This window comes from Acidovorax sp. GBBC 1281, assembly GCF_028473645.1.
In the GTDB taxonomy this organism is placed as follows: domain Bacteria; phylum Pseudomonadota; class Gammaproteobacteria; order Burkholderiales; family Burkholderiaceae_C; genus Paracidovorax.
Genome location: NZ_CP097269.1, coordinates 1401806 through 1459270, shown reverse-complemented (window position 1 = coordinate 1459270; position 57465 = coordinate 1401806). Strand labels below are relative to the sequence as shown.

The following is a 57465-nucleotide window of genomic DNA, read 5'->3' as shown; positions in this document are numbered from 1 at the left end:
AGCCGGCGGCACCGCGGTGGCCGATCACCAGGGGCTTGGCGCCGTTCAGCGTGGGGAAATCATCGTCATTGCCGCCACAGGCGGCCAGGGCAGCGGCGGCGGCCAGGGCCAGCGCGGCCCCCTTGAAACCAGACAGGTGCATTGCTCTACCTCGTTGATCGTTGAAGTGCGCCACTGTGGAGGCGCCACATGACAGGACGGTGACTCGGGGAACTTTGCCGCGGCAGCGGTATCTCGGCGCTTCACGCACCGTTGTTGTGCGTTGTTGTGCGTTGTTGTGCGTTGTTGTGCGTTGTTGTGCGTTGTTGTGCGTTGTTGTGCGTTGTTGTGCGTTGTTGTGCGTTGTTGTGCGTTGTTGTGCGTTGTTACCCCGCCTTGCCCCCTGAGTGCGCATCCTACGGGCGACCCCGTCCGGCCGTCACGGCCTATCGATGCTGCGCTGCAGCGTCAATCGGCGCTTTTCCGGGCTCCTGACCTGGGCAGCGGTGCCGAAATCAGGCCATCTCTCCCGCACAATCCGCATGTAACAAAGCGCATCGACGGGCGCGTTTCTTGCAAAAGCCGGAAAAGCCGGGGATTTCCCGATTTGCTATTGAAAAGTGAGCAACCAAGGCAATCAAACCGCCGGCATACCCGCTGAAACACTGCCATAGAACTTTCCCGACACCGCGGCACTCAGTCCTACCCATGAAACGCTGGCCCCTCCTTTCATCCATCGCCCTCGCCATGGCCGTCACGGCGGGTTGCGCCACCCTCGACGCCAAGCAGCGCGAGTGGATCTTCCAGCCCAGCGACCGTGCCTGGGGCGGTGCCCAGTCCACCGACGACATGGAAGATGTCTGGATCGCATTCGACTCGAAAGCCACCGGCAAGGCCGAGAAGCTGCACGGCCTGTGGCTGCCGGCCGCCAAAGCCGATGCGCCCGTGCTGCTGTACCTGCACGGCGCGCGCTGGAACGTATCGGGATCGGCAGGCCGCATGCGGCGCATGCAGAGCATGGGGTTCTCGGTGCTGGCAGTCGACTACCGCGGCTTCGGGCGCAGCAGCGCGGCCCTGCCGTCGGAAACCACGGCCCTGGAAGACGCCCGCGCCGCGTGGGACTGGCTCGCGCAGCGCGCGCCCGACCAGCCGCGCTACATCTTCGGCCACTCGCTCGGCGGCGCCATCGCCATCGACCTGGCGGCGATGGTTAACGACGAGAAGGGCACCATCGTGGAAGGCACCTTCACCAACATCCCCGAGGTCGTGGCCACGTTCAAGTGGGGTTGGCTGCCGGTGTCGGCCCTCATCACCCAGCGCTTCGAGTCGGCGCGCAAGGTGGCCCACATCGGCTCGCCCCTGCTGGTGGTGCACGGCAGCGACGACAGCCTGATCCCGCCCACCCTCGGCCGCAAGCTGTACGACGCCGCGCAGGAACCCAAGCGCTTCGTGCTGGTGGAAGGCGGCACGCACCACAGCACGAACACGGTGGGCGAGCCGCAGTACCGCGCCGCGCTGGCGGACCTGTTCCAGGTGTACTGACCCGGCCGGCGTGCGCAGGCAAAGGCCGCCTGCGCACCCGGTCGGGCGGTGCCCATCTGGTAGGCTCGCCCGCATGTCCGTTCCCCTCTTCGCCGCGACGGGCCAGGAGCCGCCGGCGGTCGCCGTCGCGCCGGGTCTGGCCATCACCGTGCTCGCGCTGCTGCTGAGCCTGCAGCCCGTCACCACCGATCTCTACCTGCCTGCGCTGCCCTCGCTCACGCGCAGCCTGGACGCACCCGTGGCGTCCGCCCAGCTCACGCTCAGCGCGCTGCTGCTGGCCTTCGGGTGCTCGCAGCTCGTCTGGGGGCCGCTGTCGGACCGCTTCGGCCGCCGGCCGGTGCTGCTGGCGGGTCTTTCCATCTACACCCTGGCATCGGTCGCCAGCGTGCTCGCCCCGTCGATGCAATGGCTGATCGGCTGGCGCGTGGCGCAGGGCGCGGCCATGGGCGCGGTGGTGATGTGCGCCCGCGCCATCGTGCGCGACCTCTACACGCCGGCACTGGGCGCGCGCGCGATGTCGCGGGCCCTCACCGGGCTGGGCATCGCGGCCAGCCTGTGCGCACCGGTGGGCGGGCTGCTGACGGAGTGGCTGGGCTGGCGCGCGGCGCTCTCGGCCCTCACCGCCTACGGTGTGGCCACGCTGGCCGTGGTCGCCCTGGGCCTGCCCGAGACGCTGGCGCGGCGCAATCCGAACGCCCTGCGGCCGGCCACGCTGGCACACACCTGGGCCACGGTGCTGCGGCACCGCACGTTCTGGGCCTATTCGCTGCTGACCACGGCCAGCTACGGCGGGCTGTTCACGTTCCTGGCAGCATCGTCGTTCGTCTTCATCGAAGCCCTGGGGCTTTCGCGACCGCAATACGGCGCCGTGCTGCTGTCGACCGCGCTGGCGTACCTGGTGGGCACGGTGCTCTGCCGGCAGCTGGTCGCGCGCCTGGGCGTGCGGCGCACCGTGGCGGTGGCCGGCGCCGTCAGCCTGCTCGGCGGTACGCTGATGGCCGCGGCGGCCTTCGCCGGCTGGCATGCGCCGCTGGCACTGCTGCTACCGATGTGCGTGTTCATGGTGGCGCATGGCATTCACCAGCCGTGCGGGCAAAGCGGTGCGGTGGGCCCGTTTCCACAGGCGGCCGGCGTGGCCTCGGCCCTGAACGGCTTCATGATGATGCTGGTCGCCTTTGCCGTGGGCCGATGGGTCGGCGCGCGGCTGGACGGCACCGTGTGGCCGCTGGTGCACGGCGTGTGGGCCTGCTCGGCCGCGCTGGCCCTGACCGCCTGGACGCTGGTGCAACGACACGGAGAGCCCCATGCGCCTGCCTGAGACGCTGCCCTGCATCGCGCTGGCCGGCCCCACCGCCTCGGGCAAGACGACGGGCGCCCTGGCGCTGGCCGCATCGCTGGCGCCGCATTGCCCGGTGGAGATCGTGAGCGTCGATTCGGCGCTGGTGTACCGCGGCATGGACATCGGCACGGCCAAGCCGACGCCCGCCGAACTGGCCTCGGTGCCGCACCACCTGATCGACATCCGCGACCCGTTGCACGCCTACAGCGCGGCCGAGTTCGTAGCCGACGCGACCCGCCTCATCGCGCAGATCCGCGCCCGCGGCGCGCTGCCGCTGCTGGTGGGCGGTACCATGCTGTACTTCAAGGCCCTGCTGGACGGCATCGACGACATGCCGCCCGCCGACCCCGCCGTGCGCGCCGAACTGGAGGCCCAGGCCGCCGCCATCGGCTGGCCCGGCATGCACGCCGAACTGGCCCGCGTGGACCCGATCACCGCCGCGCGCCTGGCACCGGCGGACAGCCAGCGCATCCAGCGCGCGCTGGAGGTGTGGCGCATCGCAGGGCAGCCGCTGTCGAGCTTTCATACGATTAAAAAAGGAGCAGAAGACGGCGCCAATGCGGCGGTGGATGCCCTTTTCTCTCTGGAACCCGAAGACCGCGCCTGGCTGCATGGGCGCATCGCCCAGCGCTTCGACGCCATGCTGGACACGGGCTTCGTCGATGAAGTGCGCCGGCTTCGGGCGCGCGGCGACCTGCACCCCGACCTGCCCTCCATGCGCTGCGTGGGCTACCGCCAGGCCTGGGAGGTGCTGGATGCCGAGGCGGCCACCGGCGCGCTGGACCTCGCCGGCCTGCGCGAGCGCGGCATGGCCGCCACCCGCCAACTGGCCAAGCGCCAGGTGACCTGGCTGCGCAGCATGCCGGCACGCCACACCATCCCCTGCGATGCCCCCGGCGCCACCGAGCGGCTGGTGCAGGCCGTGCACCGGCGGCTGGCAGACCAGGCCGCGGCATGAACGCCGCACCGCACGGCAACGCAGGCCCGGCGACCGCCGTGCTGCGCGTCGAACAGTTGGGCAAGCGCTACGGCGAGGCCGACGTGTTCGCGCAGGTGGACCTGGCCGTACACCCCGGCGAGTTCGTGGCCATCGTGGGCGAATCGGGCGTGGGCAAGTCCACGCTGCTCAACTGCCTCGCGGGCCTTGATACCTGGGACACGGGCCGCATCGTGCACGGCGGCACCGACCTGTCCACGCTGGACGACACGCAGCGCGCCCTTTGGCGGCGCGCGCACGTGGGCTTCGTGTTCCAGGCCTTCCACGTGCTGCCGCACCTGGACGTGGCGCAGAACGTGGCGCTGCCGCTCATGCTGCTGGGCCGCACCGATCCGGCACGGGTGGCACACATGCTGGCCGCCGTGGGCCTGGAGGGCCTGGGCGATCGCCTGCCCCAGCAACTGAGCGGCGGACAACTGCAGCGAGTGGCCATCGCCCGCGCGCTGGTGCACCGCCCCGCCCTGCTGCTGGCCGACGAGCCCACGGGCAACCTCGACCCCGCCACGGCCGCCCGCGTGATGGACCTGCTGCTGGCCCAGACGCGCGAACACGGCGCGGCGCTGGTCCTGGTCACCCATTCGGACGCCGCCGCAGCCCGGGCGGACCGGCGGCTGCGCCTTACGGCCAGTGGCATGGCACCTTCCGCCGGCCAACCCGGCCCGGTTGTGCCCCCCGCGACCTGACCGGCACCGGCCTCCATTCCCATGCTCCGCCTGCTGCGCACCTTCTCCTGGCAGGAACTGCGCCACCACCCCTGGCGCGCCGCAGCCGCCGTGGCCGCCGTCATGCTGGGCGTGGCGTTGGCCTTCGCGGTCCATGTGATCAATGCATCGGCCCTGTCCGAGTTCGCGCAGGCCGTGCGCAGCATCAACGGCCAGCCCGATCTGGAACTGCGCGCCACGCAGGGCAACCTGCCCGACGCGCTGTATGGCCTGGTCGCCACGCACCCGCTGGTGGCACGCGCCGGGCCGGTGCTGGAAACCTCCGCCCAGGCCAGCGTGCCTGGAACGGCGGGGGCCGCGGCGGTGGCCTTGCGCGTGCTGGGCGCCGACGCGTTGCTGCTGCCGGCGATGGCCCCTGCCCTGGTGCCCCAGGCCTTCGAAAGCGCCGACCGGCTGGCGCTGCTGGCGCCGGCCACGGTGTTTCTGAACGGCGCGGCCCTGCAGGCACTCGGGCTGCGCGGCGATGCCGTGGTGCCGGCACTGCAGCTGCGCACGGGCCTGCAGGTGCACACGGTTCGCGTGGCGGGCACGGTGGCCGCGGGCGGCGCGCCGCTGGCCGTGATGGACATCGGCGCGGCGCAGGACCTGTTCCAGCGCAGCGGGCAACTGAGCCGCATCGACGTGCAGCTGCGCCCCGGCGCCAGTGCCGACGCCTTTCGCCAGGCGCTGCAGGCCCTGCCCGGCGCATCGGCCGGCGTGGCCGTGCTGCAGCCCGGGGATGCCACCGCGCGCACCAGCAACCTGTCGCGCGCCTACCGCGTCAACCTGACCGTGCTGGCGCTGGTGGCGCTGTTCACCGGGGCCTTCCTCGTGTTCTCGGTGCTGGCCCTGAGCGTGGCGCAGCGCGCGCCGCAGTTCGCCCTGCTGGCCGTGCTGGGCGCCACGCCCCGCCAGCGGCTGGCCCTGGTGCTGGCCGAGTCGGCGGCATTGGGCGCGGCAGGCAGTGCCGCGGGCATCGCGCTGGGCACGGCGCTGGCGGCCCTGGCGCTGCGCTGGCTCGGCGGCGATCTGGGCGGCGGCTACTTCGCCGGCGTGCAGCCGGCCCTGCAATGGAGCGCGCCGGCCGCGCTGCTGTATGGCCTGCTGGGCCTGGCCGCAGCGCTCGTGGGCGGCTGGTGGCCGGCCCGCGCGGCCCAGCAGTTGCCGCCCGCGCAGACACTCAAGGGCCTGGGCGCATCACTGGGCGGAACGCAGCGCGGTGGGCTGGCGTTGCTGCTGATGGCGGGCGGCGCGCTGCTGGCCGGCGCGCCGCCCGTGTTCGGCATTCCGCTGGCCGCCTATGCCTCTGTGGGCCTTTTGCTGGTGGGCGGCATTGCCCTGCTGCCGTGGATCGTGGGCGGGTTGCTGCGCGGGCTGGCCCCCCTGGCCGGGCAGCACCTGCTGCCCTTGCTGGCGCTGGAGCGCGCCCGCCGCACGCGTGGCACCGCCGCCGTGGCGGTGGGCGGCGTGGTGGCCAGCCTGAGCCTGGCCGTGGCGCTCACGGTGATGGTGAGCAGCTTTCGCGGATCGGTCGGCCAGTGGCTGGATGCGGTGCTGCCCGCGCCGCTCTACCTGCGCCTGGCCAGCACGGCGGGGGCCAACGCCGGGACGGACGATGCCGCGGCCTTTCCCCCCGGGTTCGACACTGCGGTGGCCCGGCTGCCGGGCGTGGCGCGCGTGCAGGCCCTGCGCACCAGCAGCCTCTTGCTGGACCCCGCCCGCCCCGCCATCGCACTGCTGGCCCGTCCGCTGGACGGCGACCCGGCCCAGGCGCTGCCGCTGGTGGGCACGCCGCTGCCCGTGCCGCCGGGGCGCATCGGCGTGTACGTGAGCGAGGCGGTGCTCGACCTGTACGGCGTGCAGCCCGGCATGGACTGGCCGGCGCTTTCGCAGTCTTTTCGGCCGCTGGCGCAAGAAAGTTCCCGGCAGGGCGCTCCGTTTTTCATAGCAGGCGTCTGGCGCGACTATGTGCGCCAGTTCGGCGCGGTGACGCTGGACCGTGCGGACTTCGTGCGCCTGACCGGCGACACGCGCACGAACGACCTGGCGCTGTGGCCGCAACCGGATGCGGACGAGGCGGCGCTGCGCCAGTCGATCGAGCGGCTGGCCAGTGCCTCATCGGACCCAGCGACAGCGGGCGGCACGGCGATCCCGGCGGGGGGCGCGCTGGAATTCGCCTCGGCGGCGGGCATCCGCGAGCGCTCGCTGCGCATCTTCGACCGCAGCTTTGCCGTCACCTACTGGCTGCAGGCGGTGGCGATCGGCATCGGCCTGTTCGGCGTAGCCGCCAGCTTCAGCGCCCAGGTGCTGGCGCGGCGCAAGGAATTCGGGCTGCTCGCGCACCTGGGCCTGACACGCCGGCAGGTGCTGGCCGTGGTGGCCGGGGAAGGCGCCGCGTGGACCGCCATCGGCGCCGTCGCGGGCACGGTGCTGGGCCTGGCCGTGTCGGTGGTGCTGGTGCACGTCGTCAACCCCCAGAGCTTTCACTGGACCATGGACCTGCGGGTGCCCTGGCTGCGGTTGCTGGCCCTTTGCGCCGCCGTGCTGGCCACCGGCACGGTGACCGCCTGGCTGGCAGGGCGCGCGGCCGGGGGACGGCAGGCGGTGCTGGCGGTGAAGGAAGACTGGTAGGCGGGACTGACTTGCATCAACGAAAGCGTGATCTGCCTTCACCATGGGCGTTTTCCCGAGTGATGCACCATCGTCACAGGCGTTAAATTTTGTTTGCAAGACAGTATTTATTTAGCGATGATTCGGTGTCGATAGTCAGTTAAAAAACCGCAATGCGGACTCTCACGGACATGGCTGACCGGGCAGGAGTGACCCGGTCGTCGAGCCTGTCCGGTCAAATCAAGGAATTCGGTATGAAACAAGCATTCGGGCGGCTCCTGGTTGGGTTGGCGACCGCTTTGGTCCTGTGCAGCCCCGTTGCCGCGCAATGGGTCTTTCCACCCGGCTCGTCGCTCGACGTTCCCGCGGGAGGCCAGACGGATCTGGGATGCTCCGCGCTCGACATGCAAGGCACGCTGAACCTCAATGGCGGCACGGTGACCGTGGACACCGACGCCACCTTCAGTTCGGGCTCCAATGTCACGGGCAGCAATGGCGTCATTTCGGTGGGTGGCAATCTCATCTCCGGCGGCAACATCAATACCGGCAACAACACCGTGGTGCTGCGCGACGGCTGCGATCCCGGCAACACCAGCCAGATCAGCGGCAACTTCGTGTTCCAGAACCTGACGCTGTCCAGCACCACCGGCCGCACCTTCGTGCTGCCTGCCGGCACCAACATCACCGTGCTGGGCACGCTCACCGTGCAGGGCGCTCCGGGACAGAACGTGCAGCTCGTGTCATCCAACGGTACGACGGCCGTGGTCAACCTGGGCCCCAACGCCACCGTGGTGCGCAACTTCGCCACGGTGACCGGCACCGTTCAGTTGGGTGCATTGCCCAATCTGGCCGCCATTCCCACCCTCAGCGAGTACGGTCTGATGCTGCTTTCGCTGCTGATCGGCATGGCCATGTTCTGGAAACGGCGCGACATTGAGGCGCATGCTCGCCGGATCAGCTGACGGGCATCGCCAGCCGATCCAACGCTAGAAAAACATTCAACACACTGCTAGACAAGAGAGGGTTTCCCCATGTCCAAGAATCGCCTGCACCGCTACTGGGTCGTTCCCGCACTGAGTTCCGTCCTGGCCCTGCATGCCGCCGGTGTGCTGGCCGCGGATATCACCGTCACGCCCCCTGCCGGCGGAGGATTCGTGGTCAAGGGCCAGGGCGGCCAGGAACGCCTGCGCGTGCAAGGCACGGGTGAGGTCTATGTGCCCGGCCTGTCCGCCTCGCCGACCAACGCCAGCCTGACTTGCTACAACGCCGCCACGGGCCAGCTGACGCAATGCGCCCCTGGCGTGGGCACCGGCGCGACGGGCGCCACCGGAGCCACGGGGGCCACTGGCCCCACCGGCGTGACGGGCCCGATGGGAGCCACCGGGGCCACGGGCGCCACCGGAGCGGGTGTCACAGGTGCCACGGGCGCAACAGGGGTGACCGGTGCCACGGGCGTCACCGGGGCGACCGGCGTGACGGGCGCCACTGGCGCGACAGGGGTGACCGGGGCCACGGGCACGACCGGCGCCACCGGCCCCCAAGGGATTCAGGGCGTGACCGGCGTCACGGGAGCGACGGGCGTGACCGGCCCGACAGGAACCACCGGAGCGACGGGGCCGACGGGGCCTCAAGGCGCTCAAGGCAATCAGGGAGTTCAAGGCATCCAGGGCGTGACCGGTGCCACAGGAGCGACCGGCGTGACGGGCGCCACTGGCGCAACGGGGGCCACGGGCAGTGTGGGGGCACTGACAAGTTCCCAGTCCACCACGACGAATTGCAACGGCGGCGGTGGTGAAGAGAACCTGACCGCAACTTGCAGTTCAGGTAACGTCGTCTCTGGCGGATGCTTCTCAAGTGACTATTTGAATACCTTGGCGTCTTCATACCGCTCGTCCGCAAACCAATGGTCATGCAAATTCAACTGCACGGGGTCAACTAGCGCTAGCGTCAGGGCAGAAGCCTACTGCCAGTGATCACGGTGGATGAGCGGATCGCATCGCTATTTGGTGATTCCCAGTCCTATCGGCACCCGCTTCAATGTGAGCAGTTCACGCGTCTGCCTCAGCATGATCGTGAAGAACGAGGCACCGGTGATCACCCGGTGCCTCGCTTCGGTGCGGCCGTTCATCGACCATTGGGTCATCGTGGACACGGGCTCCACGGATGGTACGCAGGACATCGTTCGCCGCTTCCTGCACGACCTTCCCGGCACCCTGCACGAGCGCCCGTGGAAGAACTTCGCGCACAACCGCAACGAAGCCCTGGAACTGGCCCGGCCGCACGCCGACTACCTGCTGTTCATCGACGCCGATGAGCAACTGCGCATGCCGGCGCAGTACCGGTGGCCGGCGCTCGACGCGGACGGCTACCTCTTCCTGTGCGACATGAACGGCTGGGAATACCAGCGCAACAGCATGGTGGCCACACGCGTGGACTGGCGCTGGGAAGGCGTGCTGCACGAATACCTGGCCGCGCCCGCGCACGGGCCCTGGCAGACGCTGGCGGGCCCGGTCATCGAGGTGGCCCATGACGGCGCGCGCGGGCGCGATCCCGACACCTACCTGCGCGACATCGCGGTGCTGGAGCAGGACCTGCGCGAGCACCCGGACAACACCCGCAATGTGTTCTATCTGGCGCAAAGCTACCGCGATGCGGGCCGCCTGCAGGACAGCCTGGAGTGGTACCGCCGCCGCGCCGGCATGGGCGGCTGGGAAGAGGAATCCTGGTACGCGCTGTTCCAGGTGGCGGTGCTGACCGAGCGCCTGCAGATGCCCGACAGCGCGGTGCGCGGCGCCTATCTCGCCGCCTACGCACAGCGGCCCCAGCGCGCCGAGCCGCTGTGCGAGCTGGCGCGCTACCACCGCCTGCGGTCGGAGTTCGCGCTGGCGCACCTGTATGCCCAGCAGGCCGCGCGCATCCCGAGGCCGGCGGACATTCTGTTCGTGGACGGCGCGGTGTACGCCTGGCGCGCGCTGGACGAACTGGCCGTCAGTTCCTTCTACGCCCCCGGCGCGCAGGACCAGGGCCGGGACGCCTTGCGCCAATTGCTGCGCGACCAGCGCTTTCCGGCATCGGAGGCCGCGCGCATGCAAGCCAATCGCACGTTCTACGGGCTGTGATGCCCCGCTGACGGAACGGTCACAGGCGCTGCGGCGCGCCACGCCGGCCACCCACCACGAGACGGTCTGCCGACCCCAGCCACTGCGCCATGGGGCCGGCCCTGTGCAGGCCCCGATCGGTCTGCGCAAACCGCTTTTTTTCGCGCGGTGACAATGGCTGGATGCGCCTGCCTGCTTTCGTCGTCCGCCTCACCGCCCGCCGCACCCTGCGCGCGCAAGGCCACCCGCCATGCACCCCATGAAACCGCCAGCGCCCCCTGCCCCGCCCGCCGGCTGGACGCGCCGCGCCTGGTTGGCGGCCACGGCCCTGGCCGGCGGCGCGCCCTGGCTGCCCGCCCACGCCCTCGCGCCCCGCACGCTGGTGTTCCCGCAGGACCATGGCAGCCATCCGGCGCTGCGCACCGAGTGGTGGTACATCACCGGCCAGGCGCGCGCGGCGGGGCGGCTGTGGGGGTTTCAGGTGACGTTCTTTCGCTCGCGGGTCGAGGCCGCCCAGCCGCTGCAGTCGGCCTTCGCCGCCAGACAACTGGTGTTCGCGCATGCCGCGCTGACCGACCTGGGCGGCGCCGCGCTGCACCATGACCAGCGCATCGCGCGCGCCGGCTTCGGCATCGCCGGAGCCAGCGAAGCCGACACCGACATCCGCCTGGGCGACTGGACGCTGGCTCGCACGCTCCGCGGTGCGGGGAGCCGCTATGCGGCCCAGGTTCGAGCGGCCGACTTCGCGCTGGACCTGCAGTTCGACACCACGCAGCCCGTGCTGCTGCAGGGCGCACAGGGCCTGTCGCGCAAAGGGCCGGACGCCACCCAGGCCAGCTACTACTACAGCCAGCCCCAAATGGCCGTGACCGGGCACCTGCAGCTCGCGGGCCGGCGCATGGCCTTGGAGGCCGCGGCACCCGGCAGCCTGGACAACCGCGCCTGGCTGGACCACGAATGGAGCGATGCACTGGTGCACCCCGATGCCGTGGGCTGGGACTGGATCGGCATGAACCTGCAGGACGGCAGCGCGCTCACGGCGTTTCGCCTGCGGCGCGGCGACGGTTCGGCGCTCTGGGCCGGCGGCTCGCTGCGCGCGGCCGGGGGCACCACGCAGGTGTTCGGGCCGCAGGCCGTCGCGTTCACCCCGCAGCGCCACTGGACCAGCCCCGTCAGCCAGGCACGCTACCCGGTGCAGTGGCGCGTGGACACGCCGGCCGGATCGTTCGAAGTGCATGCGCTGCTGGATGCGCAGGAGCTGGACAGCCAGGCCTCGACGGGCGCCATCTACTGGGAGGGCCTGAGCGAGCTGCGGGACGGGGCCGGCCGCGCAGTGGGGCGCGGCTACCTGGAGATGACCGGCTACGCCCGGCCGCTGCGGTTGTAGCCGCAACAGGGGTCCATGCGCACCGGCCAGGAGTCAGCCGGGCACCCCGCGCTTCACGCCCCGCTGGCTCAGGCCTTGCGCCCAGCGCGCCGCGGCAGGCGCGCGATGATCTCGCCCATGATCCCGCGGCGGAAGGCCAGCACGCACACCACGAAGATGAGGCCGGTGACCATGGTGACCGACTCGCCCAGGGTGTTGAACCAGTCCACGCCCGTGATCGAAGCGACCAGGTGCCCGAACTCGCCGATCTTGTTTTCCAGCAGCACGACCACGGCCGACCCGACCAGCGGGCCCGACAGCGTGCCCAGGCCGCCCACCAGCGTCATCAGGATGACCTGGCCCGAGGCCGTCCAATGCACGTCGGACAGCGTGGCGAAGCCCAGCACCAGGGTCTTGAGCGAGCCTGCCAGCCCGGCGAGCGCGGCTGAGATCACGAAGGCCAGCAGCTTGAAGCGGTGCGTGTCGTAGCCCAGCGAAATGGCACGCGGCTCGTTTTCCTTGATGCTCTTGAGCACCTGGCCGAACGGCGAGTGGATGGTGCGCACGATCAGCAGGAAGGCCAGCACCACCACCACCAGTGCCACGTAGTACATGGTGAGGTCGCTGGACAGGTCGATGAGCCCGAACAGCTTGCCGCGCGGCACGCCCTGCAGGCCGTCCTCCCCGCCCGTGAACGGCGCCTGCAGGCAGGCGAAGAACAGCATCTGCGCCAACGCCAGCGTGATCATCGAGAAATAGATGCCCTGGCGCCGGATGGCCAGCCAGCCGAACAGCAGCCCCAGCAGCGCGCCGCCGGCGGTGCCGGCCAGCAGGCCCAGCTCGGGCGTGAGGCCCCAGACCTTGATAGCGTGGCCGGCCACGTAGGCCGCGCCGCCCAAAAAGGCCGCATGACCGAACGACAGCAAACCGGTGTAGCCCAGCAGCAGGTTGAATGCCGAGGCGAAAAGCGCGAAGCACATGAGCTTCATCACGAAGACAGGGTAGGCGCCCAGGAAGGGCGCCGCCAGCAGGGCGGCAAGCAGCAGGCCGTAGCCGATGGGGGCGAGTTTTTGGGAGTTCATGCGTGCGGCCCCTGCTTATCTCTCTTTGCCGAACAGGCCTGCGGGGCGGATGAGGAGAACGATCACCATGATGACGAACACCACGGTGGAAGAAGCCTCGGGATAGAACACCTTGGTGAACCCTTCGATCACGCCCAGGCCCAGTCCGGTGAGGATGGAGCCCATGATCGAGCCCATGCCGCCGATCACCACCACGGCGAACACCACGATGATGAGGTTCTGCCCCATGAGCGGCGTGACCTGGTACACCGGCGCGGCCAGCACGCCCGCGAACGCGGCGAGCGCCGCGCCGAACGCGTAGGTGAGCGTGATCATCACCGGCACGTTCACGCCGAAGGCCTCCACCAGGCGCGGGTTCTCGGTGCCGGCGCGCAGGTAGGCGCCGAGCTTGGTCTTTTCGATCACGTACCAGGTGCCCACGCACACCACGAGCGAGGCCACCACCACCCAGGCGCGGTAGTTGGGCAGGATCATGAAGCCGAGGTTGGTCGCGCCTTCCAGCAGTTCGGGCGTGTCGTACCCCAGCCCCGAGACGCCGTAGATGGAGCGGAACACCCCCTCGATCAGCAGCGTGAGCCCGAGGGTCAGCAGCAGGCCGTAGAGGTGGTCGAGCTTGTAGATCCAGCGCAGCAGCAGCCGCTCGATCAGCACCCCCAGGATGCCCACCACCACCGGCGCCGCCAGCAGCATCACCCAGTAGTTGATGCCCAGGTAGGTCATGCCCATCCAGGTGAGCATCGCGCCCAGCATGAACAGCGCGCCGTGCGCGAAGTTGATCACGTTGAGCAGGCCGAAGATCACCGCCAGCCCCAGGCTGAGGATGGCGTAGAACGACCCGTTGACCAGCCCCAGCAGAAGCTGGCTCAACAGGCCCGGCAGTGAGACACCGAAGATTTGCATGGGAGGGCGCGAGTGGCAGTGAAGCGGTGAAAAAAGAAGGTCAGCGGAACGGGCGGTGCGTCATTTCCAGGCCGCGCACTTGCTCTCGGCCTGGGTGGCGAACACTTCCTCGCCGGGCAGCTTCTTGACGAGCTTGTAGTAATCCCACGCGCCCTTGGATTCGGCCGGTGACTTCACCTGCATCAGGTACATGTCGTGCACGTAGCGGCCATCGGGGCGCAGCGTGCCGGAGCCGAAGAAGTCGTTCATCTTCATGCCACGCCAGGCCTGCATCACCTTGTCGGCATCGGTGCTCTTGGCGGCTTCGACGGCCTTCAAATAGTTCATGGTGGCCGAGTAGTCGGCCGCCTGGATCTCGGTCGGACGGCGCTTGGTCTTTTCCATGAACTTGTCGGCGAACTTGCGCGTGTCGTCGTTCAGGTCCCAATACCAGCTCGTCGTGAACTGCAGGCCCTCGGTGGTCTTGAGGCCCAGGCTGTGGATGTCGCTGAAGAAGATCAGCAGGCCGGCGAGCTTCATGCTCTTGCCGATGCCGAACTCCTTGGCGGCCTTGATGGAGTTGATGGTGTCGCCGCCCGCGTTGGCCAGGCCCAGCACCTGGGCCTTGGAGTTCTGCGCCTGCAGCAGGAAGGACGAGAAGTCCGACGCGTTGAGCGGGTGCTTGACGCTGCCCACCACCGTGCCGCCCTTGGCCTTGACCACCGTGCTCGCATCGGCCTCCAGCGCGTGGCCAAACGCGTAGTCCGCCGTGAGGAAGAACCAGCTCTTGCCGCCGCCATCGACGATGGTGGCGCCCGTGCCCTTGGCCAGCGCCACGGTGTCGTAGGCGTAGTGCACGGTGTAGGGGCTGCACTGCTCGTTGGTGAGTGCCGAGGTGGCCGCGCCGTTGTTGATGAACACGCGCTTCTTCTCCTGCGCCACCTTGGCCATGGCCAGGGCCGTGCCCGAGTTGGTGCCGCCGAACACCAGGGTCAGGCCCTGCGTGTCGATCCATTCGCGCGCCTTCGATGCGGCGATGTCGGCCTTGTTCTGGTGGTCCGCGCTCAGCAGCTCGATGGGCTGGCCCAGCACCTTGCCGCCGAAGTCGTCGATGGCCATCTGGATCGCCACCGCGCCGTTCTTGCCTTCCACGTCGGCGTACAGACTGGACATGTCGGTGATGAAGCCGATCTTGACCTTGTCCTGTGCCTGTACGGCCGATGCGGCCAGGCCCAGGGCGCCCAGCACCAGGGCCAATCGGGTGAGTTGTCTGTTTTTCATGGCTTTGTCTCCTGATCTCGGATGTGTTTTTTTCGATCGTGCGCGTCAGCTCATTTCCACAGCGCGCATTTGCTCTCGGCCTTGGTGGTCCACACCTGGTCCGCGGGCAGCTTGCTCACGACCTTGTAGTAGTCCCAGGGCTCCTTGGATTCGGCCGGGGCCTTCACCTGCACCAGGTACATGTCGTGCGCGAAACGGCCGTCCGGGCGGATCACGCCCTTGCCGTAGAAGTCGTCGATGGGCGTGGACTTGAGCTTTTCCATCACCTTGTCGGCATCGAGCGTCTTGGCGGCTTCCACCGCCTTCAGGTAGTTCATGGTGGCCGAGTAGTCGGCGGCCTGGATGTCGGTCGGCATGCGCTTGGTCTTGGCGAAGAACTTGCGGCCGAAGGCACGGGTCTTGTCGTCCAGGTTCCAGTCCCAGCTGGTGGTGAGCAGCAGGCCTTCGGTGTTCTTCAGGCCCAGGCTGTGGATGTCGGTCACGAAGACCAGCAGGCCCGCCATCTTCATGGTCTTGTTGATGCCGAACTCGCGCGCGGCCTTGATGGCGTTGATGGTGTCGCCGCCGGCATTCGCCAGGCCCAGGATCTGCGCCTTGGAGTTCTGCGCCTGCAGCAGGAAGGACGAGAAGTCCGACGCGTTGATCGGGTGCTTCACGCTGCCCACCACCTTGCCGCCCTTTTCCTTGACCACTTTGGCCGTGTCGGCCTCCAGCGCGGCGCCGAACGCATAGTCGGCCGTGAGGAAGAACCAGTCCTTGCCGCCCTGCCCCACGATCGCGCCGCCCGTGCCCTTGGCCAGCGCCACGGTGTCGTAGGCGTAGTGCACCGTGTAGGGGCTGCACTGCTCGTTGGTGAGCGCCGAGGAGCCCGCGCCGTTGACGATGAACACGCGCTTCTTTTCCTGCGCCACCTTCGCCATCGCCAGGCCCGTGCCCGAGTTGGTGCCGCCGAACAGCATGGTCAGGCCCTGCGTGTCGATCCACTCGCGCGCCTTCGATGCGGCGATGTCGGCCTTGTTCTGGTGGTCCGCGCTCAGCAGCTCGATGGGCTGGCCCAGCACCTTGCCGCCGAAGTCGTCGATGGCCATCTGGATCGCCACCGCACCGTTCTTGCCTTCCACGTCGGCGTACAGGCTGGACATGTCGGTGATGAAGCCGATCTTCACCTTGTCCTGCGCCTGCGCGGAGAACGTCGCGAGGCCCGCGGCCCCGAGCAGCACGGCGAGCGCCTTGAGGTTCATCTTTTTCATGTCGTTGTCTCCTTGGGTCTTCGATGGAAAGGGGGATCGGGGTGCTCTGGGCAAAGGCGGTGGTCGAAGCCGTCCCGCGCCGGGTCAGACACCCAGCAGTTCGTTGAGCACGGGCATCTTGGCCTGCAGCTCGGCGGCGCCGAACTGCTCCACGATGCGGCCGTGCTCCATCACGTAGAAGCGGTCGGCCAGCGGCGCGGCGAAGTGGAAGTTCTGCTCCACCATCACCACGGTGTAGCCCTTCTGGCGCAGGGTGGTGATCATGCGGGCCAGGGCCTGCACGATCACCGGCGCCAGGCCTTCGGAGATTTCGTCGAGCAGCAGCAGCTTGGCCCCGGTGCGCAGGATGCGCGCCACCGCCAGCATCTGCTGCTCGCCGCCCGACAGGCGCGTGCCCTGGCTGTGGCGGCGCTCGGCTAGGTTGGGGAACATGGCATAGATCTCGTCGACCGACATGCCCTGCGTGCCGGTCTTGAGCACCGGGGGCAGCAGCAGGTTCTCTTCGCACGACAGGCTCGCGAAGATGCCGCGCTCTTCCGGGCAGTAGCCCACGCCCAGGTGCGCGATGCGGTGCGTGGGCATCTGGATCGTCTCCTGCCCGTGGATGCGCACGGAGCCCTTGCGGGCGCCCGTCAGCCCCATCACGGCGCGCATGGTGGACGTGCGGCCCGCGCCGTTGCGGCCCAGCAGGGTCACCACCTCGCCGGGCTGCACCGTGATGTCCACGCCGTGCAGCACGTGCGACTCGCCATACCAGGCCTGCAGACCGCTGATTTCGAGGGCCGGCGCGCTCATGCGTGGGCCCCTTGCAGCTGGCCGTCCGTGGTGCCCATGTAGGCTTCCATCACCTGCGGGTTGCGCGATACCTCTTCGTACGGCCCCTCGGCCAGCACAGCGCCGCGCTGCAGCACGGTGATGCGGTCGGCGATCGTGGAGATCACCTTCATGTTGTGTTCCACCATGAGGATGGTGCGGCCGGCCGAAACCTTCTTGATGAGCTGCGTGACGCGGTCCACGTCCTCGTGGCCCATGCCCTGCGTGGGCTCGTCCAGCAGCATCAGCTCGGGCTCCATGGCCAGCGTGGTGGCGATCTCCAGCGCGCGCTTGCGGCCGTAGGGCAGGTTCACGGTGGTCTCGTCGGCTAGGTCCTGCAGGCCCACTTCGGCCAGCAGTTCCATCGCGCGGCCGTCGAGCTGCTGCAGGCTGCGTTCGCTGCGCCAGAAGTGGAACGCCGTGCCCAGCTTGCGCTGCAGGCCGATGCGCACGTTCTCCAGCAGCGTGAGGTGCGGGAACACGGCGGAGATCTGGAACGAGCGGATCACGCCGCGCCGCGCGATCAGCGCGGGCCGCTCGCGGGTGATGTCCTCGCCGTTGAAGCGGATCACGCCGGAGGTCGGCTCCAGGAACTTGGTCAGCAGGTTGAAGCAGGTGGTCTTGCCAGCGCCGTTGGGACCGATCAGCGCATGGATGGAGCCCCGGCGGACCGCGAGATTGACATCGCTGACCGCGGTGAAGCCTCTGAACTCTTTGGTCAGGCTGTGGGTTTCGAGAATGACGTCGCTCATTGCGCCTTGGCCGCTCCGTGGTGGTGCTGGGCGGGGCGCTTCGCCCGGGGGAGCGAGGCACCCTGGCCTGCGTTAGGTTGCACCGCATCCTAAGGCGCGCCCCCGCTGCGCAGATACTGGGACAAATGCCTATGTATAAACGCCTACCCGGCCGGCCGGCCGGCACCGCCCCCTCTGGGAGGCGCGGGCGCGGTCCGGCGCACGCCTTCCGCCCCAGGGCTTTGGATGAAAGCCGCTCCATGCCCTAGATCCGATTGCCCGGATAGCTATTAAATTCATAGCAAACCTGTTTCGCGGCAGGCTTCACGGCAAGGCGCATGCCGATCGGGGCGCGGGCTCCTACACTGCGACCATGCCCTCCTCCTCCCCCACCCCCGGCGCCCCGCGCTCGCTCGGCGGCCTGCTGCCCTTCCTCCGGCCCTACGCCGGTCGCATTGCGCTCGCGCTGGTCTTCCTGGTGCTGGCGGCACTGGCCACGCTGGCGTTTCCCCTGGCACTGCGCGAACTCATCGACGGCGGGCTGGTGGGCGCCACGCGCGGCGAGCAGGCCATGGCGCTGCGCGAGCATTTCGGGCTGCTGTTCGCCGTGGCCGTGGCCCTGGGGCTGTTCTCCGCCGCGCGTTTCTACACCGTGAGCTGGCTGGGCGAGCGGGTGACGGCCGATCTGCGCAACGCCGTCTATGCGCACGTGCTGGAACAAAGCCCGCAGTTCTACGAAACCACGCAGACCGGTGAAGTGCTGTCGCGCCTGACCGTGGACACCACGCTGGTGCAGACCGTGGTGGGCTCGTCGCTGTCGATGGGCCTGCGCAACGCGGTGATGGGCGTGGGGGCGCTGGGGATGCTCGTGTGGACCAATCCGTACATCATGTCGGTGGTGTTCGCCGCCATCGTGGTCGTGGTGCTGCCCACGCTGTGGATCGGCCGCTGGGTGCGACGCCTCTCCCGGGCCAGCCAGGACCGGGTGGCCGATTCCAGCGCCATCGCGGCCGAGGTGCTCAATGCCGTGCCCGCCGTGCAAAGCTACACGGCGGAATCGCGCGAAGCCCGCCGGTTCGAAGCCTCCACCGAGAACGCCTTCCAGACCGCCGTGCGCCGCAGCCGGGCCCGCGCGGCGCTGGTGGCCTTCATCGTGATCGCCAACGCGGCGCTGCTGCTGTGGGGCCTTTACCGGGGCACGCAGGCGGTGCTGGCGGGCGAGATGTCGGCCGGCCACCTGGGGCAGACGGTCATCTACGTCATGTTCCTTGCGGGCGCCGTGGCCGTGCTGGGCGAGGTGTACGGCGACCTGCTACGCGCCGCCGGGGCCACCGAACGGCTCATGGAACTGCTCGCCAGCCGATCGCCCATCGCCAGCCCCGCGCAGCCCGCGGCGCTGCCGGACACGGGCGGCGGGCTGCGCGTGGACTTCGACCGGGTGGCGTTCCACTACCCCTCGCGACCGCAGGCACCCGCGCTGCGCGGCTTCGACCTGCACCTGTCGGCCGGCGAAACCGTCGCGCTGGTGGGCGCCAGCGGCGCCGGAAAGACCACGGTGTTCCAGTTGCTGCAGCGCTTCTACGACGTGGATGCCGCAGGCGGCGGCATCGCGCTGAACGGCGTGGACATCCGCCGGCTGGCGCTCGGCGACCTGCGTGCCCACGTGGGCATCGTGCCGCAGGACGCGGTGATCTTCTCCGCCTCGGCCCTGGACAACATCCGCTACGGCCGCCCCGGCGCCACCGAGCAGGAGGTGCAGGAGGCCGCGCGCGCCGCCTTCGCACACGAGTTCATCGCGGCCTTGCCCGAAGGCTACGGCACCTTCCTCGGCGAGCGTGGCGTGCGCCTGTCCGGCGGCCAGCGCCAGCGCATCGCCATCGCCCGCGCCCTGCTCAAGAACCCGCCGCTGCTGTTGCTGGACGAGGCCACGAGCGCGCTCGATGCGGAAAGCGAACGCATGGTGCAGGCCGCGCTGGACGCCGCCATGCAGCGCCACAGCGGCCAGCGCACCACGCTGGTCATCGCGCACCGGCTCGCCACGGTGCAGAACGCCGACCGCATCGTGGTGATGGACCAGGGGCAGATCGTGGAGGAAGGGCGCCATGCGGACCTTGTCCGGCAGGGCGGCGTGTACGCCCGGCTGGCGGCGCTGCAGTTCACGCAGTGAAGGCCGGCGGGCCGAGGCCTGCCATCCGGTCGGCGATACCGACGCACCGGCAGGCGGCTACTGCAAGGTTTCCTTGGCCGCGTCCGGAAGCACCAGGGGCATCACGGCGATCCCCTCTTCCAGCAGTTCGGCCGCTTCCTGGGCGCTGGCCTGGCCGCGGATACCGCGCTCTTCAGTTTCGCCGTGGTGCATGCGGCGCGCTTCCTGCGCGAAGCGCGGCCCCACGTCCTCGGTGTGGGCCACCCATGTGCCGGGCCACCCGCAGCCACGCGGCTTGCAGGGCGGAATCGCCCTGGGGCATGGAAGGGGATGGGTGGGCTACCGCAGTGCTGCCAGCACCGTCCTCGCGGGCGCGCGGGGCAGCCGGGTTGGGCGTTGCGCCCAGATTCAGGCGCGGGGCACTCAGGCCCTTGCGGATCTCGCTGCTGCCGCACAGGGGGCATTGAACGAGATCGCGCGCCAGCTGGCTCTGGAAATCGGCCTCGGACCCGAACCAGCCCTCGAAGGCATGGCCCTGTTCGCAATGGAGATCGAGCACTTTCATGGCAATGGGAATGGAGCAGGCAACGGAGGCAGCCGGCCGGCGATGCGCAAGGCCTCAGCCTTTGTTGCGCCGCAGCAGGTAGCGGTAGATGAACCCGGGAAACGCCAGCGTGATGAACAGCGTGGCGGTGATCGCGTAGAACTCCCACTGCTGGGGTGCGATCTGCCCCACACGGCGCTCCAGCAGCAGCGCGACGCCACCGACCAGAAAGTACAGCAGGGCCATCTCGCCCAGGCGCATCGCCATGGGCTTGGTGGGCGCCGCCTTCGGGCCCACCAGCAGCCAGCGCTGGCTGAAGAACGGCAGGTTGGCCCCGATGGCCGCCAGCACGATCACCAGCCAGATGGACGCGGTGGCAGACACAGGAGGGGCAACGGCCTGGGAAAGGGAAACCCGGGCGTGCTCAGGTCGCCAGCGCGCGCACGACGGCGTCGGCGCACAGCGCCATCAGGCCGCCGGGCAGGAGGCCCAGCACCAGCACCAGCGCGCCGTTGAGCGTGAGCACCATGCGCACGTCCAGCGGGGCCGAAACGTTCGCGGCGGTGAGCGGTGCATCGAAGTACATCACCTTCACGACGCGCAGGTAGTAGAAGGCGCCGATCAGCGACATCACCACCGCGAAGACGGCCAAGGCGATGTACAGCGTCTGGCCCGAAGCCACCAGGGCCTGCAGCACCGACAGCTTGGCGTAGAAGCCCACCAGCGGCGGCAGACCGGCCAGCGAGAACAGGCACACTGCCATCACGCCGGCATACAGCGGGCTGCGCTGGTTCAGGCCCGCCAGGTCGGAAATCTCTTCGCTCTCGAAGCCTTCGCGGGCCAGCAGCAGGATCACGCCGAAGCTCGCCAGCGTGGTCAGCACATAGCTCACCACGTAGAACATGGAGGAGCTGTAGGCGTTCTCGACCGCATTGGCATCCACGTTGCCGTTGACCACGCCCGACAGCAGGCCCAGCAGCACGAAGCCCATCTGCGAGATCGTGGAGTACGCCAGCATGCGCTTGAGGTTGGTCTGGGCGATGGCCGCCAGATTGCCCACCAGCAACGAGCCGATGGCCAGCACCGCGAGCATCTGCTGCCAATCGATGGCCAGCGGCAGCAGCCCGTCCACCAGCAGGCGGATGGTGATGGCGAAGGCCGCCAGCTTCGGCGCGCCGCCGATGATCAGCGTCACGGCCGTGGGAGCGCCCTGGTACACATCGGGAATCCACATGTGGAACGGCACCACGCCCAGCTTGAAGGCCAGGCCTGCCACCACGAACACCAGGCCGAACACCAGCACCTGGTGACGGATCTGGCCGGAGTTGACCGCCTTGAACACCTGGCCGATATCGAGCGAACCGGTCGCGCCGTAGATCATCGACAGGCCGTACAGCAGGAAGCCGCTGGCCATCGCGCCCAGCACGAAATACTTCATCGCGGCCTCGGTGGAAGTCGCATGGTCGCGGCGCAGGGCCACCAGCGCATAGCTGGACAGCGTGAGCAATTCCAGGCCCAGGTAGATCACCAGGAAGTTGTTGCCCGAGATCATGATGAACATGCCCAGCAGCGCGAACATCGACAGCGTGAAGAACTCGCCGCCGCGCAGCATGTCGCGGTCGCCGGCATAGGGGCGGCCATAGACGAGCGTGACCATCATGGCCACGGTGGCGAAGCACTTGAGCCAGTTGCCCATGGCATCGCTCACCACCATGTTGCCGAAGCCGTAGAACGTGTTGCCGGTGTTGGCATACAGGGCCTGCAGCACGGCCACCACGGTCAGGGTGAGCATGGTGAGCACGTAGGTGCCCGTGCGCCGTGGGCTGGTGACGCCCAGGTCCACGAGCGCGATCACGCAGGCCATGACCAGGAGCACGATCTCCGGATACACCGCCAGCCAGCTGATGTTGTCAATCATCTCGAGTCTCTCGTTTCAGTCTGGTCAGTTGAGCTTGGACAGCGCCACGTGCTTGAGCAGCTGCGCCACCGAAGCATCCATCACGTCGGTGAAGGGACGGGGGTACAGCCCCATGTACAGCACGGCAATCGCGAGCACGGCCATCACCAGAAACTCGCGGGCGCCGATGTCCTTGAGGTCCCTCACGTGGTCGTTGGCGACGGGGCCGAGGTAGACGCGCTTGTACATCCACAGCGTGTAGGCGGCGCCGAAAATCAGCGCCGTGGCCGCGGCCAGGCCGATCCAGAAGTTGGCCTTGACGGCGCCCAGGATCACCATCCACTCGCCCACGAAACCGGCCGTGCCCGGCAGGCCGCAGTTGGCCATGGCGAACAGCAGTGCGAAGGCCGCGAACTTGGGCATGGTGTTGACCACGCCGCCATAGGCCGCGATCTCACGGGAATGCACGCGGTCGTACAGCACGCCGATCGACAGGAACATGGCGCCCGACACGAAGCCGTGGGCGATCATCTGCACCAGCCCACCCGACACGCCCAGGTCGTTGAAGATGAAGAAGCCCAGGGTCACGAAGCCCATGTGCGCCACGGACGAATACGCCACCAGCTTCTTCATGTCCTTTTGCACCATCGCCACGAGGCCCACGTAGATCACGGCCACCAGCGACAGCGCGATCATCAGCCAGGCCCATTCGCGCGCGGCGTCGGGGGCGATGGGCATGGAAAAGCGCAGGAAACCATAAGCACCCAGCTTCAGCATGATGGCGGCCAGCACGGCGGAGCCGCCGGTGGGGGCCTCCACGTGAACGTCGGGCAGCCAGGTGTGCACCGGCCACATCGGCACCTTCACCGCGAACGCGGCGAAGAAGGCGAAGAACAGCAGGGTCTGGGCACGGGCCGACAGCGGCAGCTGGTGCCACGTGGCGATGTCGAAGCTGCCACCGGACTGGTTGTACAGGTAGATCAGCGCGATCAGCATCAGCAGCGAGCCGAGCAGCGTGTACAGGAAGAACTTGAACGCCGCGTAGATCTTGTTGGGGCCGCCCCAGATGCCGATGATCAGGTACATCGGGATCAGCGTGGCCTCGAAGAACACGTAGAACAGCAGGCCGTCGAGCGCGCTGAACACGCCGATCATCAGGCCCGAGAGGATCAGGAACGCGCCCATGTACTGGTTCACGCGCTCGGTGATCGACTCCCACGACGCGATCACCACGATCACCGTGATGAACGCCGTGAGCGGCACGAACCAGAACGAGATGCCGTCCACTCCCAGGTGGTAGTGGACGTTGAAGCGCTCGATCCACTGCGCTTTCTCGACGAACTGCGCTGCGGCGGACGTGGCCTCGAAGCCGCCGTACAGCGGCAGCGTGACGGCCAGACCCACCAGCGACCCGATCAGGGCCAGCCAGCGCACGGCGCGTGCGTGCTCATCGCGGCCAAAGGCCAGCAGCAGGGCGCCAAACGCGATCGGCACCCAGATGGCAAGACTCAACAAACCCATTTTTGTTTTCCCTCTACTTGTTGAGCCACACGAAGTACGTCATGAGCGCGAAGATGCCCAGGATCATGACCAGCGCGTAGTGGTAGATGTAGCCCGTCTGGAACCAGCGCACCCCCCCCGCCACGCGGCCCACCAGCTTCCACGAGCCGTTGACCAGCGCGCCGTCGATCACGGCCTGGTCGCCGCCCTTCCACAGGCCGGTGCCCAGCGCGCGGGCGCCCCGCGCGATGATGTTTTCGTTGATCCAGTCGAGGTAGTACTTGTTCTCGAACAGCACGTAGATCGGATGGAAGATGCGCTTGATCGCGGCCGGCAGGGCCGGGTTGACCATGTACATGTAGTAAGACGCCGCCACGCCCGCCAGGGCCAGCCAGAACGGTGCGGTCTGCAGGCCGTGCAGCGCCATGCCCACGGGACCGTGGAAGATTTCCGCCAGTTCCGCCATCGCGGGGTGCTTGGCGGCGTCGACGAAGATCACGTCCTTGAAGAAGTCGCCGAACAGCATGGGCTGAATGAACAGGAAACCGATGACCACCGAAGGAATGGCCAGCAGGATCAGCGGCACGGTGACGACCCAGGGCGACTCGTGCGGCTTGGCATCGTGGCCATGGCCGTGGTGGTCGTCATGGGCATGGTGGTCGTCGTGGTGCGCATCCGGGTTCTGGTCGTAGCGCTCCTTGCCGTGGAAGACCAGGAAGTACATGCGGAACGAATAGAAGGCGGTGACGAACACGCCCGCCAGAACGGCGAAGTGAGCGAAGCCCGCGGCCGGCAGCGTGCTGGCATGCACGGCTTCGATGATGCTGTCCTTGGAGTAGAAGCCGGAGAACAGCGGCATGCCGATCAGTGCCAGCGAACCCAGCAGCGACGTGATCCAGGTGATGGGCATGTACTTGCGCACGGCGCCCATCCAGCGGATGTCCTGGTTGTGGTGCATGCCCATGATGACCGAGCCCGCTCCGAGGAACAGCAGCGCCTTGAAGAACGCGTGCGTCATCAGGTGGAACACCGCCACCGAGTAGGCGGAGGCACCGAGCGCCACCGTCATGTAGCCCAGCTGCGACAGCGTGGAATAGGCCACCACGCGCTTGATGTCGTTCTGGATGATGCCCAGAAAGCCCATGAACAGCGCCGTGATCGCACCGATCACGAGGATGAAGTTGAGCGCGGTGTCCGACAGTTCGAACAGCGGCGACATCCGCGACACCATGAAGATGCCGGCCGTCACCATGGTGGCGGCGTGGATCAGCGCGGAGATGGGCGTCGGGCCTTCCATCGAGTCCGGCAGCCACACGTGCAGCGGAAACTGCGCGCTCTTGCCCATCGCACCGATGAACAGGCAGATGCAGATGACCGTGATCAGCATCCAGCTGGTACCCGGGAACGACAGTGCGCCCAGCTCACCCGCCTTGCCGAAGATCTCGCTGTAGTTCAGCGTGTTGGTGTACGCCGCGATCAGGCCGATGCCCAGGATGAAGCCGAAGTCGCCCACGCGGTTCACCAGGAACGCCTTCATGTTGGCGAAAATGGCGGTCGGCTTGTTGAACCAGAAGCCGATCAGCAGGTACGACACCAGGCCCACTGCTTCCCAGCCGAAGAACAGCTGCAGCAGGTTGTTGCTCATGACGAGCATCAGCATCGAGAAGGTGAACAGCGAGATGTAGGCGAAGAAACGGTTGTAGCCGTCGTCTTCTTCCATGTAGCCGATCGTGTAGATGTGCACCATCAGCGACACGAAGGTCACCACGCACATCATCATGGCCGTGAGGCTGTCCACGAGGAAGCCGACCTCCATCTTGAGGCCGCCGACCACCATCCAGGTGTAGAGCGTTTCGTTGAAGCGCGCGCCGTCCATGGCCACGCTCTTGAGCGTCATGGCGGACAGGACGAAGGCCGCCAGCACGCCGAGAATGGTCAGCGTGTGGCTCAGCCGCCGGCCGATCCAGTTGCCGCCGAAGGCGGTGCCGAAGATACCCGCCAGGGCGGATCCCACCAGCGGTGCCATGGGCACCGCCAGCAGTGTCGAAGCAGAAAGGGTTTGGCTCATTCTTGAAGACCTTGGCTAGTACCGGCGACTCAACCCTTGAGGGTGTTGAGGTCTTCCGCGTTGATGCTGGATTTGTTGCGGAACAACAGCACCAGGATCGCGAGGCCGATGGCCGACTCTGCCGCGGCGACCGTCAGGATGAAGAACACGAACACCTGGCCGTGCATGTCGCCCAGGTAGTGCGAGAACGCGACGAAGTTCATGTTCACGGCCAACAGCATCAACTCGATCGCCATCAGCAGCACGATCAGGTTCTTGCGGTTCAGGAAGATGCCGATGACGGCGAGCGCGAACAGCATCGCGCCCAGTGACAGGAAATGGCCCAGGGTCAATGTCATGCCTTCTTCTCCTCGGCAGCGGGCGTCGCCGCTGCTTCCTCTGCAGGCTTTTGCGTCGCGGCGACCTTCACCAGCTCCACACGGTCGCTGGCGCGCACACGGATCTGCTGCGATGGATTGATCGCCTTGCTGTCCTTGCGCTGGCGCAGGGTGAGCGCGATGGCCGCGATCATCGCCACCAGCAGGATGACCGCTGCGATCTCGACGGGGTAAAGGTACTCGGTGTAGAGCAGCTTGCCCAGCGCCTTGGTGTTCGAGTAAGGCAGCACATAGCCCGCCGCATCGACCACGGCCGCCACCGCCTTGGGCTCATCCATGCCACGGAAGCCGCCCATCAGCACGGCCGCCATTTCCAGGGCGATCAGCGCACCGATGAACGCCGCCAGCGGAAAGTGACGCCAGAAGCCCTGCCGGATGGAATCGATGTGGATGTCCAGCATCATCACCACGAAGAGGAAGAGCACCATCACCGCGCCGAGGTACACCAGCACCAGGGCGATAGCGAGGAACTCCGCCTTCAGCAGCAGCCAGATGGCGGCCGCCTGCGAAAACGCGAGGATGAGATACAGCACCGCATGCACGGGGTTGCGCGCGGTGATGACCCGGAAGGCTGCAAAGAGCAGCACGACCGAGAACAGATAGAAGAAACCAGTCTTGGCGTCCATGAATCGGGTCTTTGTAGGGGTTCAGGAGCCGCGCTCAGCGGTACTTGGCGTCGGCCGCCTTGGCTGCGGCGATCTCGGCCTCGTAGCGGTCCCCCACGGCCAGGAGCATATCCTTGGTGAAGTACAGATCACCGCGCTTTTCGCCGTGGTATTCCAGGATCTGCGTCTCGACGATGGAGTCCACCGGGCAACTCTCTTCGCAAAAGCCGCAGAAGATGCACTTGGTCAGGTCGATGTCATAGCGCGTGGTGCGGCGCGAACCGTCCGCACGCACATCGGACTCGATGGTGATCGCCAGTGCCGGGCACACGGCTTCGCACAGCTTGCAGGCGATGCAGCGCTCTTCGCCGTTGTCGTAGCGGCGCAGCGCGTGCAGGCCGCGGAACCGGGGCGACAGGGGCGTCTTCTCTTCAGGGAACTGAACGGTCACCTTGCGCCGAAACGCGTAGCGACCCGTCAGGGCCATGCCCTTGACCAGCTCCACCAGCATGAAGCTCTTGAAAAAATCCTTGATCGAAAAGGATGCAGTAGCAGCAACAGCAGTCATCGGTGTCCCCGCTCAATTCCAGATGTTCCATGGCGAGTGCAGCCACGCGCCAACGATAAGCAGCCACACCAGCGTGACCGGAATGAAGATCTTCCAGCCCAAACGCATGATCTGGTCATAGCGAAAGCGCGGGAAGGTCGCGCGGATCCAGATGAACATGGACACCACGAGGAAGGTCTTGAGGCCCAGCCAGATCCATCCGGGGATGAAGTCCAGCGCCGCCACCGGCGACAGCCAGCCGCCCAGGAACATGAGCACGGCCAGGATGGACACGAGCCACATGCTGGCGTATTCGGCCAGGAAGAAGATGGCGAAGCCCATGCCCGAGTACTCGACCATGTGGCCGGCCACGATCTCGGCCTCGCCTTCGACCACGTCGAAAGGGTGGCGGTTGGTTTCGGCCACGCCCGAGATGAGGTAGACGATGAAGATCGGGAGCAGCGGCAGCCAGTTCCACGACAGGAAGCCAAAGCCCTTCGCGGCGGCCATGCCGGCGCCCTGCCCCATCACGACTTCGGTCAGGTTCATGCTGCCCGACACCATGATGACGACGAGGAAGCAGAAGCCCATCGCGATTTCATAGCTCACCATCTGCGCGGAAGCGCGCAGCGCTCCCAGGAAGGCGTATTTGGAGTTGGAAGCCCAGCCGGCGATGATCACGCCGTACACCTCGATGGAGGTGATGGCCATCACCAGCAGCAGGCCGGCATTCACGTTGGCCAGGGCCACATCCGGACCGAACGGAATCGCCACCCAGGCCGCCAGCGCGGGCATGATGGCCATGACGGGGCCGAGCACGAACAGACCCTTGCTGGCCGCCGTTGGCTGAATGATTTCCTTGGTCAGCAGCTTGAGGCCGTCGGCCAGCGGCTGCAGCAGCCCGAACGGACCGACCCGGTTGGGACCATGGCGCACCTGCATGAAGCCGAGCAGCTTGCGCTCCCACAGCGTGAGGTAGGCCACGGCGCCCATCAGGGGGGCCACGATGGCCACGATCTTGATCAGGTTCCAGATCACCGGCCACACCGCCGCCGTCCACCAGGACTGGGCGAACAGGTGCAGGCCGCCGTTGTACAGCGCGTCGATCATGCTGCAACTCCTTCAGCGGCGCGGCGTGCATCGGCCGTCAACTGCAGCGACGGCGAACGGCGAACCAGCCCGTCGAGCTGGTAGATGCTGGCCACGACCGGCGCGGCTCCCGCACCGGCGGGCGCGGCGATGGCAGCGCGCGTGCTGTTGCTCAGGCGGTCGGCAGGCAGTTGGGCCAGCGGAGCGGCCACCGTCGCACCCGTGGCTTTCGCCAGCACGTCCTGAGAGGTCTCGAAGTCGAGGCCCTGCACACCCAGCAGGTTGCCCAGCACCCGCAGCACCTTCCACGCGGGACGGGCATCGCCCAGCGGCTTGACCACGGCATGGAAGCTTTGCAGGCGGCCTTCGGCATTGACGAAGGTGCCCGAGGTTTCGGTGAACGGCGCGATGGGCAGCAGCACATCGCTGAATTCCATGTTGGCCTTGAAAGGGCTCAGCGTGACGACCATCTCGGCACCTGACAGCGCAGCCGCTGACTGTGTACCTGCGGCGGAGTCGTGGACGGGTTCCGTGTTCAGCAGCAGCGCCGCCTTGAGGCCACCCGCCAGCATCTGGCCGGCGTTCAGGCCGCCCTTCTGCGGCTGTGCGCCGACGAACTGCGCGCCCACCGTATTGGCGGCTTCGGTGAGGTAGCCCACCACCGCGCCCGTCTGGGCACCGATCCACTGGGCCAGCGCCAGCAGGCTCGAGGCCTGGGCATGGTGCGCAGCGGCGTTGCCCAGCAGGATGGCCCGGCCTTCGCCCGAAGCCAATGCACGGGCCATGCCGGCAGAGGCGTCGGTCACACGGCCGGTGGCCACGGGGGCAGCCACACCGCGGTCCTGCGCCACGGCGGCGGCCACGTCGGCCAGGATCGCAGCCCAGTCCTGGGCTGGCGCCACGATGGACTGCGCAACGGGCATGGCCCAGTCGTAGACCGCGGCGTTGAGGGCGCTGACGGTACAGCCCTTGCGCGCAGCCTGGCGGATGCGCTGGGCGAACAGCGGATGGTCCTTGCGCAGGTTCGAGCCCACGACCAGCACCGACTGCAGCGAGGACAGCGAAGCGATGCTCGTGCCCAGCCAATGGATGCCATCGGCCTGAGTGAACTCGGCGTGACGCAGGCGGTGGTCGATGTTGTCGCTGCCGATGCCGCGCACGAGCGCGCCGGCGAGGAACAACTCTTCCAGCGTGCTGTGCGGGCTCACCAGCGCACCGATGCTCTGGGCGCCATGGTCGGTGCGGATGCCCTGCAGGCCATTGGCCACGTATTCCAGCGCGGTCTGCCAGTCGACTTCCTTCCACTGGCCACCCTGCTTGAGCATCGGGCGCGTCAGGCGCTCGTCTCCGTTGAGGGCTTCATAGGAGAAGCGATCACGGTCGGCGATCCAGCACTCGTTGACGTCTTCGTTCTCGAAGGGAACGACGCGCATCACCTTGTGGTTCTTCACCTGGACGATGAGATTGGCACCGGTGGAATCGTGCGGGCTCACCGACTTGCGGCGCGACAGCTCCCAGGTCCGGGCGCTGTAGCGGAAAGGCTTGCTGGTCAGCGCGCCCACAGGGCAGATGTCGATCATGTTGCCCGACAGCTCGGAATCGACCGTGTCGCCCAGCACCGTGGTGATCTCGGAGTGCTCGCCACGATGGATCATGCCCAGCTCCATCACGCCGGCCACTTCCTGGCCGAAGCGCACGCAGCGGGTGCAATGGATGCAGCGGGTCATCTCCTCCATGGAGATCAGGGGACCCACGTCCTTGTGGAACACCACGCGCTTTTCCTCTTCATAGCGCGAAGAAGAGCCGCCGTAGCCCACCGCCAGATCCTGCAGCTGGCACTCGCCGCCCTGATCGCAGATCGGGCAGTCCAGCGGGTGATTGATCAGCAGAAACTCCATGACCGACTGCTGGGCCTTGATGGCCTTGTCGCTCTTGGTGCGCACAATCATGCCTTGCGTCACGGGTGTGGCGCAAGCCGGCATCGGCTTGGGCGCCTTCTCCACGTCCACCAGGCACATGCGGCAATTGGCGGCGATGGAAAGCTTCTTGTGATAGCAGAAATGGGGAATGTAAGTGCCCGCCTTCTCGGCCGCATGCATCACCATACAGCCCTCGGCGACTTCTACCTTCTGCCCGTCCAGTTCGATTTCAACCATATGCTTTTCTCGCGATCAGGCAGAGGCAGACGCCTGAGGGGTCTTGTTGCGGATCAGCGCTTCGAATTCCGGACGGAAGTGCTTGATCATGGCGCGCACCGGCATGGCGGCGGCATCGCCCAGGGCGCAGATGGTGCGACCCTGGATGTTGTCGGCCACCGAATTGAGCAGCTCCAGATCGCCGTCGCGGCCTTCACCGTGCTGGATGCGGTCGATCACGCGCCACATCCAGCCGGTGCCTTCGCGGCACGGTGTGCACTGTCCGCACGATTCATGCGAATAGAAATACGATAGGCGCAACAGGCTCTCCACCATGCTGCGCGAATCGTCCATCACGATCACGGCGCCTGAACCCAGCATGGAGCCGGCCTTGGCGATGGAGTCGTAATCCATCGTGCATTCCATGATGACGGACGCCGGCAACACCGGAGCGGACGATCCACCGGGAATCACGGCCTTGAGTTGGCGGCCCTTGCGCACGCCACCCGCCAGTTCCAGCAGCTTGGCGAATGGAGTGCCCATGGGCACTTCGTAGTTACCGGGCTTTTCGACGTCGCCGGAGACCGAGAAGATCTTGGTGCCGCCGTTATTGGGTTTGCCGCAGGCCAGGTAGGCGGCGCCACCGTTGCGGATGATCCAGGGCACCGCGGCAAACGTCTCGGTGTTGTTGATCGTGGTGGGCTTGCCGTAGAGGCCGAAGCTCGCAGGGAATGGCGGCTTGAAGCGCGGCTGGCCCTTCTTGCCTTCGAGCGACTCCAGCAATGCGGTTTCCTCGCCGCAGATGTAGGCGCCGAAACCATGGGCGGCATGCAGCTGGAAGCTGAAGGTGCTTCCCAGGATCTTGTCGCCCAGGTAGCCCGCAGCGCGCGCCTCTTCGAGCGCTTCTTCGAAGCGGTCGTAGGTCTGGAAGATTTCGCCGTGAATGTAGTTGTAGCCCACGGAAATGCCCATCGCGTAAGCCGCGATGATCATGCCTTCGATGACGATGTGCGGGTTGAACTGCAGGATGTCGCGGTCCTTGCAGGTGCCCGGTTCGCCTTCGTCGGAATTGCAGACGAGGTACTTCTGGCCAGGGAACGAGCGGGGCATGAAGCTCCACTTGAGGCCGGTGGGAAAGCCCGCACCGCCACGACCACGCAGGCCCGATTCCTTGACGGTCGCAATGACTTGGTCCTGGGTGAGACCCACGCCTTCGCCCTGCTCCAGGATCTTGCGCAAGGCGGCATAGCCACCGCGCGCTTCGTAGTCCTTGAGGCTCCAGTTGGTGCCATCCAGGCCCGCATAGATCTGCGGATCGATGTGGCGGTCGTGGAAGCAGGTTTGAACGCCCGTCGCCTGGAATTGCGACAGGATCTTCTGCGCAGCGGTCGTCATGCTTGCCCTTCCGCCCGGGCCGGGGATGCCACGCCTTCGGCTTGGCGCAGGCCATCCACGAGCTGATCGAGCTTGTCGTTGTCCATGAAACTGCACATGGTGCGGTCGTTGACCAGCATCACGGGCGCATCGGCGCAGGCGCCGAGGCATTCGCACTGCTGCAGCGTGAACAGGCCATCGGCCGTGGTCTCGCCCATCGCCACGCCCAGTTTCTTTTCCAGGTGGTGCAGCGCCTTCTGGCCATCGCGCAGTTGGCAGGACAGGTTGGTACAGACGTTGAGCTTGTACTTGCCCGTCGGCTGCTGGTTGTACATGTTGTAGAACGTGGTGACTTCGTGCACGGCGATCTGGGGCATGCCCAGGTAGCTGGCGATCACGGCCTCGTTCTCGGTGCTGACCCAGCCCAGCTCCTGCTGGACGATGGCCAGGCAGGCCATGACGGCCGACTGCTTCTGTTCCGTGGGGTACTTCGCCACTTCGCGCGCAAAGCGCGCCAGCGTCGCGTCGGTGATCTGGGACGCGGCGGGCACCACCGTCTTCGTTTCGGTATTCATCGGTCAATCTCCCCGAACACGATATCCATCGTGCCAATGATGGCCACGGCATCGGCAATCATGTGGCCACGGGCCATTTCGTCCAAGGTGGCCAAGTGGGCAAAGCCGGGCGCGCGGATCTTCAGGCGGTAGGGCTTGTTGGCGCCATCGCTCACCAGGTAGATGCCGAACTCACCCTTGGGATGCTCCACTGCCGCATACGCTTCGCCTTCGGGCACGCGGAAACCTTCGGTGAAGAGCTTGAAATGGTGGATCAGCTCCTCCATGTTCGACTTCATGGATTCGCGCGAAGGGGGTGCCACCTTGTGGTTGTCCGTGATCACCGGGCCGGGGTTGGCACGCAGCCAGTCCACGCACTGCTTGATGATGCGGTTGGATTGGCGCATCTCCTGTACACGCACCAGATAGCGGTCGTAGCAGTCGCCCGTCTTGCCCACCGGCACGTCGAAGTCCATGCGGTCATAGACGTCGTAGGGCTGCGTCTTGCGCAGATCCCATGCGATGCCCGAGCCGCGGATCATCGGACCGGTCATGCCCAGGTTGAGGGCGCGCTCCGGCGTCACGACACCGATGCCGACCGTGCGCTGCTTCCAGATGCGGTTGTCGGTGAGCAGTGTTTCGTATTCGTCCACGCACTTCGGAAACCGTTGCGTGAAGTCGTCGATGAAGTCCAGCAGGGAGCCGCTGCGGTTCTGGTTCAGCGCCTCGATGGCCTTGGCATTGCGGATCTTGTTGACCTTGTACTGCGGCATCGAATCCGGCAGGTCGCGATACACGCCACCCGGACGGAAGTACGCCGCGTGCATGCGCGCGCCGGAGACCGCCTCGTACATGTCGAACAGGTCTTCGCGCTCGCGGAAGGTATAGATCAGGATCGTGGAGCTGCCGCAGTCGTTGCCGTGCGAACCCAGCCACATCAGGTGGTTCAGCAGGCGCGTGATCTCGGAGAACATCACGCGGATGTACTGCGCACGCACGGGCACGTCCAGACCCAGCAGCTTCTCGATGGCCAGGCAGTAGGCGTGCTCATTGCACATCATCGAAACGTAGTCCAGGCGGTCCATGTAGGGCAGCGACTGGATGAAGGTCTTGTGCTCGGCCAGCTTTTCGGTGGCGCGGTGCAGCAGGCCGATGTGCGGGTCGGCACGCTGCACGACTTCGCCGTCCAGCTCAAGCACGAGGCGCAGCACACCGTGTGCGGCCGGATGCTGCGGCCCGAAGTTCAGGGAATAGTTCTTGATTTCAGCCATGGTGGATCACTTTTCGGCGAGCGCCTCAGTGCAGGCCTCCGTACTTTTCTTCGCGGATGATGCGGGGCGTGATCTCGCGAGGCTCGATCGTGACTGGCTCGTAGACGACGCGGCGCTGCTCGGCGTCGTAGCGCATTTCCACGTGCCCGGACAACGGGAAATCCTTGCGGAAGGGGTGGCCGATGAAGCCGTAGTCGGTCAGAATGCGGCGCAGGTCGCTGTGCCCGTCGAACACGATGCCGTACAGGTCGAACGCCTCGCGCTCGTACCAGTTGGCAGAGTTCCAGAGGTCCGAGACCGACGGCACGACCGGAAAATCGTCATCCGGGCAGAACACCTTCACCCGCACGCGCTGGTTCATGCTGACCGACAGCAGGTGCGAGACCACGCAGTAGCGCGGCCCCTCCACGCCGACGTCGCCATACGAGGAGTAGTCCACACCGCACAGGTCGACCAACTGTTCGAACCGGCAGCCCGGCGCATCGCGCAGCAACTGCATGGCCGCCAGATAGTCCGCGGCAGAGACCACCAGGGTCACCTCATCCAGCGCCACCGAAAGCTGGCGCACCTTGTCGCCGAGCGCAGCGGCAATCGCGCCCCGAAGTGCTTCGGGTCGAATAGCAAAGGCAGTCATCGTCAACCCTTCAGACGCGAGCGATGGTGTTGGTGCGGCGGATCTTCTGCTGAAGCTGGATGATCCCGTAGATCAATGCCTCGGCCGTGGGCGGGCAACCCGGCACGTACACATCCACCGGAACGATGCGATCGCAGCCGCGAACCACCGAATAGCTGTAGTGGTAGTAGCCGCCGCCGTTGGCGCACGAACCCATGGACAGCACCCAGCGCGGCTCGGACATCTGGTCGTACACCTTGCGCAGGGCCGGCGCCATCTTGTTGCACAGCGTGCCGGCCACGATCATCAGATCGGACTGGCGCGGACTGGCGCGGAACACCTCGGCACCGAAACGGCCGATGTCGTAACGCGCCGCCGCGGCGTGCATCATCTCCACCGCGCAGCACGCCAGACCAAAGGTCATGGGCCACAGCGAGCCGGTCTTGGCCCAATTCACCACCGAGTCGTAACTGGTGGTGATGAAGCCTTCCTTCATCACGCCTTCAATCATCGTGTCATTCCTTATGAAGACCGGTCATTCCCAATCCAGGGCACCCTTTTTCCACTCGTAGGCAAAGCCCACGACGAGGATGGCCAGGAAGATGACAACGGCAATGAAACCCGTCAGCCCCACTTCGTGGAGCGAAACCGCCCACGGAAACAGGAAAGCGATTTCCAGATCAAAAAGAATGAAGAGGATGGCGACGAGGTAGTAGCGCACATCGAACTTCATGCGCGCATCTTCGAAGGCCTCGAAACCGCATTCGTAGGGGGAGTTTTTGGCCGTATCCGGGCGATTGGGACCGAGGACATAGCCCAGCACCAGCGGCACGAAGCCGACACCGATGCCGACCAAGATGAACAAAAGAACGGGGAGGTACTGATCGAGGTTCATCTGGAGGATGTGCTCACCGCTGAAGCTGCACCCAGACGCCCCAGGATGGGCGTGTTGGATGGGCTTTTGTTTTGGTGCCGTCGGCGAGACTCGAACTCGCACAGCTTTCGCCACTACCCCCTCAAGATAGCGTGTCTACCAATTTCACCACGACGGCTGATTTATGCATCTGGATGGCATGAGGAACCCGTTGGGTTTTTGGCTTTCCAGACAATCCGGGATTCTACTCCGGAAAAACCCTGCTCCGGAGAGCAGGATCAAATTTTGCGCTTTTCTTCTTACTTGGTGGGAATCTGCCCAGCGCCGGAGGCCGGCACCACGGGTGCCGCAGGCACCTCGGACGCCGCACCAGAAGCCGGCTGAGCGGGCGCCACGACCCCAGGCACTTCCAGCACGCTGCCAACACCCGCAGGACGGACGTTGCCAAAATATGCCAGCGCCAGCGTTGCCACGAAGAACACCCCCGCCAGCACCGCTGTGCTGCGCGACAGGAAATTGGCACTGCCGCTGGCACCGAACAGGCTGCCGGAGCTTCCGCTGCCGAAGGCCGCCCCCATGTCGGCACCCTTGCCATGCTGGATCAGGATCAAGCCGATCATGCCCAGCGCAGCCAGAATCTGCACCGCCAAAATCACATTCACAAGCGCGTTCATTCTCTATTTACTCCTAATTTGATAGCTGTATGCCGGCGTCTTTATTGCGCCGAAGCGATGATTTGCAAAAAGTCCTGCGCCTTGAGCGACGCCCCGCCCACCAGACCGCCGTCAATATCAGGCTGGGCCAGCAACTGGGCGGCATTTGCCGCGTTCATGCTTCCGCCGTACAGCAAACGGATGCGATCCGCCTGAGGGCTTGCCGCAGCCAATTGGGCGCGAAGCACCGCATGGACCTCCTGCGCCTGCTCGGGCGTGGCGGTGCGACCCGTACCGATCGCCCAAACGGGCTCATAGGCGACGACGATCTCGCTGATGCAGTGCCCGTTCGCGTGCACCACGGCCGCTAACTGGCGCTTGACGACGGCCTGCGTCTGCCCCGCCTCACGCTCTGCCAGCGTTTCTCCGACGCAGACGATGGGTGTGATGCCCGCCGCCAGCGCACGCTGCGCCTTGGCCGCGACCAACTCGTCGGTTTCTCCGTGGTACTGGCGCCGCTCGGAATGCCCCACCAACACGTAGCGCACCCCGAACTCCAGCAGCATGGCGGCAGAGGCCTCCCCAGTGTAGGCGCCGGACTCGTGCGCCGACACATCCTGCGCGGCGACTGCAACAGCGGAGCCGTCGGCCAGGGCCTGCACTTGCGCCAGGTAAGGCGCAGGCACCGCCACCGCCACTTCGCAGCCGGGTTGCCCCATGCCTTCGCGCAACGCGTTCACCAAAGCCTGATTGGAAGCCAGGCTGCCATTCATCTTCCAGTTCCCGGCAATCAATTTCTTTTTCATGCGGTCCACGTCAAAACAATTTTCCCTGCATGCTGGCTGGACTCCATCAGCGCGTGCGCCTTGGAAGCCTCCGCCGCGGCAAACGTACTGTGCACGATCGGGCGAACCTTGCGGGATGCCAGCAGCGGCCACACCTGCTCGCGCAGGGCACGGGCAATCGCGCCTTTGAACGCCACGGACCGAGGCCGCAGCGTGGAGCCGGTGACGGTGAGACGGCGGCGAAGCACGAGACCCGCGTTCAACTCGGCCTTGATGCCTCCCTGAACGGCAATGATCACCAGGCGCCCATCCTCGGCGAGACATTCGATCTCGCGGGCGACGTAATCGCCTGCGACCATGTCCAGCACCACATCCACCCCCTTGCCACCAGTGATGCGCTGCACCTCTGCGACGAAGTCCTGAGTCTTGTAGTTGATGGCGTGATGTGCACCGATTTCCAGGCAGGCCGCGCATTTTTCATCGCTGCCGGCCGTGACGATGACCGTGGCGCCGAATGCACGCCCCAATTGAATGGCCGTCACACCGATGCCGCTGCTTCCACCCTGCACCAACAGCGTTTCACCGGATTGCAGGCGGCCGCGGTCGAACACGTTGCTCCATACGGTGAAAAGCGTTTCCGGCAGCGAGGCCGCCTCGACGTCGGTGAAACCGTCCGGCACGGGCAAACATTGTTCAACGGGTGCTACGCAGTACTCGGCGTAACCACCGCCAGCGACCAGCGCGCAGACGCGGTCCCCCACCTTGAGGCCGGCCTTGTCCATCGCAGCCCGATCGCCCCGCTCGATCACCCCTGCCACCTCGAGCCCCGGCAAATCCGACGCACCCGGCGGCGGGGCGTAGTGCCCCTTGCGCTGCAGAACGTCGGGCCGGTTAATGCCGCTGGCCGCGACCCGGATGAGCAACTCCCCCGGGGTTGGCTCGGGCACCGGGCGCTCCGCCAGGCGCAGAACCTCGGGGCCGCCCGGGCTTTCGATTTCCACCACACGCATAGCCATCACCTTGCTACAAAAGTCGAGATGAATACCGCGCCGGCGCAGACAAAGCCCGCGCCGGCAGCGCTCATTTCAATCGTGCTAGGACTCAGGCGTCCATCTGACCCGACGACTCGCCGGAAGCCAGGGACTGTTGCTGTTGCTGCTGATCGGCACCGTCGCGGCGCTCACGGCGCTCGCCACGGTCCGAGCGCTCCCCCCGCTCTGCAGGTGCAGGACGGCCGCCGCTGTCTCCCATGGGGCGATCAGCCAAAGCCTTCATCGACAGCTTGACGCGCCCCTTCTCGTCCGTCTCCAGCACCTTGACCTTGACGATCTGGCCCTCGGTCAGATAGTCGGTCACCTTCTCGACACGCTCGTGAGCGATCTGGCTGATGTGCAACAGACCGTCCTTGCCGGGCAGCAAGTTGATCAATGCGCCGAAGTCCAGGATCTTGACGATGGGGCCTTCGTAGATCTTGCCGATCTCGACTTCCGCCGTGATCTGCTCGATGCGGCGCTTGGCATCGTCTGCCTTGGCACTGTCGGTGGACGCGATCGTGATGGTGCCGTCTTCGTCGATGTTGATCTGCGTGCCGGTTTCTTCCGTCAGGGCACGGATCACCGCACCGCCCTTGCCGATCACGTCACGGATCTTCTCGGGGTTGATCTTCATCGTGAACAGCTTCGGCGCGAAGTTGCTGACCTCGGTCTTGGCCTCGCCCATGGCTTCCTGCATCTTGCCCAGGATGTGCAGGCGCGCTTCCTTGGCTTGGGCCAGCGCGACCTGCATGATTTCCTTGGTGATGCCCTGGATCTTGATGTCCATCTGCAGCGCAGTGATGCCACCCGTGGTGCCAGCCACCTTGAAGTCCATGTCGCCCAAATGATCCTCATCGCCCAGGATGTCGGTCAGCACGGCAAAACGGTTGTCTTCCTTGATCAGACCCATGGCGATACCCGCCACGTGCGCCTTCATCGGCACGCCGGCATCCATCAGCGACAGGCAGCCGCCGCACACCGAAGCCATCGAAGAGGAGCCATTCGACTCAGTGATCTCAGACACGACACGCATCGTGTAGGGAAACTCTTCCTTGGTCGGCAGCACCGCCACCAGCGCGCGCTTGGCCAGACGGCCGTGGCCGATTTCGCGGCGCTTGGTCGAACCCATGCGGCCCACTTCGCCCGTGGCGAAGGGAGGCATGTTGTAGTGCATCATGAAACGGTCTTCGTACTCGCCTGCCAGTGCGTCAATGCGCTGGGCGTCCCGCTCGGTACCCAGCGTGGAAACCACCAGCGCCTGGGTTTCACCGCGCGTGAACAGGGCGGACCCATGGGTGCGGGGAAGCACACCATTGCGGATTTCGATGGGACGGACCGTGCGAGTATCGCGGCCGTCGATCCGGGGCTCGCCCGCAAGGATCTGGCTGCGAACGATCTTGGCTTCGATGTCGAACAACAAGCCTTCGACCTTGACGGCATCAAACTCGGCGCCTTCTGCCTTCAAAGCCGACAGCACCGAAGCCGTGGCTTCGCGCAAGGCCTGCGTGCGGGCCTGTTTGCTGCGGATCTGATAAGCCGCGCGCAGCTTTTCTTCCGCCAGGGCGTTGACCTTGCCGATGAAGGGCTCATCCTTGGCTGGCGGCTGCCAGTCCCAGACGGCCTTGCCAGCGTCGCGCACCAATTCGTGGATTGCGTTGATCGCGATGTTGCCTTGCTCATGACCGAACACCACGGCGCCCAGCATGATCTCTTCGGACAGCTGTTGCGCTTCCGACTCGACCATCAGCACGGCAGCTTCGGTGCCCGCCACCACGAGGTCCATCTGGGAATTCTTGCGCGCCGTCTGGCCGGGGTTCAGCACGTATTCGCCGTTGATGTAGCCCACGCGCGCTGCACCGATGGGGCCATTGAACGGGATGCCGGAGATGGAAAGCGCAGCGCTCACAGCGATCATGGCGGCGATGTCCGCATCCACTTCGGGGTTCAGCGAGACCGTATGGATGACCACATGGACTTCGTTGAAGAAGCCTTCGGGGAACAGCGGGCGGATCGGGCGGTCGATCAGGCGGCTCGTGAGCGTCTCATGCTCGCTGGGCTTGGCTTCCCGCTTGAAGAAGCTGCCAGGGATCTTGCCGGCAGCGTACGTCTTCTCGATGTAATCCACCGTCAAGGGGAAAAAGTCCTGCCCGGGCTTGGCGGTCTTGGAGCCCACCACCGTGGCCAGAACGACGGTGTCATCGATGTTGACCAGCACGGCGCCGGACGCTTGGCGGGCGATTTCGCCCGTTTCCATGACGACGGTCTTGTCGCCCCATTGGAAGGACTTGGTAACTTTATTGAAAATGCTCATGTTTGCTCCATTTTTAATCGCTGGCTACACAGAACCAGCCTGCAAAGGAGTGCGATTCAGAACACGATGCCATTCCAGTGACCCTGCCCTTTTCCTCGATGGAACAAGGCCATTGGAATGACACAGCTTCGCTCTGTTTTGCGACTCCGAAGTAAAAAACGCCTGAGCTAGCGTGCTAACCCAGGCGTTTCGGCATGCGAATGCGCTTACTTGCGCAGACCCAGCTTGGCGATCAATGCCGTATAACGCTCAGCATCCTTCGCCTTCAGGTAGTCCAGCAGCTTGCGGCGGCGGCTCACCATGCGCAGCAGGCCACGGCGACCGTGGTGATCCTTGGCATGGGTCTTGAAGTGAGGGGTCAGTTCATTGATACGGGCCGTCAGAAGGGCCACTTGAACTTCCGGGCTACCGGTATCGTTGGCAGCACGGGCGTTGGCCTTGACGACTTCGGCCTTGATAGAGGATGCGATCATTGGTTTTCCTTGAATTGCGGGGCCGGTGATTGCAGCGCATGGCTGCCCTGCCCCTGTCTTACTTGCGCAAGCGGCTGGAATGGCCACAAGCGTGCGTCTTGCACCATGCAAAACTCGGCGATTATACCCCGAGCCATGTTTTGAGCCGTTGCACCCCTTGCACCAACCGCTCAGGATCGCGGGAAGCGAAGCACCAACGCAACCATCCTTGCGCCTCCAGACCGAACGCGTTGCCCGGTGCCAACCCCAAACCGGCTTCCCGCACCAACCGCTTGGCCAAATCCAGAGAGTCGCCCTGGCCGGGCAGCCGAAAGAACGCATACATGCCGGCACGCGGACTGGCGACCTCAATGCCCGGCAGCGCCTGCAGCAAGGGAAGCAACGCATCCCTGCACACCTGAAGATGAGAGACGACACGGGGCGTGATTTCTGACGCATGCTGCAAAGCCGCAATTCCCGCCCGCTGGGTGAAGACACTGGTGCACGAGGTATTGAACTCGATGAGCTTGCCCATGTGATGGGTCATTTCCGCCGGCATGACCAGCCAACCCAGACGCCAGCCCGTCATGAGGAAGCTTTTGGAAAAGCTCTGCACCACGACCAATCGGTCCTCAGCCTCTGCCAGATCCAGAAAGCTGGGCGCGCACACCGAGTTGGACAGATCGTCGTAATAGAGCCGCTCGTACACCTCGTCGGCCAGTATCCACGTGCCCGTTGTACGGCAATGCTGAATGATTTGCTGCTGCTCGTCGCGCGTGAGCGTCCAGCCCGTGGGATTGTTGGGTGCATTCACGATCAGCAAACGCGTGGAGGGGGTGATGGCAGCCAACAGCGCATCCATGTCCAACACCCATGCGCCCCCCGGCTGAGGCCGCAACGGAATGCATCGCAGCCGCGCACCCATGATTTGTGGCTGCGCCGTCAGGTTGGGCCACACCGGCGTCACCGCCACCACCTCGTCGCCAGGATCGAGCAACGTCTGCATGGACAGCATCAGCCCGTTCACCCCGCCCGAGGTCACAGCCACCCGGTCTGCAGCGATCGGCCCATGCAATGCGCTCGTGTACGAGGCGATCGCGCTGCGCAGCTCGGGTAGCCCCAGGTTATGTGAGTAGAAGGTTTCTCCCCGCCCAAGAGATTCCATGGCCGCCTGCCGCACAGGCTCAGGGGTGACCTCATCGCTTTCGCCGAACCAGAAAGCGAGCACATCGCTGCGTCCCATTCCCGCATTGGCCACTTCACGGATTTTGGATTCTTCAAGGTGAATGACGGTAGCGCGCATCGAAACTTCCAGGGAAAAAAGATCAGGGGGCATCGTAGCGGCTTCCACCATGCTCTTGCGCCACAATATCCTGAAATCAAAATCCCAGGGAGGAACACATGCCCACTCGAACTGCCAAATGCCTTGCGGAAGTTGCCTTCATGCTTTGCGCCGGGGTCTCACTCAGCATGAATACGCTTGAGGCCCATGCAGCGACAACAACCCATGCTTCGAATTCAGCGCAGGGCAACAAAAGAAAGAACACGGTCAAGCTGAAAACGACCACCCCGCGCAGCGCCTCCGAAGAGTCGACTGCCGAACGCGATCGCAGGCTGTACAGAGAATGCAAAGGGCGACCGAACGCCGGGGCGTGTCTTGGATATGCCAAGCCATGAGCTTTCAAAAAGCCGAGGCGAAAATTGGGTCTTAAAAATCAGCGTGGCCGGACAGCCGCGCGACCACGCGCAGGTCCGGGCCGACCATCTCGACCGATTGGAATGCCATGTCGGTTCCGTCGGATAGCTTGGACAATGCCACCCGGTGCGCAATGCCCAATCCAGGCCCCAACAATTTAGGGGCCAGATAAAGCAGCACATCGTCCACCAACCCCGCTTGCAGTAACGCGCCATTCAACTGGCTGCCCGCTTCCACATGCACTTCATTCATTTGCAGGCGACCCAGATCCAACATCAGGGCAGCCAGGTCGATGTGCCCTTCCGCATTGGGCAAATGCAGCACGGTGACACCGCGTGAAGCGAGTAACGCCTCCTTTTCAGGGTTTTGGATGGCCGTGTAAATAAAAACCCGGCGCCCGGCTTTGAAAATGGCCGCGTGCAATGGCACCCTCAACTGACTGTCCAACAAAATCAGGTCAGGTTGGCGAGGAGTCTCGACCTCCCGGACATCCAGCCGTGGATCATCCGCCAGAACGGTGCCGATGCCAGTCAACACCGCACACGCCCGCGCACGCCAGGCATGGCCATCGGAGCGCGCCAAGGGCGACGTGATCCATTGGCTTTCACCTCCATGCAAGGCCGTCAAGCCATCCAGAGAGGCAGCTGCCTTCATGCGAACCCAGGGGCGTCGGCGGATCATGCGGCTGAAAAAGCCCAGGTTTAACTCGCGGGATGCTTGCGATTCAAGGCCCACGTCTACTTCCACGCCACGCCCGCGCAATCTGCTCACCCCTTGCCCCGCCACCATGGGATTGGGATCGGTGATAGAGGCAAACACCTTGCTCAATCCCGCGTCAGCCAAAGCATCGCAGCACGGACCGGTTCTCCCATGATGCGAACAGGGCTCCAAAGTGACATAGGCAGTAGCCCCTTCTACCGACAACCCACGCCCATGGGCATCGCGCAGCGCCATGATTTCAGCGTGCGCCTGACCTGCCGGCTGTGTAGATCCTTCGCCCAGCACCGTGCCAGAAGCATTGACGATCACGCAGCCGACTCGTGGATTGGGCGAGGTACGAAAGAGGCCTTGCTGCGCCAGCTCCAACGCCCTCCTCATGAAATTTGACTCTGCTGACTTGTTCATACGGCCTGAGAAAACTCCAGTCTTGGATGCCACGGTTGGCGGGCAGCCGCCCATTCTGCCGCCAAACGGTCAGCCTTATGGAGCCAACGGCACAGGAGGGGTGGGTGAACTGGAGGAGACCTCCGTAACATTCGCACATGACATTCCCTGCCCTGTTACCAACGCCCAGGCTGGCCGCCAAAACCCCTTCCCGTCCACGACCCATCAGGCAATCTCTAGGCTTTACCTTGGTTGAAGTCCTGGTCGCGATCATGGTGCTGTCTTTCGGCATGCTGGGCTTGGTTGGCATGCAGGCTTTTGCACTGCAGTCGAACAGAGAGGCTCGATTGCAAGCACAAGCTGCGATGTTGGCGAGGGAACTGGCCGAAATGATGCGGGGCAACAAAGAAGTCGGCGTCAAGACGGCAACTGCTGACAACCCGTATCTGGTATCTCTCTCTAGCGGCTCCATGGTCCCAGCCACTCCATCGTATTGCCTGAGCGTGGGCAATGCGGCCACAGGTTGCACGTCCGCAACTGATATTGCCAACGCAGAAATGACGGATTGGCTCGCCAGGGTAGACAACACTCTGCCTGGAGCCCGTGTGGTTATCTGTTTTGACAGTGCTCCATACGACAGCAACGGTATTCCTCGATGGGCATGTCCTCCTGCCGGAACAAATTCAAATGAGATTGCCGTCATAAAGATTGGCTGGACCCGTAATTCTACCGACAGAAGCAAAACTGGGAGCGACTTGCTTGAGCAGGCAAGTAGTTCAACAAGCGTTCCCTATATTATTTTTCCAGTGACCAGTGGCAACGCCAGTTCGATATGAAAAAGAATGATTTCATGCGGAATTATTTAGCCGCCAAACATCGACAAAAGGGCTTGACCCTTATCGAACTGATGGTAGCAATGGTCATCAGCCTGCTGATTGTACTGGCAGCGGTGGCCGCATTGGTGGTATCCAGGCAGGGCTTCAGCAGCGTCGATGCCGCCTCACAACTCCGAGATAACGGTAGATTTGCTGTCGATCTTATTCAGCGCTTAGGGGTACAGGCGGGATACAAGGACGTGAGAGATGCTGCGACCCCAGTACCCAACAGTACAGCCGGAATCGAATCAAATCCACCACCAAATGTTTACGGGATTAATAATCAAAAACGCAGTGAAACCAACGCGTGGGATGAAAGCTCCAACTGGGGTTCTGCGGTGGGAGCAGGCAGCGATATTTTGGTGCTAAGAAATCAAACCAGTCAGCTCGTGCCAACAGCGACCACTTCTGATCAAACCATGATTGATTGCATGGGTGTGGCACCGACAGCAGTGCCCGTTGATCGATACGACCGCATATTGAGTATATTGCACGTTGGTGTTGGACAAGACGGTGAGCCGTCTCTCATGTGCACCCATATCGGTTCAACCGGTTCTCTGGAAGCGGAGCCTTTGATCAGGGGAGTGGAAAACTTTCAAGTGCTTTACGGGGTTGATGGCATCGGTCCAAACAATGCCACTTTGCCGGCCAGTGCAGCAAGTTCGCCAGAAAATGGGCCTGAGCGTTATTTAAGGGCCGACCAGATCACCAACACGTCAAATGCGGCCGTCAGCTATTCCAATTGGAGGCGCGTCAGGAGCCTGCGCATCGGCATGGTTATCAGAGGTCCCAGTGGCTCGGCTATTGACAAGAGCTCTCAAACCCTCTATCCGCTGGGTATCGCCAAAGGCTCCAGTTCTGGCGCAATAGGCAGCGGTCTGGCAGACGCGAGCAATGATCCAGGCACCGTTTTCACGTCATCCGATGGAAGATTGCGGCAAACCGTTACCTTCACGGTACACCTGCGCAACTATCAACAAGACAATTAGCATGCTGAAATTCCAAGATTTATCTGTGAAATTCACAGTGTTACCTCGAGCTTCAAAAGAACGAGGAGCGTCATTAATTGTAGTGATGCTGTTGTTGGTGATTGTCTCCATATTGGGAATATCAGGAGTGCAGATATCGATGATGGCGGAGCGTGGCACTCGAAATGATCGGGATACTCAAATCGCCTGGCAATCCACCGAAGCTGCCTTGATGGACGCAGAATTCGACATTCTGGGACAACCAGCCAGTTCTTCCACAAAAAGAAACAGCATCTTCAAACGAGGCAGCACAGATATCTCGCAATTTGTCCAAGACTGCGGAACATCTGGAAACACAATCGGTCTGTGCGCTCTCAACGCCACAGGCAAGCCGGCTTGGTTGGCCGTGGACTTCACGATTACAGCAAACAATGCCCCGACGACGGTATTCGGGACTTATACAGGACGGACATTTCCCTCAGGCAATGCAGGAATTCAACCCGCACAGCCTCCCCGCTATGTCATAGAGCCCATCCCGGATCCCTCCATGTCCCGCACCAAAGATCCAAAAGACGTCAAATATATCTACAGAATAACTGCCATGGGGTTTGGCCCGAATGCGGACACCCAGACCGTATCGCAAGTGATTTTCAGAAATTGAAGAGGCCTATATGAATAACTCTGTTTCCCCCAGGCCTGCGACGGCAATGAAAATCATTGCAGAATTCAAAGAGAGCATTAAAAGTTCGTCTTCTGCGAAATGGATTGCGTTGGCAGCCGTGCCTATCATGGCCACCATTTCATTTGTTGCACTCAGCGCAGGCACTGCGCCGGCCATACCTGCAATCAACATTTCCGCAGACCCTTTGTATGCAGCAGCTGCGGTGGATAAGCCCACCTTGGCACTGGCTTTATCGGTTGAATATCCAACAGTGGGCTCCCAATACCCATCGGGTGGCACTACAGACAACACCTATTCCAATCTGCAAGAATATTTGGGATATTACGATGCGGAAAGTTGTTATACTTATAATGACTCCCCAGCTGAAACCCCTGCCAGTGGCTTGACTGCAGCAGACTACAAGCGTTTCGATCGCAGCGGTGCTGCAACCGCACGAAAGTGCACCAATGCCTTCAGCGGTAATTTTTTGAACTGGGCCAGCAGTTCAGCCATTGATATGCTCCGCCTGGCATTGTCAGGCGGTGATCGATACATTGATACAGCCACTACCAGCTCTTCCCTGACCATACTTCAACGTGCAGTCATTCCCAATGGGGACCCGGTCTGCATGTGGAATACCAGCAATTTTCCGGCCAAACAACTGCAAAAAGATGGTGGAAGTGCAGGGACGTATTGGGGTGCTGTACCTACAGCAATGATCACAGCTGCCAATGGAAACGATATATGGGTAGCGAATACCTTGAATCGAATCTATTTTGGCACCTCCAACACCGGAAACTGCTCTACAGGCCCGGCGTCATATAAGTTGGGCTCGCCAACGACCAATTCATCGGTAGGGCCAGTGAGCGACTCCTCGTCCAACCTGCCCAATGGCAGCACCCAGTGTGCCACCGAAAACAACACATGCAGTTTTACGGGCACCAAAGAGGTTTGGTATGGAGTCAAAGTCAATGGTGTGAATTACTGGAAGGTGGCTCCCGCATCGAATGGCGTGGCTTGTACCAATGACATCTTTGGCGACCCGAAGAGCGGCACTGCTAAGCAGTGTTACTACAGAAACTACAGCGGATCGTGGACACCGCCTGTTAACGCAAACTTGAACAGCGATGGCTTTTTCTATGCCCGCGTCCAAGTCTGCAATACCACCTCTGGCGTTTTGCAGGATGTGCGTGCTGCATACAATTTGTGCAGGCAGTATCCTAACGGCAATTACAAACCAACCGGTGTTATTCAAAAATACAGTGATCAGATGCGATTGGCTGCCTTTGGTTATCTCATGGATCAGACGGCAAGCTATAACAACGGCCGCTATGGCGGGGTACTTCGCGCACCGATGAAATATGTCGGCAGCAAAACCTTCAGCACCACCGGACAGGACAATACTCCAAACGGCGGGAATCCCAATGCAGAATGGAATGCCAACAACGGAGTATTCCTATCCAATCCCGACAATAATACCAGTCAAACTCCAAACATCAGCGGCGTCATTAATTATCTGAACAAATTCGGCAGAACCGGACCTGTGCCGGGTCGCTACAAAATATATGACCCCGTCGGTGAACTCCATTACGAAACGATCAGATACCTGCAAGGCTTGCAGCCAAGCACCGCTGCGACGAGCAATATTTCAACTGATATGTACGATGGCTATCCGGTTTATTCAACCTGGACCGACCCATATGACAACAGAAGTAACGCATCGGATTATTCTTGCTTGAAAAGCAATGTTGTTGTTATTGGAGACGTTAACACCCATGACGGAAACAGGCTGCCAACGCCTGATTTGGCAAATAATATTCCGAACATCAATGCATGGCGTAGCACGGTTCAAGCTTTTGAGCGGAATCAAGCAACGACCTATCAAGATGGTCAAAATGTGACCCGAACCACTGGCAATCCCAACGGGGCCAACGGTAGCGTGCCGAGTGGCACTCAAACCAGCCAGATCATGGGGTCGGCATACTGGTCTCACACGCACGACATTCGTGGATCCGATTGGACCGCTGCCCCCGCAAAACAGCGCCCAGGACTCCGAGTCAAAACGTTCCTTTTCGACGTCAACGAGTACGGGGACCAAAACAACGTCTCGACACGCCGTTTTGCCAATCAGTTTTTCATGGCCTCCAAGTATGGCGGCTTCGAATCGGATCCCAGCAACGCTGCAGCCAGGCCGTACAACACCTATGGCAATCCTTTTAAGCGCCAAGACGGCACCAACGACAACAATGTCTGGCAAAAGCAAAATGATCCTGGCGAGGCTGGCACCTACTACCTTCAAAGTAGTGCACGTGGTGTCCTTTCAGCCTTTGACGATATTTTCAGCAGGGCGTCGACCCAAGCCAGAAGCATCGCAGGCAGCTCAGCCTCTTCCACGACTATCAGCAGCACGTCGGGAAGCGTTGTCTATTCTGCCAAGTTTGATACCAGCAACTGGAGCGGAGACGTCGTCGCTGAACCTCTGACTGTTTCTGGTACGAGTCTTAGCCTGGGCTCTCAAAATTGGAGCGCCGCTGACCGCCTATCGGTAATGGCCTCGCCTGCAACCAATCGCAAGATTTTTGTAGGTAATACCGCTGGGAACGCCAATCCAGTGGCGGCGTCATTTACTTGGTTAACCATTGAAAACACCTTGCAAGGCTATCTCAATAAAGCGGAACCTACCGCATCTTCAGATGGGCAAGGTTCGGCGCGTGTCAGCTTTTTAAGAGGGGATCGAACCAAGGAAGGAAACCCTTTCCGGGTGCGCAGCTCATTGCTTGGAGACATCGTCAATTCCAGCGTCGTTTACTCAGGTGCGCCTACTGCAGCCTATTCCGGCGCTGGGTATGTCGCCTTCCGTAATAACTATATCAATCGCACGCCGGCCGTTTTTGCGGGGGCAAATGACGGCATGCTACATTCATTCAACGCGGGCACTGGCGACGAATTGTTTGCCTATATTCCCAGCTGGATGGGTCCCAAGCTCTCGGCATTGACAAACACCAGCTATGTGACCAACCATCAAAGCTATGTCGATGCCCCCCCAGTCGTGGGAGAGGCGCAAGTGGCGTTCAATGGCACAGCATCCGACTGGAAAACCGTTCTGGTTTCGGGAACAGGGGGTGGAGGCTCCGGGGTTTTTGCATTGGACGTGTCTGACCCCTCCACCTTTGCCGCCTCCAACGTCATGTGGGAATTCAAGCGTTCCGATGACGCCGACATGGGCCAGGTGATTGGAAAGCCGCAGATACTAAAACTGAAAACCAGTGGAAGCTCCAGCACCAGCACCTATCGGTGGTTTGCAGTGGTGGCGAGCGGAGCTAACAACTATGTGCCAGACGTCAATGGGGTGTTCAGCGCGACTGGACAGCCTGCCCTATTTTTGCTGGCACTGGACAAGCAGCCTGGGACCTCTTGGACCTTGGGAACCAACTATTTCAAGATCTCTTTGCCCATTGATAGTACGCTGAGTGCAGGGAAAGCAACCGGACTTGCCAATTTTCAACCGCTCTGGGGCAGTGCTGGAGAAGTCACGCAAATCTACATGGGCGACTTTCACGGCAACCTCTGGAAACTGGATTTTTCGAAAAACCAGCCTACCAGTGATTGGAATATAAATAAATTGACGGCATTCAACAAGGGCACTGCAGGGTCGCCTGTACCCTACCCCTTGTATATTGCCAAAGATTCGAGCAATACCATTCAACCCATTACTGCAGCACCGGCCATATTCTCGGGACCGGCGGTATCCGGCCTGGAAACCTTCTATGTGACCTTCGGCACAGGGAAATATCTAGAAACCGCGGACAATACATCGACCGCAACCAACAGCTTCTATGCCGTTTACGACAACGGGACTACGACTGCAGACAACTCTCCTGCCGCAGCAAGTGTCATCAGTGGGCGGGCGCGGCTGAAACAAGGCGCCATCAATACCGGCACGAGGGTCATCACGGTTGGTGCATTCAAATGGGGCCGGGCCATGTCGGATACCGATGCGACACAACGTTCCGGTTGGTATTTTGATATGCCGGTTACTGGAGAAAAATTGATCAGCGCGATTGGTGACCAAGGCAATCTTTTTGCAACTTTCAATACAATCATTCCTGGCTCCGCTGGAGTTACTGGAAGTTGTTCCCCCACGCTTGGAACTAGCAATGCCTATGTGGTCAATATTGGCGATGGGTCAGGAAAATACAACCTATCGACCGTAGGTCTGCTGGGACCGAGCATGTTCTTTGTGAATGAATCCGAGACCCCGCCGGCTCCACTCGACAGCACCGGTCGGGGCTGGAGAACCACCACCTTGAGGAGCACGACCATTGGGCAATCCGGTGTCAGTACAAGCACGCAAGTTGTCAGTATCACGGAGGCCGTCGGCCGACTAAGTTGGCGCCAGATCAATAACTACCAAGACATGAAAAACAATTGAGTCACGCCATGAAAGCTCAAGCAAACCGGGGTTTCACTCTGATAGAACTCATGATTGTGGTGGCGGTGATAGGCATTCTGGCAGCAGTTGCTTATCCTGCTTACAACGACTCCATTCTGAAAGGGCGGCGAGCGCAGGGGCGAGCCGCCTTGGCAGAGCTTCTGCAGCAACAGGAGCGATACATGACCCAAAATAATTGCTACTTGGCATTCAGCAATAGCAGTGGCACTGCCACGGCCCTCGCACCCTCGCCATCCACGGCGTGCGGGGGGGTTACAGCTTCAACGGTTCCCTTTAAAACCTTTTCTGGCGATGGGGGCCTACCTGCTGCGGCTTATCTGCTGTCAGCCAATACATGCCCCGCCACAGGCAGTGGGACCTTGCCGATTTCTCAGTGTGTCAGAGTGATCGCAACTCCAGTGAAATCAGACCCAGTCGTCGGTAATTTGGAGTTGATGAGCAATGGCACGAAGAAATGCACTGGCAACACAAGCAATCCTAGATTGTGCTGGCCATGAGTAAAAAACCAAAAACACAGTTCGGTTTTACGCTGATTGAACTGGTGATAACGATGGCGATTGCTGCAATATTGCTTTTGGTGGCTGTGCCAGGTTTCCAGTCCTTCCAACGCAACTCTCAGCTCTCTTCACTGACCAGTTCTCTACTGGTCGCCATCAATACCGCAAAGGCGGAAGCCATGAAGCAAAATGCCAGTGCATATGTCATTCCCGCCAGCGGCGCCGATTGGGGCAGTGGATGGATCGTATTCGTCGACAAGGATCGCAACCAGAGCTATAGCGAAAGCGGGGATGTGACGGTGATGAAGCAAGAGGCGCCGGCCAACTACTTCACCATATCGGGAAACGGCACTTCAAGTGGTACCGATCCTTATTTGACGTTTGACAGTTCGGGATTTTCCAGGAAAAAAGACGGTAGTTCCTCAGAAAATCTTACTCTTTCCATCAAAAGAAATGATGTATCCACCGCCACACAAAATGAAGAAACACGAAGAATCATTATTTCGAAGACTGGAAGAGCACGATCGTGCAAGCCATCCACTGATTCCAACTGTACGGCCACGGCCTCAAATTAAATAATATCCACTCAACCCAGCGAAGCGGCCATCCACAAGATCCTTACGAGTGAGACATCTTAGTTTGTACAGTCACCGCGGTATTTCAGCGCTTGTCGCCTTGCTCTTCATTTCAGGTTGTGCCGGCCTGCCTGATAGAGTTGAACGCCCTGTCTCACACGCAGAGTTACCTACCGGTAATACGGTTTTGTCCAAGATCGTGGACGATCGTCGTCGCGGCGCCCAAGCACGCCACGACTCCGGTTTTCTCCTGCTCAGCGGCCCCCAGGAAGCCTATGGCAGCCGCCTCGCCCTGGTAGAGAACGCACAGAAAACACTGGACCTGCAGTACTACGCCATCCATGCGGATGCCAGCAGCGAGCGGTTGCTGCGCGGCATTGCAGCGGCGGCGCGGCGAGGGGTGCGCGTGCGCATTCTCCTGGACGACTTTCACAGTACAGGGCGCAATGCCTTGGTCATGGGAATGGCGTTCCAGCCCAATGTAGAGATGCGAATGTTCAACCCGGTCGCTGGGCCGCGTGGTTCGATGCTGGGGCGCGTGTGGGGCTCGGTAACCGACTTTTCCAGGGTGCAGCAGCGCATGCACAACAAGCTGTTCATTGCAGACAACGTGATGGGCGTGACGGGGGGGCGTAATCTGGGCGATGCCTATTTCGGCAATGCCGATTCTGGCAACTTCGTGGATCTGGATGTGCTCGCCGTGGGCCCCATCGTCCAGGATCTGTCTCGCAGCTTCGACAGCTATTGGAACAACCAGCGCGCCTACCCCGTGCAATCGCTCATCACCCAGCAGGAACTGGCACGGTTGCGCGAGCAGACCTCGAAGGCGCCAGTGTCCGAACAGCAGCGACAGGGTGATGGCGACAACAACAACGCCCTCCCTTCAGAGACGCGCACTGCGGCCTCTGACCGGCGGGATGGGCCCAAGCCGCCGGACGGCGAGCCCCGTCCATCCAGCGATGGACCCACGCAGGCGCAGCGCGAGCGCGTCTGGAATGAACAAGCCATGGACCTCGGTGCGGCAGCCTTCGTCTGGGCGCCGGCCGCCATGCTGGCGGACCAACCCGCGAAGATTCCCGCCGAAGGCGAGCGCGGCATTCCGGTGGCCGACATGAAGCCAGGAGCGGCCGTCGAGGTGAGCGCATCCGGCGTCCATTCCGACAACAACGCGCCCTCTTCCACGACACCTCGCACGCAGGCGCTCCAAGCCTCTGCAGAACATGCAGCGCAAGGAGAAACCGTGGTGGACGGCCTTCTGCAGTTGCTGGCCCAGGCGCGGCAGGACCTGCTCATCATCTCGCCCTACTTCGTGCCCGGCGAGGACATGAAGAAGGCGTTTGCCGATGCCGTGGCACGGGGGGTCCGCGTGCGGGTGCTCACCAATTCGCTGGCCTCCAACGATGCGCCGGTCGCCCATGTGGGCTACGCACGGCATCGCGATGAATTGCTGGCCATGGGCGTGCAGCTGTATGAACTGCGCAGCGAGCAGGCAGGTCTCAAGTCGACGTTCGGCTCATCGGGGGCCGCGGCCACGGGCGAGTCCCGGTCCATGCTGCACTCCAAGGTGCTGGTGCTGGACGGCCGGCTGCTGGTGGTGGGTTCGATGAACCTAGATCTGCGCTCCCAGTTGCAGAACACCGAGATTGCCCTGCTGATTCAAAGCCGGGCCCTTTCCCGCATGGCGTCAGAGCAGATCGAGACCGCCATGCGCGAAGGCGCCTGGCGGCTGGAGAAGACCGACCAGGGGTTGGTTTGGCGAGCCCCCCAGGGCTGCGGCCTCGAAGATGCCACGACGGACCCCGATACCGGTCTGGGACTGCGTTTGCTGCTGAAGCTCCTGGGGCCATTGGCACCAGATCACCTGTTGTAGCGCGAAACAGGCGGCCTGTTTCGCAGGCCCGTTTCTCCGGGTGCGACCTGACAGAACCGTCTTGTCCGCACTCAGCCGAGGCAGACCCGCCCTATCCTCAGCGGCACTTCGGTTTCAAGCCGATCGGGCATCGACTGCCGTTGCAGCCATTGCGTGATGTCTTGTTGATCCGTCATGGTGCGAACCTGTTGGTACGCCACCTCGCCTTCCGGAAACCGCCGGCGCAGCAAGTTGAGCCATTGCTTGAGCCGGCCCGCGCGCTGCCGGGGCTCTAGGTCTTCGCAAACCAGACGCCAGAAATCTGACAGATGCGGCTGCAGCGCCGACCAAGGCAATGCAGGCGCGTCGGCGTCACCAGCGTCCGCCGAGCGGATCGCAAGGGCCAGGCCGGGATCGGCCACCATACCCCGCCCGAGCATCAGGGCGCTGCATCCCGACACCTCGCGGCAGCGCTGCGCATCGGCCACGGTCCAGATCTCGCCATTGGCCACCACAGGGATGGAGACCGCATCCCGCACGGCCGGGATCTGCTCCCAGTAGGCCGGCGGCCGGTAGCCGTCGGCTTTGGTCCGCGCATGCACCACCAATTCGCACGCGCCGCCGGCCTGCATGGCCTGTGCGCATTCACGGGCCAGGGAGGCATCGTGGTAGCCCAGCCGCATCTTGGCGGACACCGGCAGGTGCGGCGGCACGGCACGGCGCACGGCCTCGACCACGGCAGCGATGCGCTCCGGCTCCTTGAGCAGCGCCGCACCGCCTCCATGGCGGTTGACCACGTTGGCCGGGCAGCCGAAGTTCAGGTCGATCCCCTCGGGCCCCAGTGCCGCCAGGCGCGCCGCGTTCTCGGCCATGCTGACGGGATCGGAGCCCAGCAACTGCGCCCGCACCGGAACGCCCGCCAGCGTCCTGCCGCCATGGCGCAGTTCCGGGAGATAGCGAAGGAACACCTTGTCGGGCAGCAAGGTGCCGGTGATGCGAATGAACTCCGACACACAGCGGTCCACCCCACCCACGCGGGTGAGCACGTCGCGCAGCACGAAGTCGAGTAGCCCTTCCATGGGCGCAAGCAGCAAGGTCATGGCAGCGTGAATGGGCCTTTGCGCCACCGGCGCAGAGCGCCCATGGCCTTGAATCCGGAATTTCCGATGAAGGTAACGACAAGGAAAAGGACTGCCTGCCGCCCCACGAACGGCCCGGCCCCCCGGAAAAACAAAAAGGGCCCGAAGGGCCCTGGCGAGCAGCCGACCGATGGCCGAAGCCACCGAAGCACCGCTATTTTAGAAAGTCCCCTTCGGCAGGTCGATGCTCTTGCCGTTGAGCTTGACCTGACCGGCTTCCATTTTCACTACGCTGGTCAGGTTGTCCCCCTCCTGTCGCAGGAACCCGGCAGCCTGGGCCATGCCGATCATGGCATCCATGTCTTCGCTCTTCATGTCTTTCTTGCCTGCGGCCTCGGCGATGGGCGCAATCCACGCCTTGGGCAAACGCGCGCTGGCATTCAGCATCGAGCCCTTGATCAACGCGGCCTTCCAGCCCGTCTGCGCAACCTCTTCGGCCGAGGGAGCGCGCTGCACTTCGCCGCCGTACTCGATCTGCCCCTGCTGGCCTTGGTAGGTGGCCATGAGCTTCATCGAGTAAGCCGGAAGGGCTGCCACCAGGCGGGGAGCGCTCTCTTCCAGCAAGGCCAGAATGCGCTCTTCCGTTTGGGAGGCCGCGTTCGCCAGGCCCTGTGTGCGGTAGGCCTCGATCAGTGCCTGCTGAAAGCGCTTGATCGTTTCCAGGTCGATGCGCTGGAACTTTTCTTCGAAGCCCACCGATTCGAAATTCAGCGGGCCCATGCTGCCCTTGCCGTTGAGCGCAGTGGCGATGCTGATCGTGGCGCCATTGCTTTCGATCGTGGACGACCCGGCCACTTCTTTCAGAGAGAACAGCGACGTCGCCGCACCGCCTGCAGCCGGGGTGCTGCTGGCGTCCATCTCCGCGAGCCGCACCGTGCCGGTGCCGGGCCCGAAGAGCCACATGCCTTCGATCACTTCGTTCTCGAACGTGCCGTCCATGCCCTTCATGGCCATGGTGATGCGGGCCGCCGGCTTGGCCTCTTCGTCGTCTTCATCCGGGGTACCACCGGGCATTCCGACCATCGCGAATTCGGGCCACTGGAAGCTGCCTTTGACGCGTTTGCGGTCTCCGCTCAGGGTCATGTCGGTGACCATGGCTTGCCAACGCAACGTCATCTCCTCGTTGCCGACTTCACCTGCGGGCAACTGGAAATGGAGGTCGTGCCGGCCCGTCAGGTGGTGCACGGTGGTCAGGGTGGGAGCGGTCACCTTGGCCAGGTCCTTGGTGGCCTGCGCGTCCAGACCCTCCAGCGCAAAGCGCGAATCCACCACGGCGGCCGCCAGGCGGCGGCCCGCCAGCGGGCCATGGTGCACGGTGCTGTTCACGGCCAGGCGCAACGGCGGGGATGGCGGCACATTGGCCTCCACCTGCTCGGCCGTGCGGGGCGGGGTCCACTGCAGCACCAGCTTGGCCTGCGATGAGAAGAAGCCCTTGTGGTATTCCTCGGAAACGATGGCCTCCGGACCCAGGGCCTGGCGCAGATCGACCAGCGCCTCCTCGTAGCTCGACTGGGCCCGTTGGCCCAGATACCAGGTCGCGCCACCATAGGCCACGACAACCAGCGCCACGGCGGCGCCTGCAATTGTTTTCTTGTTCATTGGGTGTTCCGTCAGCATGCTTCTCCCCCCTGGGCGAAGCCCGCGAGAATACCACCGGCCTTCGCGGCAAGGTCCGCATCCGGCGCACGAACCGTGGTGCATTGGCCGCACGCAGCCGCGTGGCCCTGCTGGCGTCATCGCCACGTCACGGGAGTGCGCTGCAATCAGGCTCCCGCCTGATCTTTGCCCTTTCCATGCTGCTCCTGAGAACCGACAAGGCCCGCCTGGAACTGTCCCCCGGCGTGCGAACACTGAGCCTGCGAGAACGCTCCCTGCTGCTGCTGGCCGATGGCCGGCCGATGAAGGACCTGCAGGCCATGTACAACGGCATCGGCGCCCAGATCGTCGAGCAACTGATGCGCCAGGGTTACCTGGCCAGCCTCAACACAACGCCCGCGCCTTCCACTGCGCCGGCCGCCACGAACGAAGCCCCGGCACCGTCGAACGCCCTGCGTTCGCTGGCCGGCGCCCGCATGTACCTGTTCGACATTTGCGAGCGCATGTTCGCGCGGCGCAATGCCGACCTGGCCCGCAATTTCCATGAAGCGCTGCGCGGTGCGCGCGACCGCGACAGCATGCTGGACGTGAGCGAGGCGCTGCTGGATGAAATCACCTTGCTGGCTGGCCCCGAACGCGCTGCCGCCGTGCGCGAGCGCATGGAGCAACTGCTGCCGGTGTGAAAAGGAAACCGGTGGCGCTTGGCGCAGTACCTACAGCGCAGCCAGCCGCCAGAGCGAGGTGCGCTCGGCCGAACGTGCGGCATGCAGCGGATCGGTAGCGTCCGCGGCTTTGGGATGGCGGGGCTGCACCTCGCGCCGATCGAGCACCCGCAGGCCTGCGCCGGCCACCCATTCGAGCAGTTGGTCACGCGAGCGCAAGCCCAGGTGCTCCGCCAGATCGGACAGGATCAGCCATCCTTCGCCGGCTGGCGCCAGGTGCGCCTTGAGGCCCGACAGAAAGCCGCGCAGCATGCGGCTGTCTTCGTCATAGACCGCATGCTCGATGGACGAGCTGGCACGCCCCGGCAGCCAGGGCGGGTTGCACACCACCAGCGGCGCCTGGCCCTCGGGAAAGAGATCAGCCTGCACCACCTCGACCTGGGCCGACAGGCCCAGCCGATGGATGTTGTCGCGGGCGCAGGCCAAAGCGCGGGGGTCCTGGTCGGTGGCCACGACGCGGTGCACGCCGCGCCGGGCCAGCACCGCCGCGAGCACGCCCGTTCCGGTGCCGATGTCGAAGGCCAGATCCCTGGCCGGTAGCGGCGCCTGGGCCACCAGGTCCACATACTCCCCGCGCACGGGCGAGAACACGCCGTAGTGCGGATGGATGCGGCGCGGGGCCTGGGGCGTGCCCAGGGCGGGAATCTCCACACCCTTCTTTCGCCACTCGTGTGCCCCGACCAGCCCCAGCATTTCGCGCAGCGACACCACGCAGGCGGTGCCGTCGGCCGGCCCCCAGGCCTCGGCGAATGCCTCTCGCCAATCGGGCGCACGGCGCAACGCAATGGTGCGGTCCCCCTCCACGGGCACGAGCAGCATGCCCAGCGTGCGCG

At 64.0% G+C, this 57465-nt stretch carries 51 protein-coding genes, 1 tRNA gene and 1 pseudogene (2 of these 53 only partly in view); 19 read left to right on the top strand and 34 right to left on the bottom strand.

Annotated elements, in window-relative coordinates; translation table 11 throughout:
- A protein-coding gene (locus tag M5C96_RS06630; protein ID WP_272568018.1) for a glycerophosphodiester phosphodiesterase crosses the window boundary here: on the bottom strand, positions 1-142 show its 5' portion. It extends 1025 nt beyond the left edge of the window; only the first 142 of its 1167 coding nucleotides appear in the window; its start codon is at positions 140-142; its stop codon lies off the left edge, out of view.
- 545 nt (positions 143-687) lie between these two features.
- Between M5C96_RS06630 and M5C96_RS06625 the strand changes: the two genes are divergently transcribed.
- The 9 genes from M5C96_RS06625 (at position 688) to M5C96_RS06585 (ending at position 11653) form a co-directional block, all read left to right on the top strand.
- A complete protein-coding gene (locus M5C96_RS06625) occupies positions 688-1521 on the top strand; it encodes an alpha/beta hydrolase (RefSeq protein ID WP_272568016.1) in 834 nt (277 codons plus the stop codon).
- Between the two features lie 73 nt (positions 1522-1594).
- A complete protein-coding gene (locus M5C96_RS06620) occupies positions 1595-2839 on the top strand; it encodes a multidrug effflux MFS transporter (RefSeq protein ID WP_272568015.1) in 1245 nt (414 codons plus the stop codon).
- On the top strand, positions 2826-3818 hold the full coding sequence (miaA, locus tag M5C96_RS06615) for a tRNA (adenosine(37)-N6)-dimethylallyltransferase MiaA (protein WP_272568014.1): 993 nt from the start codon (positions 2826-2828) through the stop codon (positions 3816-3818). Before M5C96_RS06620 ends, miaA begins: the two co-directional genes overlap by 14 nt.
- The gene (locus M5C96_RS06610) at positions 3815-4540 is read left to right on the top strand and encodes an ABC transporter ATP-binding protein (protein WP_272568012.1); all 726 of its coding nucleotides are present in this window, start codon (positions 3815-3817) and stop codon (positions 4538-4540) included. Before miaA ends, M5C96_RS06610 begins: the two co-directional genes overlap by 4 nt.
- 21 nt (positions 4541-4561) lie before the next feature.
- The gene (locus M5C96_RS06605) at positions 4562-7189 is read left to right on the top strand and encodes an ABC transporter permease (protein ID WP_272568011.1); all 2628 of its coding nucleotides are present in this window, start codon (positions 4562-4564) and stop codon (positions 7187-7189) included.
- A gap of 233 nt (positions 7190-7422) precedes the next feature.
- Entirely contained in the window at positions 7423-8130 is a 708-nt protein-coding gene (locus M5C96_RS06600; protein WP_272568010.1) for an IPTL-CTERM sorting domain-containing protein, read from the top strand.
- Positions 8131-8199: 69 nt separating this feature from the next.
- Positions 8200-9141: a collagen-like protein gene (locus M5C96_RS06595; protein WP_272568009.1), complete on the top strand. Its 942-nt coding sequence runs from the start codon at positions 8200-8202 to the stop codon at positions 9139-9141.
- Between the two features lie 93 nt (positions 9142-9234).
- Positions 9235-10287 (top strand): tetratricopeptide repeat-containing glycosyltransferase, encoded by a 1053-nt coding sequence (locus M5C96_RS06590; protein ID WP_272568008.1) that lies wholly within the window; start codon positions 9235-9237, stop codon positions 10285-10287.
- A 238-nt stretch (positions 10288-10525) separates the two neighbouring features.
- Positions 10526-11653: a lipocalin-like domain-containing protein gene (locus M5C96_RS06585; RefSeq protein WP_272569633.1), complete on the top strand. Its 1128-nt coding sequence runs from the start codon at positions 10526-10528 to the stop codon at positions 11651-11653.
- A 68-nt stretch (positions 11654-11721) separates the two neighbouring features.
- Here the strand turns inward: M5C96_RS06585 and M5C96_RS06580 are convergent, their stop codons facing one another.
- The 6 genes from M5C96_RS06580 to M5C96_RS06555 all read right to left on the bottom strand — a co-directional run bounded on the left by M5C96_RS06580 (position 11722) and on the right by M5C96_RS06555 (position 17689).
- Positions 11722-12714: a branched-chain amino acid ABC transporter permease gene (locus M5C96_RS06580; protein WP_272568006.1), complete on the bottom strand. Its 993-nt coding sequence runs from the start codon at positions 12712-12714 to the stop codon at positions 11722-11724.
- 15 nt (positions 12715-12729) lie between these two features.
- Positions 12730-13614: a branched-chain amino acid ABC transporter permease gene (locus M5C96_RS06575; protein WP_272568004.1), complete on the bottom strand. Its 885-nt coding sequence runs from the start codon at positions 13612-13614 to the stop codon at positions 12730-12732.
- 60 nt (positions 13615-13674) lie between these two features.
- Positions 13675-14874, bottom strand: coding sequence for an ABC transporter substrate-binding protein (locus M5C96_RS06570; RefSeq protein ID WP_272568002.1), 1200 nt, complete (start codon positions 14872-14874; stop codon positions 13675-13677).
- A 50-nt stretch (positions 14875-14924) separates the two neighbouring features.
- Positions 14925-16124 (bottom strand): ABC transporter substrate-binding protein, encoded by a 1200-nt coding sequence (locus M5C96_RS06565; protein ID WP_272568000.1) that lies wholly within the window; start codon positions 16122-16124, stop codon positions 14925-14927.
- 84 nt (positions 16125-16208) lie between these two features.
- Complete coding sequence (locus tag M5C96_RS06560) at positions 16209-16919, bottom strand: ABC transporter ATP-binding protein (protein ID WP_272567999.1); 711 nt, start codon at positions 16917-16919, stop codon at positions 16209-16211.
- Positions 16916-17689 carry an ABC transporter ATP-binding protein gene (locus M5C96_RS06555; RefSeq protein ID WP_272551665.1) on the bottom strand — a complete coding sequence of 258 codons (774 nt, stop codon included), beginning with the start codon at positions 17687-17689 and terminating at the stop codon, positions 16916-16918. The genes M5C96_RS06560 and M5C96_RS06555 overlap by 4 nt, the downstream gene beginning before the upstream one ends.
- A 352-nt stretch (positions 17690-18041) precedes the next feature.
- Between M5C96_RS06555 and M5C96_RS06550 the strand changes: the two genes are divergently transcribed.
- On the top strand, positions 18042-19835 hold the full coding sequence (locus M5C96_RS06550; protein ID WP_272567998.1) for an ABC transporter transmembrane domain-containing protein: 1794 nt from the start codon (positions 18042-18044) through the stop codon (positions 19833-19835).
- 57 nt (positions 19836-19892) lie between these two features.
- On the opposite strand, the pseudogene M5C96_RS06545 reads toward M5C96_RS06550, so the two are convergent.
- The 23 genes and pseudogenes from M5C96_RS06545 to M5C96_RS06435 all read right to left on the bottom strand — a co-directional run bounded on the left by M5C96_RS06545 (position 19893) and on the right by M5C96_RS06435 (position 41800).
- Positions 19893-20379 (bottom strand): annotated as a pseudogene (locus M5C96_RS06545) (DUF1178 family protein).
- Positions 20380-20433: 54 nt separating this feature from the next.
- Entirely contained in the window at positions 20434-20742 is a 309-nt protein-coding gene (locus tag M5C96_RS06540; RefSeq protein ID WP_272567997.1) for a DUF2818 family protein, read from the bottom strand.
- Between the two features lie 40 nt (positions 20743-20782).
- Positions 20783-22276, bottom strand: a complete 1494-nt coding sequence (gene nuoN, locus M5C96_RS06535; protein ID WP_272551660.1) for an NADH-quinone oxidoreductase subunit NuoN — start codon at positions 22274-22276, stop codon at positions 20783-20785.
- Positions 22277-22300: 24 nt separating this feature from the next.
- Positions 22301-23776 carry an NADH-quinone oxidoreductase subunit M gene (locus M5C96_RS06530; protein WP_272567995.1) on the bottom strand — a complete coding sequence of 492 codons (1476 nt, stop codon included), beginning with the start codon at positions 23774-23776 and terminating at the stop codon, positions 22301-22303.
- Between the two features lie 13 nt (positions 23777-23789).
- A complete protein-coding gene (gene nuoL / locus M5C96_RS06525; RefSeq protein ID WP_272567994.1) occupies positions 23790-25823 on the bottom strand; it encodes an NADH-quinone oxidoreductase subunit L in 2034 nt (677 codons plus the stop codon).
- A 29-nt stretch (positions 25824-25852) separates the two neighbouring features.
- Positions 25853-26161: an NADH-quinone oxidoreductase subunit NuoK gene (gene nuoK, locus M5C96_RS06520; protein WP_005793248.1), complete on the bottom strand. Its 309-nt coding sequence runs from the start codon at positions 26159-26161 to the stop codon at positions 25853-25855.
- Positions 26158-26826: an NADH-quinone oxidoreductase subunit J gene (locus M5C96_RS06515; protein ID WP_272567993.1), complete on the bottom strand. Its 669-nt coding sequence runs from the start codon at positions 26824-26826 to the stop codon at positions 26158-26160. Before M5C96_RS06515 ends, nuoK begins: the two co-directional genes overlap by 4 nt.
- A 34-nt stretch (positions 26827-26860) precedes the next feature.
- A complete protein-coding gene (gene nuoI / locus M5C96_RS06510; RefSeq protein ID WP_092744422.1) occupies positions 26861-27373 on the bottom strand; it encodes an NADH-quinone oxidoreductase subunit NuoI in 513 nt (170 codons plus the stop codon).
- A gap of 12 nt (positions 27374-27385) precedes the next feature.
- Entirely contained in the window at positions 27386-28462 is a 1077-nt protein-coding gene (nuoH, locus tag M5C96_RS06505; protein ID WP_272567990.1) for an NADH-quinone oxidoreductase subunit NuoH, read from the bottom strand.
- Positions 28459-30597: an NADH-quinone oxidoreductase subunit NuoG gene (gene nuoG / locus M5C96_RS06500; RefSeq protein WP_272567989.1), complete on the bottom strand. Its 2139-nt coding sequence runs from the start codon at positions 30595-30597 to the stop codon at positions 28459-28461. Before nuoG ends, nuoH begins: the two co-directional genes overlap by 4 nt.
- A 15-nt stretch (positions 30598-30612) precedes the next feature.
- Positions 30613-31971 (bottom strand): NADH-quinone oxidoreductase subunit NuoF, encoded by a 1359-nt coding sequence (gene nuoF / locus M5C96_RS06495; protein WP_272567988.1) that lies wholly within the window; start codon positions 31969-31971, stop codon positions 30613-30615.
- Entirely contained in the window at positions 31968-32525 is a 558-nt protein-coding gene (gene nuoE, locus M5C96_RS06490; protein ID WP_272567987.1) for an NADH-quinone oxidoreductase subunit NuoE, read from the bottom strand. The genes nuoF and nuoE overlap by 4 nt, the downstream gene beginning before the upstream one ends.
- Entirely contained in the window at positions 32522-33775 is a 1254-nt protein-coding gene (locus M5C96_RS06485; RefSeq protein WP_272567984.1) for an NADH-quinone oxidoreductase subunit D, read from the bottom strand. The genes nuoE and M5C96_RS06485 overlap by 4 nt, the downstream gene beginning before the upstream one ends.
- Before the next feature lie 25 nt (positions 33776-33800).
- Positions 33801-34409 carry an NADH-quinone oxidoreductase subunit C gene (locus tag M5C96_RS06480; protein ID WP_272567983.1) on the bottom strand — a complete coding sequence of 203 codons (609 nt, stop codon included), beginning with the start codon at positions 34407-34409 and terminating at the stop codon, positions 33801-33803.
- Between the two features lie 10 nt (positions 34410-34419).
- Positions 34420-34899, bottom strand: a complete 480-nt coding sequence (locus M5C96_RS06475) for a NuoB/complex I 20 kDa subunit family protein (RefSeq protein ID WP_007849129.1) — start codon at positions 34897-34899, stop codon at positions 34420-34422.
- A gap of 24 nt (positions 34900-34923) precedes the next feature.
- Entirely contained in the window at positions 34924-35283 is a 360-nt protein-coding gene (locus M5C96_RS06470) for an NADH-quinone oxidoreductase subunit A (protein ID WP_272567981.1), read from the bottom strand.
- Positions 35284-35355: 72 nt separating this feature from the next.
- A tRNA-Leu gene (locus M5C96_RS06465) sits at positions 35356-35440 on the bottom strand.
- 121 nt (positions 35441-35561) lie between these two features.
- A complete protein-coding gene (gene secG, locus M5C96_RS06460; protein WP_272567979.1) occupies positions 35562-35936 on the bottom strand; it encodes a preprotein translocase subunit SecG in 375 nt (124 codons plus the stop codon).
- 41 nt (positions 35937-35977) lie between these two features.
- Positions 35978-36721 carry a triose-phosphate isomerase gene (gene tpiA / locus M5C96_RS06455; protein ID WP_272569631.1) on the bottom strand — a complete coding sequence of 248 codons (744 nt, stop codon included), beginning with the start codon at positions 36719-36721 and terminating at the stop codon, positions 35978-35980.
- On the bottom strand, positions 36718-37710 hold the full coding sequence (locus tag M5C96_RS06450) for an NAD(P)H-quinone oxidoreductase (RefSeq protein WP_272567978.1): 993 nt from the start codon (positions 37708-37710) through the stop codon (positions 36718-36720). Before M5C96_RS06450 ends, tpiA begins: the two co-directional genes overlap by 4 nt.
- Positions 37711-37801: 91 nt before the next feature.
- On the bottom strand, positions 37802-40045 hold the full coding sequence (gene pnp / locus M5C96_RS06445; protein ID WP_272567976.1) for a polyribonucleotide nucleotidyltransferase: 2244 nt from the start codon (positions 40043-40045) through the stop codon (positions 37802-37804).
- Between the two features lie 206 nt (positions 40046-40251).
- Positions 40252-40518 (bottom strand): 30S ribosomal protein S15, encoded by a 267-nt coding sequence (gene rpsO / locus M5C96_RS06440; RefSeq protein ID WP_007849123.1) that lies wholly within the window; start codon positions 40516-40518, stop codon positions 40252-40254.
- Between the two features lie 121 nt (positions 40519-40639).
- Positions 40640-41800: a pyridoxal phosphate-dependent aminotransferase gene (locus M5C96_RS06435; RefSeq protein WP_272569630.1), complete on the bottom strand. Its 1161-nt coding sequence runs from the start codon at positions 41798-41800 to the stop codon at positions 40640-40642.
- 98 nt (positions 41801-41898) lie between these two features.
- On the opposite strand from M5C96_RS06435, the gene M5C96_RS06430 reads away from it, so the two are divergent.
- Positions 41899-42174, top strand: a complete 276-nt coding sequence (locus tag M5C96_RS06430) for a hypothetical protein (RefSeq protein ID WP_272567974.1) — start codon at positions 41899-41901, stop codon at positions 42172-42174.
- Between the two features lie 31 nt (positions 42175-42205).
- On the opposite strand, the gene ribD is transcribed toward M5C96_RS06430, so the two are convergent.
- The gene (gene ribD, locus M5C96_RS06425) at positions 42206-43318 is read right to left on the bottom strand and encodes a bifunctional diaminohydroxyphosphoribosylaminopyrimidine deaminase/5-amino-6-(5-phosphoribosylamino)uracil reductase RibD (protein WP_272567973.1); all 1113 of its coding nucleotides are present in this window, start codon (positions 43316-43318) and stop codon (positions 42206-42208) included.
- Positions 43319-43455: 137 nt separating this feature from the next.
- Between ribD and pilV the strand changes: the two genes are divergently transcribed.
- The 7 genes from pilV to M5C96_RS06390 all read left to right on the top strand — a co-directional run bounded on the left by pilV (position 43456) and on the right by M5C96_RS06390 (position 53196).
- Positions 43456-44133, top strand: a complete 678-nt coding sequence (gene pilV, locus M5C96_RS06420; RefSeq protein WP_272567972.1) for a type IV pilus modification protein PilV — start codon at positions 43456-43458, stop codon at positions 44131-44133.
- Positions 44130-45161: a PilW family protein gene (locus M5C96_RS06415; RefSeq protein WP_272567971.1), complete on the top strand. Its 1032-nt coding sequence runs from the start codon at positions 44130-44132 to the stop codon at positions 45159-45161. The genes pilV and M5C96_RS06415 overlap by 4 nt, the downstream gene beginning before the upstream one ends.
- 1 nt (position 45162) lies before the next feature.
- On the top strand, positions 45163-45801 hold the full coding sequence (locus M5C96_RS06410) for a pilus assembly PilX family protein (protein ID WP_272567969.1): 639 nt from the start codon (positions 45163-45165) through the stop codon (positions 45799-45801).
- Positions 45802-45811: 10 nt separating this feature from the next.
- The gene (locus M5C96_RS06405; RefSeq protein WP_272567967.1) at positions 45812-50233 is read left to right on the top strand and encodes a pilus assembly protein; all 4422 of its coding nucleotides are present in this window, start codon (positions 45812-45814) and stop codon (positions 50231-50233) included.
- Positions 50234-50241: 8 nt separating this feature from the next.
- Complete coding sequence (locus M5C96_RS06400) at positions 50242-50751, top strand: type IV pilin protein (protein WP_272567965.1); 510 nt, start codon at positions 50242-50244, stop codon at positions 50749-50751.
- Positions 50748-51326: a GspH/FimT family pseudopilin gene (locus M5C96_RS06395; protein WP_272567964.1), complete on the top strand. Its 579-nt coding sequence runs from the start codon at positions 50748-50750 to the stop codon at positions 51324-51326. Before M5C96_RS06400 ends, M5C96_RS06395 begins: the two co-directional genes overlap by 4 nt.
- A 100-nt stretch (positions 51327-51426) precedes the next feature.
- Entirely contained in the window at positions 51427-53196 is a 1770-nt protein-coding gene (locus tag M5C96_RS06390; protein ID WP_272567963.1) for a phospholipase D family protein, read from the top strand.
- 71 nt (positions 53197-53267) lie between these two features.
- Here the strand turns inward: M5C96_RS06390 and M5C96_RS06385 are convergent, their stop codons facing one another.
- Together M5C96_RS06385 and M5C96_RS06380 are read right to left on the bottom strand one after the other, a co-directional pair.
- Positions 53268-54275, bottom strand: coding sequence for a tRNA dihydrouridine synthase (locus tag M5C96_RS06385; protein WP_272567961.1), 1008 nt, complete (start codon positions 54273-54275; stop codon positions 53268-53270).
- A 198-nt stretch (positions 54276-54473) separates the two neighbouring features.
- Positions 54474-55913, bottom strand: a complete 1440-nt coding sequence (locus M5C96_RS06380; RefSeq protein WP_272567958.1) for a YdgA family protein — start codon at positions 55911-55913, stop codon at positions 54474-54476.
- A gap of 194 nt (positions 55914-56107) precedes the next feature.
- On the opposite strand from M5C96_RS06380, the gene M5C96_RS06375 reads away from it, so the two are divergent.
- Positions 56108-56593 (top strand): hypothetical protein, encoded by a 486-nt coding sequence (locus M5C96_RS06375; protein ID WP_272567956.1) that lies wholly within the window; start codon positions 56108-56110, stop codon positions 56591-56593.
- A 30-nt stretch (positions 56594-56623) separates the two neighbouring features.
- Here the strand turns inward: M5C96_RS06375 and M5C96_RS06370 are convergent, their stop codons facing one another.
- Positions 56624-57465: the 3' portion of a class I SAM-dependent methyltransferase gene (locus tag M5C96_RS06370; RefSeq protein ID WP_272567953.1), read on the bottom strand. The gene runs 331 nt beyond the window's last position; 842 of the gene's 1173 nt are visible here — the last part of the coding sequence; the start codon falls outside the window, past its right edge — the gene reads right to left on this strand; its stop codon occupies positions 56624-56626.

Excerpts from the sequence above, each read along its gene's own strand:
- M5C96_RS06625 (WP_272568016.1), top strand. The coding sequence starts at position 688 with ATGAAACGCTGGCCCCTCCTTTCATCCATCGCCCTCGCCATGGCCGTC.
- M5C96_RS06620 (WP_272568015.1), top strand. The coding sequence starts at position 1,595 with ATGTCCGTTCCCCTCTTCGCCGCGACGGGCCAGGAGCCGCCGGCGGTC.
- miaA (WP_272568014.1), top strand. The coding sequence starts at position 2,826 with ATGCGCCTGCCTGAGACGCTGCCCTGCATCGCGCTGGCCGGCCCCACC.
- M5C96_RS06610 (WP_272568012.1), top strand. The coding sequence starts at position 3,815 with ATGAACGCCGCACCGCACGGCAACGCAGGCCCGGCGACCGCCGTGCTG.
- M5C96_RS06605 (WP_272568011.1), top strand. The coding sequence starts at position 4,562 with ATGCTCCGCCTGCTGCGCACCTTCTCCTGGCAGGAACTGCGCCACCAC.
- M5C96_RS06600 (WP_272568010.1), top strand. The coding sequence starts at position 7,423 with ATGAAACAAGCATTCGGGCGGCTCCTGGTTGGGTTGGCGACCGCTTTG.
- M5C96_RS06595 (WP_272568009.1), top strand. The coding sequence starts at position 8,200 with ATGTCCAAGAATCGCCTGCACCGCTACTGGGTCGTTCCCGCACTGAGT.
- M5C96_RS06590 (WP_272568008.1), top strand. The coding sequence starts at position 9,235 with ATGATCGTGAAGAACGAGGCACCGGTGATCACCCGGTGCCTCGCTTCG.
- M5C96_RS06585 (WP_272569633.1), top strand. The coding sequence starts at position 10,526 with ATGAAACCGCCAGCGCCCCCTGCCCCGCCCGCCGGCTGGACGCGCCGC.
- M5C96_RS06580 (WP_272568006.1), bottom strand. The coding sequence starts at position 12,714 with ATGAACTCCCAAAAACTCGCCCCCATCGGCTACGGCCTGCTGCTTGCC.
- M5C96_RS06575 (WP_272568004.1), bottom strand. The coding sequence starts at position 13,614 with ATGCAAATCTTCGGTGTCTCACTGCCGGGCCTGTTGAGCCAGCTTCTG.
- M5C96_RS06570 (WP_272568002.1), bottom strand. The coding sequence starts at position 14,874 with ATGAAAAACAGACAACTCACCCGATTGGCCCTGGTGCTGGGCGCCCTG.
- M5C96_RS06565 (WP_272568000.1), bottom strand. The coding sequence starts at position 16,124 with ATGAAAAAGATGAACCTCAAGGCGCTCGCCGTGCTGCTCGGGGCCGCG.
- M5C96_RS06560 (WP_272567999.1), bottom strand. The coding sequence starts at position 16,919 with ATGAGCGCGCCGGCCCTCGAAATCAGCGGTCTGCAGGCCTGGTATGGC.
- M5C96_RS06555 (WP_272551665.1), bottom strand. The coding sequence starts at position 17,689 with ATGAGCGACGTCATTCTCGAAACCCACAGCCTGACCAAAGAGTTCAGA.
- M5C96_RS06550 (WP_272567998.1), top strand. The coding sequence starts at position 18,042 with ATGCCCTCCTCCTCCCCCACCCCCGGCGCCCCGCGCTCGCTCGGCGGC.
- nuoN (WP_272551660.1), bottom strand. The coding sequence starts at position 22,276 with ATGATTGACAACATCAGCTGGCTGGCGGTGTATCCGGAGATCGTGCTC.
- M5C96_RS06530 (WP_272567995.1), bottom strand. The coding sequence starts at position 23,776 with ATGGGTTTGTTGAGTCTTGCCATCTGGGTGCCGATCGCGTTTGGCGCC.
- nuoL (WP_272567994.1), bottom strand. The coding sequence starts at position 25,823 with ATGAGCCAAACCCTTTCTGCTTCGACACTGCTGGCGGTGCCCATGGCA.
- nuoK (WP_005793248.1), bottom strand. The coding sequence starts at position 26,161 with ATGACATTGACCCTGGGCCATTTCCTGTCACTGGGCGCGATGCTGTTC.
- M5C96_RS06515 (WP_272567993.1), bottom strand. The coding sequence starts at position 26,826 with ATGGACGCCAAGACTGGTTTCTTCTATCTGTTCTCGGTCGTGCTGCTC.
- nuoI (WP_092744422.1), bottom strand. The coding sequence starts at position 27,373 with ATGACTGCTGTTGCTGCTACTGCATCCTTTTCGATCAAGGATTTTTTC.
- nuoH (WP_272567990.1), bottom strand. The coding sequence starts at position 28,462 with ATGATCGACGCGCTGTACAACGGCGGCCTGCACCTGTTCGCCCAGTCC.
- nuoG (WP_272567989.1), bottom strand. The coding sequence starts at position 30,597 with ATGGTTGAAATCGAACTGGACGGGCAGAAGGTAGAAGTCGCCGAGGGC.
- nuoF (WP_272567988.1), bottom strand. The coding sequence starts at position 31,971 with ATGACGACCGCTGCGCAGAAGATCCTGTCGCAATTCCAGGCGACGGGC.
- nuoE (WP_272567987.1), bottom strand. The coding sequence starts at position 32,525 with ATGAATACCGAAACGAAGACGGTGGTGCCCGCCGCGTCCCAGATCACC.
- M5C96_RS06485 (WP_272567984.1), bottom strand. The coding sequence starts at position 33,775 with ATGGCTGAAATCAAGAACTATTCCCTGAACTTCGGGCCGCAGCATCCG.
- M5C96_RS06480 (WP_272567983.1), bottom strand. The coding sequence starts at position 34,409 with ATGACTGCCTTTGCTATTCGACCCGAAGCACTTCGGGGCGCGATTGCC.
- M5C96_RS06475 (WP_007849129.1), bottom strand. The coding sequence starts at position 34,899 with ATGATTGAAGGCGTGATGAAGGAAGGCTTCATCACCACCAGTTACGAC.
- M5C96_RS06470 (WP_272567981.1), bottom strand. The coding sequence starts at position 35,283 with ATGAACCTCGATCAGTACCTCCCCGTTCTTTTGTTCATCTTGGTCGGC.
- secG (WP_272567979.1), bottom strand. The coding sequence starts at position 35,936 with ATGAACGCGCTTGTGAATGTGATTTTGGCGGTGCAGATTCTGGCTGCG.
- tpiA (WP_272569631.1), bottom strand. The coding sequence starts at position 36,721 with ATGAAAAAGAAATTGATTGCCGGGAACTGGAAGATGAATGGCAGCCTG.
- M5C96_RS06450 (WP_272567978.1), bottom strand. The coding sequence starts at position 37,710 with ATGCGTGTGGTGGAAATCGAAAGCCCGGGCGGCCCCGAGGTTCTGCGC.
- pnp (WP_272567976.1), bottom strand. The coding sequence starts at position 40,045 with ATGAGCATTTTCAATAAAGTTACCAAGTCCTTCCAATGGGGCGACAAG.
- rpsO (WP_007849123.1), bottom strand. The coding sequence starts at position 40,518 with ATGATCGCATCCTCTATCAAGGCCGAAGTCGTCAAGGCCAACGCCCGT.
- M5C96_RS06435 (WP_272569630.1), bottom strand. The coding sequence starts at position 41,800 with ATGCGCGCTACCGTCATTCACCTTGAAGAATCCAAAATCCGTGAAGTG.
- M5C96_RS06430 (WP_272567974.1), top strand. The coding sequence starts at position 41,899 with ATGCCCACTCGAACTGCCAAATGCCTTGCGGAAGTTGCCTTCATGCTT.
- ribD (WP_272567973.1), bottom strand. The coding sequence starts at position 43,318 with ATGAACAAGTCAGCAGAGTCAAATTTCATGAGGAGGGCGTTGGAGCTG.
- pilV (WP_272567972.1), top strand. The coding sequence starts at position 43,456 with ATGACATTCCCTGCCCTGTTACCAACGCCCAGGCTGGCCGCCAAAACC.
- M5C96_RS06415 (WP_272567971.1), top strand. The coding sequence starts at position 44,130 with ATGAAAAAGAATGATTTCATGCGGAATTATTTAGCCGCCAAACATCGA.
- M5C96_RS06410 (WP_272567969.1), top strand. The coding sequence starts at position 45,163 with ATGCTGAAATTCCAAGATTTATCTGTGAAATTCACAGTGTTACCTCGA.
- M5C96_RS06405 (WP_272567967.1), top strand. The coding sequence starts at position 45,812 with ATGAATAACTCTGTTTCCCCCAGGCCTGCGACGGCAATGAAAATCATT.
- M5C96_RS06400 (WP_272567965.1), top strand. The coding sequence starts at position 50,242 with ATGAAAGCTCAAGCAAACCGGGGTTTCACTCTGATAGAACTCATGATT.
- M5C96_RS06395 (WP_272567964.1), top strand. The coding sequence starts at position 50,748 with ATGAGTAAAAAACCAAAAACACAGTTCGGTTTTACGCTGATTGAACTG.
- M5C96_RS06385 (WP_272567961.1), bottom strand. The coding sequence starts at position 54,275 with ATGACCTTGCTGCTTGCGCCCATGGAAGGGCTACTCGACTTCGTGCTG.
- M5C96_RS06380 (WP_272567958.1), bottom strand. The coding sequence starts at position 55,913 with ATGAACAAGAAAACAATTGCAGGCGCCGCCGTGGCGCTGGTTGTCGTG.
- M5C96_RS06375 (WP_272567956.1), top strand. The coding sequence starts at position 56,108 with ATGCTGCTCCTGAGAACCGACAAGGCCCGCCTGGAACTGTCCCCCGGC.